Origin of the sequence: Noviherbaspirillum saxi (assembly GCF_003591035.1) — a bacterium.
GTDB classification, from domain to species: domain Bacteria; phylum Pseudomonadota; class Gammaproteobacteria; order Burkholderiales; family Burkholderiaceae_D; genus Noviherbaspirillum; species Noviherbaspirillum saxi.
The window spans coordinates 575647-633317 of the sequence record NZ_QYUO01000002.1 but is presented as its reverse complement, the minus strand read 5'-3'; the positions used below and the strand labels follow the sequence as shown (position 1 = coordinate 633317).

Here is a 57671-nt window from a genome sequence, read left to right as displayed (position 1 = left end):
CAATATCCCGGACCGTCGTTGCCTGATAACCACGCTCCCGGAACAGGCGGGCAGCCGCATGCAAGATACGGTCGCGGGATACCGTCGGCTCGATTGCACGCCTGCTCTTTACGGAGGGGGATGCCAGTTTTCTTTCCGTTGCCGGCGCTGGGTGGTCATTTTGCATGTTCAAGTCAAGGAAACAGGCGCGTTGCTATGATTAATAACAGCCAGACGGCGCGACCCGGCGAGAATATCCTTTGGCGTCAGACCCCAGTACCTGCGGACGGTATGACTAAAATGCGAGGAATCCGGATAGCCGATATCGAGGGCGATGTCAGTCAGGCTCGATGCAGTATTCACATACCAGAGAAAACTGCGGGCGCGCTTCCAAGCGCGGAAACTGCGGAATGTGGTTCCTACGTCTTCCTTGAACAGATGAAGGAATCGGGAAAACGACAGGCCCACCATTTTGGCGCATTCTTCCGCACCTATCAGGCCGCACGGGTCCTGGTTAATGCGTTCCACGATCGTCATCATGCGCGCGTCAAGCTTGCGTGGTGCCAGTTCCTGCCCGAGGAAGAATCTGTCGAAGTCTTCCTTTACGCGGGCGATGTCCACTTCCTTGTTACGCAGTAAGCGGAACGCTTCGCGCACGCGTTCCAGGCCCGGTAAACACTGACTTGCATGCGTGCTGGGTTGCAGCCATTGCGGCAGCTTGCCGAGATCGATCGTTTCGGGTTCGATCAGGAGGACGCCGATCACACGGTCGCTGGTCGTGATGCGATGGGGGGTATCCGGGGCAACGACGAACATCTCGGCTCTTTCCCACTCCCCATTGCCGACTTGTATCTGAAATGGGGATGAGAGCGAAATATAGACTACCAGCGAGCCGAATTCCCGGGTTTGCGGACGCCCCAGCAAACCAATGTAGCCTACGCGTCCGCGCGTAATCAGCATAAGCATATTGCTCACTTGAATGGATTGCGCCGATCCGGTTCCGCCTTTCGACTTCATTGCTTGGGCCATGTCACTCTCCTTGAAATCGCACCACGGGGAAACCCCGGTACGGCGATCTGTCTCCGTTAATGAATAGAAACTGCTGCTTCACCTGTTTTTCTTTTTGTTGGCGAATAGAGTGACATAGGGCGGCTTACAAAGCAAGTGCTTGGTTGATGTTTTATTTAATGTTGCCTTCCAGTACATTTACCACAATATTTCTTCTGTTTACCCTCCTAAGTAATTGAAAAACAAGTGAAATTTATTTCATCACCTGACAGGGCACAAGTAGAGTTTCATCAAGCGTGCGCTTGATAACTTTTTCTAACAAATGCGGGGCTTCCACGGATTGGGGGTGCGATCAGGCAAAAATAAAGCACGCTGCCCATCCGGGGAGCGTGCTTGATGTGAGTCTCAGGCTGAGCAGGTGGAGCGCTATTCGGCCCGCAAAACCGCTTTCTGGATTTTCCCGGCGGGCGTCATGGGCAGCGATTCGCGAAATACAACCTGCCGCGGCACCTTGTAGTCAGCAAGACGCAGTCTGCAGTAATCGACAATGTCTTGCTCCGACAGGCAGGAGCCTGGCCTTCTGATAATGTAATATCGGCCGATTTCATCGAGCACCGGGTCGGGCGTGCCGATACCCGCGACCAGCACCACATCGGGATGCGTGGCAATGACATTCTCGATCTCCGCGGGATACACATTAAAGCCACCCTGAATATACATATCCTTGGAGCGGCCCAGCAGGAAGATATAGCCGCGTTCATCGATATATCCGAGATCTCCGGTATGCAGCCACCCATCGCGGTCGAAAGTGTCGTCGTGGCGACGCGAGCCGACATATCCCTTGACAACGCCAAGGCCACGGAACCAGAGTTCGCCCGCTTCGGAGGGTTTTGCCACATCCCCATTTGACAAAATGATTCTGAATTCCGCACCGTCAAGTGGCTTGCCGATTGACCGGAGCAAATCGTCATGCTGTGCGTCCCAAGGAGTCATGACGATGGCACCCGACGCTTCCGTCAGGCCATAAAGATTCATCAGGCGCGCATTGCGCAGTTTTTCGCCAAGTCGCAGCAGCAGTGTCTCGTCCACGTTCGAACCACCGGTAAATACCAGGCGAACAGTATTGAGATCGACCTCGTGGATTTTAGGATTCATCATCAACAGCGTCAGCATCGTGGGAACACCGCTAATCACTGTCGGAGGATTGCGCTCCATCATCTCGAGTACCGTATCGGCCTTGAACACGGGTACTAGTTCGCAGCACCCTCCTCCTATAAGGAAAGTAAGGATCCCGCAAGTGATTCCGCCGACATGGTTTAACGGGTTGGCGAGCTGTATCAGATCATCCGGGTTCGCACGGATGTGGCTAGCTTGCGCATGGGCCGACAGCAGGGCCGAACGATGGGACAAGCCGGCCCCCTTCGGCATCCCGGTAGTGCCAGAAGTATAGATGATCATCAAAAGATCATCTGGCGCTACCGACGGCGCCGAAGCAGGCAGTGTCTCGGCCTTGCCGGCATTCGCAGGAAATACTATACCTCCAGGCTCCCCGGTCGCCTTCAGGAACAGCTGATGATGCAGATGCGGGAGCTTGCTTTTGCGGTCGGCAAAGTATGAGATGTAGCTGAAATCACCATACTTGGGGAGCGAAATCACCGCCTTCGCCATGCTGTCGTTGAGCATGTAATCCAGTTCGGTTTCCCGGTAACGGACATTCAGGCCCACAATGACGGCACCTATCCTCGCTGCGGCGAAGAACGCAACCACCCACTCAATCTGGTTCAGTGCAATGACCGCAATGCGATCCCCCTTCGCGATGCCCAGGCTGACAAGCCGGCTGGATAGTTCAGCGGCGGCAGCCTCGACTTCCCGGAATGTGTACCGTTTGCCTTCATAGAGGTAGGCGGTCCTGTCACCATGGCGTGCAGTCGTTGCTGACAGCAGGTCCCCGACCGTGCCGGCGGCGAGGGATCCGTTTTCCATGCTAGTAGTCATATTTATTTATATTTAAGACGTGTAGGCGGCAGAAAACGAAAGGGCGGCGGAATGCTCGCTACTCCGCCGCCAATTATCACCGGCCAACTTCAAATAAAAGTGCCACGTTGGATTCTTTTTGTTGTGCAGTTAATGCCTTAGTTGCTGTGCGCCGCCGTTTCGATCAGGTCGCTGACCGGGCGCCACTTGCCGTCCACGATCTGAAACATACGAATCCGCTTCACCGCCAGGCGATCATTTTTTGTTACGACGAAGCCTGGATTGCCAAAATTGTCCGGCTCAAGCCGGGTCGATTCCATCGCCGCATTGAACGTCTCTGGGGTAAGATTCTTACCAGCTTTGGCTGCAATTTTTGCAAAGGAGTCCACCGTGTAGGTGCCATACATGGAGTAAAGGCCGGGGGATTCGTTAAATCGCTTCGTGTAAGCTGCAGCATACTCACGCACCGCCGGGTTCGGATCGTCGTTATAGGGCAACGGGATAAACGAAGAGGCGTAGATGCCGTCCATTGACCTGCCACCCAACGCAGGCACTTGTTGCGAATACGCCGCCGCCGTCGTAAGAATGGCTGGACTGAAGCCGATCTTCTTCGCCTCCAGCACCGAGCCGACAAGTTCGCGCAGAGTCGCACCGACTATTACAAGATCGCAGTCTGCCGCACGCAGCTTCGCCATCTGAGAAGAAAAATCAGTTGCACCGCGTTTATATGACACCTTCTCTACAAGCGATTTTTTGTCGGCTTTCAACTGAAGTTCTACACCGGCAAGGACATCCTGCCCAAAATCATCATCCTGATACAGGACACCGATCTTCTTATAGTCCTTCTTTTCAAGCAGATATCTAAGTGAGGTGGTGGCCATGAAACGGTAGGATGGAGCCAGAGCCACCTTGTATGGGTTTGGCGGATCGTAGAATTCCTTCGACGCCCCCTGTGGAAGGAAATTGAATACTTTGTTCTCTATCAGGAAGGGCAAGACAGCCATGTTCGTAGCGGTCCCGAGATGTCCGAGCACCGCAAAAACTTTCTCGCCTGTGACCAGCTTTTGCGTGGCAAGAACTGCCTTTTTTGGATCGTAGCCGTTATCCTCAACGACCAGCCGCAGTTTTCGGCCATTGACTCCGCCTTGGGCATTGATTTCGTCGACTTTCATCTGCATCCCGTTGCGCGACTCCTTGCCGTATTGCGCGACCGCACCGGACAAATCCGTAATCACACCGAGAACAATTTCCTTGTCTGTTACGCCTTGTACTTGCGCGTACACTGATGCCGTTGCGCCAAATGCGCAGGCCAGTGCAACCATGCTGATCTTCCAACCCATACCTGTCTCCTTGAAAAATTTCTGTCAGACGCCCCGTCTATCGCGATACGTTACATAAACGACGCGACGACGGCGGGGGTGAATGAAAACGTATTGCCTGCCTCTGCCTTTTTATGCAGAACGGTCAGAATGGCATTTAGGTCTGCCAAGTTCAGTCTACTGATCGTTGTTGCGTGACTCTTGCGCAAAGTAGCTATTTGAAGTGCGCGGTCCGTGGCGAGCTTGACTATTCGACGCCGACCTTTGCTGCTATGGAACGGCATTAACGCAAAGGGGGGCGCTATGACACCCCCTTCCATTTAATTACTTAGAATATGTGATTAACGCCGACAGAGATCCCTGTCTGGCTCGTCTGTGCCGGAGGGGCCACGAGGCTATCACGATACTTAGTACGATCGACTTCCGCGTAAAGGCTGGTGCGCTTGGAGAGTGAGTAATAGCCCGCCAGGATATACAGATCTCGCTTGCCCGACACACCCGCGGTTTCTGCCTTGTTCTGGTAATACGCACCGCTGACGCTGATCGCTGGCGAAATGGCATAGGTAAGACCGCCCCACGCATACTTGCTGGTGGTGTCAACGGTGGCCGTTTCCTGCTCTTCATCAGCGTAGCCCACGGCAGCACGCAGCTTACCTGCAGTATAGGCCCCGCCGACGGTGAAGTGGCTATTGTCGCGGAACGTGCCACCAACTAGTGGCTTACGCTGCGTATACGCGCCGCCGAAGGCAATCGGGCCGTTCGTATAGCTGGCGCCGACTGCCTTGGCCGACGCACCGGAAACGGTTCCCGCCTGTTCACCCAAGGCATACTCCGCGCGCACCGTCACCGGGCCGAAGGTGCCGATGTACTGAATGTCGTTGTTGTAACGCACGCCAGCCGAAGCGGGAACGGCGTACGTAATCGTCGGAAAACGATACGAAAACGGTTCGTACACCGCAATCGTCCTAAATGCGACCGTGTATTGCCGGCCGAAATCGAGGCTGCCAAACGATCCGCCGAGTCCGACAGCCGCGGTACGATTGAACAGGGTATTGGCTGCGTCGAGCGCGCCGGTGCCGGAGTTGAAACCGCTCTCCAGCACGAAGTGCGCATTGTAGCCGCCTCCCAGATCTTCCACACCTTTGAAGCCGATGCGGTTGGACATGGAGGTGCCGGTCGAGCCCATGGTCAAGCGGTCACCACCGGCCGCATCCACATTGGTGAGATTGCGGACACCGGCATCGACAGAACCGTAAATGGTGATTGCGGACTGCGCCGAGGCGCTCCCAAATATGCCCAGAAGCGCGAGGGCCGGAACTGTATTTTTCATTATTCAACTCTCCTGATGGAATGGTGGTATTACTGTTGGCGTCACCTTGTCGGTGGTGCTCGCCTGTCCTGCATGCGTCGCAAGGAACACATGACAAGAACTTGGTACGTGAAGCCCGAATGCGCCGCGATATTGGTTTGTCCCGTCCGACAAGGTCTCCTCAGGGACGGCTTGATTAATAGGCTTCAAGAAATTAAAGGGACGGCGTCGGGCAAGGCGAAGTCACCTACCTCCCGGGCATTTTCTTTATGCGCAACTTACGTCGCAATGCCGGTGTTGTCTTGCGCAAACTTGCTAGTGCAAAGGCGTCTTAGACTTCTGCTGATATCGCCGCATGCCGTCGAGCCAGCGGTCGTAGTCGCTCACCTTACGATTCATGTAGCCCAACACCTCCGGGTGGGTGAGAATGAGAAAGCGCTCGTCGTCCAGGCCCTTTACCACCGCATCGGCCGCCGCCTCCGGCGTAACAGAGTTCTCCAGCAACGCTGCCTGGTCAGCCTCACTCACCGAGTCGAGCAGCATGTTGGTGCGCACACCCATCGGACAGAAGCAGCTCACCTTGATGCCATTTCCGCCATAGGCAATCGCGAGCCATTCAGCAAAGGCGACCGAACCGTGTTTGGTCACGGCGTAGGAAGGATCCGAGATGGAAAGTAGGCCAGCCGCCGATGCGGTTTGCAGAAGATAACCATCACCGCGTTCGAGCATGTGCGGAACAACAGCCCGTGCGGCGTAAACCTGCGACATCACATTCACCGACCATGCCTTGTCCCATCCAGCGTCTGGGGTGTCGATGCCGAGTCCAAGGGATACACCAGCATTCGAACAGAATAGGTCAATGTTGCCGAACTGCGCGATCGTTTCACGGACTAATCTTTTGACGTTGTCCTCTACGGCGACATTTGTCAGTACACCATGCCCGCCAATTTCTTCCGCCACTCTTGTTGCCGCATGACCATCCAGGTCAGCGACGACGATCGCGCGTGCGCCTTCCGCCGAAAAACGACGAGCCATCGCCGCACCGATGCCGTTCCCGCCGCCTGTCACCACGACTACTTTTCCTGAAACCTTCATTGCCGCTCCTGCGCTTTGTTTGATCAGGAAAAATGTAGTTCGAAGCCGGCGTGCGGGCTTGCGTCAATTGGCTGCGTGCGAAAGGTTTTCCCGTTTGGCGGCAATCGCATTGCCGGCGCGGCTGACCGCCTTGCGGCCGAGATGCTGAGAAATGAATTGTCCGGCATCGACCACCTTGTCGAGATCGATGCCGGTATCGATGCCGAGCCCGTGCATCAGATAGAGCACGTCTTCGGTTGATACATTGCCGGTCGCGCCCTTTGCATAGGGACAACCGCCGAGACCGGCGACCGAGGAATGGAAAATCGCAATGCCGACTTCCATGCTGGCGTAGATGTTGGCGCTCGCCTGGCCATAGGTGTCGTGGAAATGGCCGGACAGGCGCTCGATCGGGAATTCGCGCGCGACGCGTTCCATCACGGCCTGCACTTTCTTTGGCGTGCCCACGCCGATGGTGTCGGCGATATCGATTTCATCGCAGCCGAGTTCACGCAGCCGGCGCACCACGTCGGCCACGCTGTCGGCCGGCACCTCGCCCTGGTAAGGGCAGCCGAACGAGCAGCTGATGCTGCCGCGCAAGCGGATATGGTGTTGCTTGGCCGCTTGCGCCACATCGCGGAAACGCTCTATCGATTCGGCGATCGAGCAATTGATGTTCTTTTGCGAAAACGCTTCCGACGCCGCGCCGAAGATCACCACTTCATCGGCCTTGGCCGCGATGGCGGCTTCCAGGCCTTTCATGTTCGGTGTCAGCGCGGAATAGATCACGCCGGGCCTGCGGCGGATCTTGTCCATTACCTCGGCCGATGTCGCCATTTGCGGCACCCATTTCGGCGAGACGAAGGAAGCCGCTTCGATGTTGACGAAACCGGCGTCGGTCAGGCGGTCGACCAGTTCGATCTTGACCTCGGCGGGGATGGTTTCCTTTTCGTTCTGCAAGCCGTCGCGCGGGCCGACTTCGACGATTTTGACTTTGCTGGGCAGGGTCATGTTGGTCCCTCAGATATCGTTCATTGACGGCTCCTTCCCCTTCAAGGGGAAGGTTGGGATGGGGGCGCCCGGCGTAGGGATGGGTTTCGGTCCTTGCTGAACCCATCCCTACGCCGGGCGCCCCCACCCTGGCCCTCCCCTTGAAAGGGAGGGAACTTCATTTCCTTATTGGCGGTAGCGATGAATCATGCCGCCTTGAACGCCAGCAACTGCGCGCCTTCGGCCACCTGGTCGCCGACCGCATACAGCAATTCCTCGACCGTGCCATTGGCCGGCGCAGCAATCGTATGTTCCATCTTCATCGCTTCCATGATCAGCAATGGTGCGCCTTTTTCCACGGTCTTGCCTTGCTCGACCAGCAGCGCGACGATCTTGCCCGGCATCGGCGCTGTCAGGCGGCCGCCTTCGGCTTCGGCTTCGCCCGCATGCGCGAGCGGATCGTTGTAGTCGAGCACATAATGCGCGCCGCCCGAAAACACATGAAATACATCGCCCGCGCGCACCACCGTGCCGCGTATCGCCGTGCCATCGACCTTGATCACCAGATGCTGGCCAGTGCGTTCGACCAGGGTCATGGCCGACACGGCATTGTTCAGTCCCAGGCTCCAGCCGGTGTCGCGGTAACCGACAGTCAGCACAGAGGTATTGGCTTCTTCGGCAAATTCCAGGGTGCGTGCAAGCACGCCATTCATGCGCCAGCCGCTGGTATTGGCCCAGGGATCATTCGCAGCCGCGCCTGCATTTTGCTCGGACGACAACAACGAAGCCGCCGCCAGGCCGAGGATGTGCACCGATGCCGGTTGCGCTTGCGGAAACAAGGCATCGTGGTGCCGTTCGATCAATCCGGTATCCAGATCGGCTTGCGAAAACGGCTGGCTTTCCACCAGGCGCTTCAGAAACGCGACATTGGTGGCCAGTCCGACCACCTGGAATTCCGACAAGGCTTGCGACATGTGCGCCAGCGCTTCTTCCCGGTCATTGCCCCAGACAATCAGCTTCGCGATCATCGGATCGTAGAACGGCGAAATCGCATCATGCTGGCGCACGCCGGAATCGATCCGCACCGCAGCCGGATTGCCGGGCACGTCGCCATTGCCCAACTGGAAGGTGACTGCTGGCGGCGTGTGCATGTGCCGCAGCGTGCCGATCGAGGGCAGGAAACCCTTTTCCGGATTTTCCGCATAGATGCGCGCTTCCAGCGCATGACCGTGGATCCGCAGTTGTTCCTGCGTCTTCGGCAAGGTTTCGTCGAACGCGATGCGCAATTGCCACTCGACCAGATCGAGGCCGGTGATCATTTCAGTGACCGGATGCTCAACCTGCAGGCGGGTATTCATTTCCATGAAATAAAAATTGCCGTCCTCGCCGTTACGACTTTCTTCTGCGATGAATTCCACCGTACCGGCGCCGACATAGCCGACCGCCTTGGCCGCCGCGACCGCCGCCTCGCCCATCGCGCGGCGGCGCTCTTCGGTCATGCCGGGTGCCGGCGCTTCTTCCAGTACCTTCTGGTGACGCCGCTGCACCGAGCAGTCGCGCTCGAACAGGTAGACACAATTGCCATGGGTATCGGCGAATACCTGGATTTCGATATGGCGCGGACGGGTCAGGTATTTTTCGACCAGCACCTTGTCGTCGCCGAAACTGTTGATCGCTTCGCGTTTGCAGGATTCCAGCGCGGCCTTGAAGTCGGCGCTTTTTTCGACAATGCGCATGCCCTTGCCGCCGCCGCCGGCGCTGGCCTTGAGCAACACCGGATAGCCGATCTTGTCGGCCTGTTCCTGCAGGAAGGCGGCATCCTGATTGTCGCCGTGATAACCGGGCACCAGCGGCACATTCGCCTTTTCCATCAGCGCCTTGGCCGCCGATTTCGAGCCCATCGCATGAATCGCCGAGGCGGGCGGGCCGATGAAGGCCAGTCCCGCCTTGGCGCAGGCGTTGGCGAAGTCTTCGTTCTCGGACAAGAAGCCATAGCCGGGATGGATCGCTTGCGCACCGGTCGCGAGCGCGACTTCGATGAGCTTGTCGGCGCGCAGGTAGCTTTCCTTGGCGGGCGGCGGGCCGATCAGGACCGATTCTTCGCACACGGCAACGTGCTTGGCATTGGCATCGGCTTCCGAATACACCGCGACGCTTTTGACGCCGAGACGATGTGCGGTAGCGGCGACGCGGCAGGCGATTTCGCCGCGATTGGCGATCAGGATTTTGGTGAACAAATTACTTTCCTCTTATATTGAAAGATTCAGGACAATTTCGCATCAACTTGAGTATGCTTGACTCGCATGCCGAGCTTTTGCAGCAGCGCCATGTCGGCATTCGCATCCGGATTGCCGGTGGTCAGCAGCTTGTCGCCATAGAAGATGGAATTGGCACCGGCCTGGAAACACATGGCCTGCACCGCCTCGCCCATTTCGCGCCGGCCGGCCGACAGGCGCACCCGCGCCTTCGGCATCGTGATGCGGGCCACCGCGATGGTGCGCACGAATTCCAGTGGATCGAGCGGATCGAGGCCATGCAGCGGCGTGCCCGGCACTTGCACCAGGTGGTTGATCGGCACTGACTCGGGATAGGGATCAAGGTTCGCCAACTGCGCGATCAGGCCGGCGCGCTGCTTGCGCGACTCGCCCATGCCGACGATGCCGCCGCAGCACACCTTGATGCCCGCATTGCGCACCTTGTCCAGCGTGTCGAGGCGGTCGTCGTACCGGCGCGTCGAAATGATGTCGTTGTAGAACTCGGGTGCGGTATCGAGATTGTGGTTGTAGTAGTCGAGGCCGGCGGCGGCGAGGCGCTCTGCCTGCCCGTCCTCCAGCATGCCCAGCGTCGCGCAGGCTTCCAGGCCGAGCGCCTTGACACCGCGCACCATGGCTTCCACGTGATCGAGATCGCGGTCTTTCGGGCCGCGCCAGGCGGCGCCCATGCAAAAGCGGGTCGCGCCATGGGCCTTGGCGGCGCGGGCAGCTTCAAGCACGGTTTCCAGTTCCAGCAGCTTCTGCGCGGTCACGCCGGTGTCGTAACGTGCCGCCTGCGGGCAGTAACCGCAGTCTTCCGGGCAACCGCCGGTCTTGATCGACAGCAGGGTTGCGAGTTCGACTTCCTGCGGATCGAAGTTTTCACGATGCACTTGCTGCGCGCGGAACATCAGCTTGTTAAACGGCAGGTTGAACAACTCCTGCACCTTTTCCACCGGCCAGGCTTGCGCGGCAGCCGCGCGGGCGGCGGCGGGAGTGCGGAGTTCGTGAAAGGTAATGGCTTGCGATGACATCAGACTTCCTTTGCTTCAGAAACTTCGGAGGATAAGGTTACGGCCGTGCCGGCACCGGGCCAGTTCGGCAGGTTAGAAAAATCGAGGTAGGCTGCGGCAGCCGATGGCAGCGCAGGCGGCGAAACGGCGGGCAATCTCGGAATGACGCCAAGCAGCGGCGCGGGCAGGCGCGTACGCAGCGTGTCGATGTTGTCTGCCTGATAGCACATTTCCACATCGACCACGTTGGCGACCCAGCCCGCAAGCTGCAGGCCGCGCGCGGCAATCGCTTCGGCGGTCAGCAGCGCATGGCTGAGGCAGCCGAGCCGCAGGCCGACCACCATCACCACCGGCAGCGCGAGACGCTGCGCGAGATCGGCCGTATCAAATTGCTCGGTCAGCGGCACGCAAAAGCCGCCGACGCCCTCGACCACCACCGCATCCGCAGCGGCAGCGACCTGGCGGTAGCTGTCCAGGATATGACCAGGTTCCAACCTTACACCTTCCAGCGCCGCGGCGATATGCGGCGCGGCCGGTTCACGCAGCAGGTAGGGCGTGGTCAGCGACAGCGGAAGCACCACGTTGGCGGCTCCCTCCAGCGCATCGATATCTTCGTTATGCAGCACACCGTCGCGCAGTTCCGCACCGGCGGCGACCGGCTTCATGCCGGCGACGCGCACGCCGGTCTGCACCAGCGCATGCAGCAGTGCGCTCGCGGTGAGCGTCTTGCCGATCCCGGTGTCGGTGCCGGTGATGAAATAGGCAATATTCGCGCTCATGGCCTTACCTCGCGTTCGATCGCATTGAAGGCCTGCGCCAGTTGCGCGACGTCGGCGGCGGTATGCGCCGCGGACAAGGTGATGCGCAGACGCGCGGTATCGGCCGGCACGGTCGGCGGGCGGATCGCCGGCACCCAGTAACCCTGCGCATGCAGCAGCGCCGCAGCGCGCAGTGCTTCCTCATTGGCGCCGATGATCACCGGCTGAATCGCGGTCTGCGACGGAAACAATTGCCAGTGCCGCAGGCGCAAGCCATCCTGCAGTTGCGCAATCAGTTGCTGCAGATGCGTGCGCCGCGCCGCGCCTTCCTTGCCGGTAATCAGGTCGAGGCTGGCCAGCAGCGCATGCGACAGCGCCGGCGGCGCGGCGGTGGTGTAGATATACGGCCGCGCGCGCTGCACCAGCCATTCGATCACGGTGGCATGCGCGGCGACAAAGGCGCCACCCACGCCGGCAGCCTTGCCGAGCGTGCCCATGTAGATCAGGTTGTGCGAACGCAGCCGGAAGTGTTCCAGCGCGCCATGTCCATTGGCGCCCAGCACCCCGAAGCCATGCGCATCGTCGATCACCAGCCAGGCATCGTGTCGTTCACACAGAGCCAGCAGCGCCGGCAGAGGCGCAAGGTCGCCATCCATGCTGAACACGCTGTCGGTCACCACGATTTTCGTCTTCGCCGCGCTGGCCTTGAGCAAGCCTTCCAATGCCTCGACATCGCCATGCGCATAAACCTGTACGTTGGCGCGCGACAGACGCGCGCCGTCGATCAGCGACGCATGGTTCAGCGATTCGGAAAACAGGTCGGTGTCGCGTCCCGACACGGCAGCCAGTGCGGTCAGCACAGCGAGGTTGGCCATGTAGCCGGTGCAGAAAGTCAGAGCGCGTGCCTGTTCGATATAGGGCGACATTAGTCCGGCGAAACGCTCTTCCAGCAGGTCGTGCGCACGGGAATGGCCGCTGATCAGGTGCGAGGCGCCGCTGCCGACGCCGTACTTCTCCGCGCCCTCCTTTAGCGCCTCGACTAGGCGCGGATGCGCGGCCAGGCCGAGATAATCGTTGCTGCAGAAAGCCAACATCGGCCGGCCGTCGACTGTCACATGCGGCGCGCACGGCATGTCGGCGACGCGGCGGCGGCGCAGCAGCTTTTGCCGATCCAGCTGGTGCAGTTGCTGTTCAAGTTGGCCAAGTAATCGCATCTTAATCTCCTATCACTTCATCGAACACCTTACGTGTACGGACGGCCAGGCCGTCGATCTCTTCGTCATTCAGGACATAAGGCGGCATCAGGTAGACAGTGCGGCCGATCGGACGCAGCAGCAATTCGTGCTGCAGGCCAGCGGTAAAGAACTTGCGCGAGAACGCCGGATCATCGGTGATCGCATCGAAGGCCCAGATCATGCCGCGCTGACGGAAGTGCGCCACGCGTTTGTCTTCGGCCAGCGGCTTCAATGCCGTCGTCAGCCTCGTCGCGCGCTCGCGATTGCAATTGAGCACATCGTCCTGTTCGAAGATGTCGAGCGTGGCCAGCGCCGCGCGGCAAGCCAGCGGATTGCCGGTATAGGAATGCGAATGCAGGAAGCCGCGCTTCACATCGGCATCGTAGAAACCGCGATAGATTTCATCGCGCGTCATCACCAGCGACAGCGGCAGGTAACCGCCGCTGATACCCTTGGACAGGCAGACGAAATCCGGCCAGATATTGGCCTGCTCGCAGGCGAAGTAGGTGCCGGTACGGCCGCAGCCGACCGCGATTTCATCGGCGATCAGATGCACGCCATAGTGGTCGCACAGCGCGCGTGCTTCGACCAGATAGGTCGGGTCGTACATCGCCATGCCGGTCGCGCACTGCACCAGCGGCTCAACGATGACGGCGGCGATCTTGTCGGCGCGGTCGGCCAGCAGTTGTTCCAGTTGCATCGCCGCGCGGCGCGCGACGTCGGCCGCGCTCTGGCCGACTTCCGCAGTGCGCGCATCCGGCGTGGCGACCACATGCGCCTGCTGCAACAGCGGACCGTAGGCATCGCGGAACAGCGCCACGTCGGTGACCGCCAGCGCGCCGATGGTCTCTCCGTGGTAGCTGCCCTGCAGGCAAACGAATTCGCGCTTGTCGGTCTGGCCGCTGTTGCGCCAGAAATGAAAACTCATTTTCAATGCGATTTCGACCGCCGACGCACCGTCGGACGCGTAGAAGCAATGGCCGAGCACATGATTCGTGCGGACGGCAAGCCGCTCCGACAACCTGATCACCGGTTCATGAGTAAAGCCGGCGAGCATCGCATGCTCGAGAAGGTCGAGTTGCTCCTTCAGTGCGGCATTGATGCGAGGATTGGCATGGCCGAACAGGTTGACCCACCAGGAACTGATGGCATCCAGATAGCGCTTGCCGTCGGTGCCGAACAGCCAGGCGCCGCGGCCGTGGCTGACCGGCACCAGTGGCATCGTTTCATGGTGCTGCATCTGTGTGCACGGATGCCAGACGCTAGTCAGACTACGCGCGACCCAGTCGCCAGGTTGACATGGTTTCATTTGTAGCTCCATAACCCATCAAAGGGCGCAAGAGTTCATCTCGCTTACTCCAGCCACCCCGGCTTGCGCTTTTCCAGGAAGGAGCGCACGCCCTCGCGTCCCTCGTCGGAACTGCGGATATCGGCGATGCGCACCGCCGTGTCGGCGATCAGCTCCTCCGTCAGCGGCGCGCTCGCCACATCCTGCACCAGGCGCTTGGCTTGCCGGACTGCATGGGGACTGTTCGATACCAGCGCCTTGACGATCTCGGCGGTGGACGCGTCGAGCGCATCGGCGGTAGTCACCGCATGCACGAAACCGATGCGGTGCGCCTCCTGCGCGGAAAAACGTTCTGCCGTCAGAAAATACCGGCGCGCGGCGTTTTCGCCCATGGCCTTGATGACATAGGGTGAGATTGTCGCGGGAATCAGGCCAAGTTTGACCTCAGACAGGCAAAAATGAACTGTCTCGGCGGCAACACTGATATTACAGACCGCCGCCAGCCCCATGCCGCCGGCATAGCAGTCGCCCTGTATCTTCGCCACCACCGGCTTCGGACAGGCGTAAATCGACCGCAGCATTTCCGCGAGCTGAGCCGCATCGGCGCGGTTTTCCTCGTGGGTATAGCCGGCCATCTTCTTCATCCAGTTGAGGTCGGCGCCAGCGCAGAAGGCCGGACCATTCGCCGCCAGTACGATGGCTCGCAAGTTGTGATCCTTGCCAAGTTCACCGAATGCCTGCGTGATTTCGGCGATCGTCGTTTCATTGAAGGCATTGCGCACATCGGGCCGGTTCAGCGTGACGGTAGCCACTCTGTCCTCTATCTTCACATCCAGTGTCTGCCAGTTCATGATCGTCCTTTGCTTTTGGTTTGCAGCCACATCACATGCGGAACACGCCAAACCTGGTCTCGGGAATCGGCGCATTCAGCGATGCGGAAAGTCCCAGTCCCAGCACCATCCGGGTATCGGCCGGATCGATCACGCCGTCGTCCCACAGACGGGCCGTCGCATAGTAAGGATGGCCCTGGTGCTCGTACTGTTCGCGGATCGGCTGTTTGAAGGCTTCCTCTTCTTCCTTGCTCCAGCTGCCGCCCTTGCCTTCGATGCCGTCGCGCTTGACGGTCGCCAGCACACTAGCCGCCTGGTCGCCGCCCATTACCGAAATGCGCGCATTCGGCCACATCCAGAGGAAGCGCGGCGAATACGCACGGCCGCACATGCCGTAATTTCCGGCGCCGAAACTGCCACCGATGATCACCGTGAACTTGGGCACCGCCGCAGTCGATACCGCGGTCACCATCTTGGCGCCGTTGCGCGCGATGCCTTCATTTTCATACTTGCGCCCGACCATGAAGCCGGTGATGTTTTGCAGGAACACCAGCGGGATCTTGCGCTGGCAGCATAGCTCGATGAAGTGCGCACCCTTCAATGCCGATTCCGAAAACAGGATGCCGTTGTTGGCGATGATGCCGACCGGCATGCCGAAGATATGCGCAAAGCCGCACACCAGCGTGGTGCCGTAACGGGCCTTGAATTCGTCGAATTCGCTGGCGTCGACGATGCGCGCGATCACTTCGCGCACATCAAAGGGCTTGCGGGTGTCGGTCGGGATCACGCCATACAATTCATGCGTATCGAATTTCGGCGCGACCGGCTCGCGCAGCACGAGTTGTTGCGGCTTTTGGCGGTTGAGATTGCCGACGATGGTGCGCGCCAGCGACAGCGCATGCAGGTCGTTCTTCGCCAGATGGTCGACCACGCCCGACAAACGGGTGTGCACGTCGCCGCCACCGAGGTCTTCCGCGCTGACCACTTCGCCGGTCGCTGCCTTCACCAGCGGCGGGCCGCCGAGAAAGATCGTGCCCTGGTCCTTCACGATGATCGATTCGTCGCTCATTGCCGGCACGTAAGCGCCGCCGGCGGTGCAGGAACCCATCACGACCGCGATTTGTGGAATACCCTTGGCCGACAGGTTGGCCTGGTTGAAAAAGATGCGGCCGAAGTGGTCGCGATCGGGAAACACATCGTCCTGGTTCGGCAGATTGGCGCCGCCGGAATCGACCAGGTAAATGCAAGGCAGGTTGTTTTGGTCGGCGATTTCCTGCGCGCGCAAATGCTTCTTGACCGTGATCGGGTAATACGTGCCGCCCTTCACCGTCGCATCGTTGCACACGATCATGCATTCCTGCCCTGCCACGCGGCCGATGCCGGCAATCACGCCGGCGGCCGGCGCGGCATTGTCGTACATGTTGTACGCGGCCATCTGCGACAGTTCGAGGAAGGGCGTGCCGGGATCGAGCAGCATTTGCACGCGGTCGCGCGGCAACAGCTTGCCGCGCGCGGTGTGCTTCTTGCGCGCGTCTTCGCCGCCGCCGAGTGCCAGCTTTTCCACTTTCGCTTTCAGGTCATCGACCAGCGCCTGCATCGCGGCGGCATTGTTCTTGAAGTCGTCCGAACGGACATTGAGTTTGGAATCGAGGATTGTCATGTTCGGCCCCCTATTTAGTCTCGGCGAACAATTCGCGGCCAATCAGCATGCGGCGGATCTCGCTCGTTCCCGCACCAATCTCATACAGCTTCGCATCGCGCCACAGGCGGCCAACCGGATATTCATTGATATACCCATTGCCGCCCAGCGTCTGGATCGCCTCGCCCGCCATCCAGGTCGCCTTTTCCGCCGAATACAAAATCGCGCCGGCCGCATCCTTGCGCAGCGCGCGCACCGCTTCCGGGTTCTTCGCGCGGTCGCAAGCCTGGCCGACTGCGTACACATACGCCTTGCACGCCATCATGGTCGAGTACATGTCAGCGATCTTGCCTTGCATCAACTGGAATTCACCAATCGGCTGGCCGAATTGCTTGCGCTCATGGATATACGGCACCACCGCATCCATGCACGCCTGCATGATCCCCAGCGGTCCGCCGGACAAGACGGTGCGTTCGAAGTCGAGACCGGACATCAACACATTGACGCCCTTGCCGAGACCGCCCAACACGTTTTCAGCAGGCACTTCGCAATCCTGGAACACCAGTTCACCGGTGTGCGAACCGCGCATGCCGAGCTTGTCGAGTTTTTGCGCGACCGAAAAACCCTTGAACCCCTTTTCGATCAGGAAGGCGGTCATGCCGCGCGGGCCGGCTTCGATGTCATTCTTCGCATAGACCACCAGCACGTCGGCATCAGGACCATTGGTGATCCACATCTTGGTGCCGTTGAGTACCCAGCGGTCGCCTTTCCAGTCGGCGCGCAGCTTCATGTTGACCACGTCGGAGCCGGCATTCGGCTCGGACATCGCCAGTGCGCCGACATGCTCGCCGGAAATCAGTTTGGGCAGGTATTTCTGCTTCTGCTCTTCGGAGCCGTTGCGCTTGATCTGATTCACACACAAATTGGAATGCGCGCCATACGACAAGCCGACCGAGGCCGAGGCGCGAGAGATTTCTTCCATCGCGACGATGTGAGCAAGATAGCCCATGTCGGTGCCGCCGTATTCTTCGCTGACCGTGACGCCGAGCAGACCGAGTTCGCCCATCTTTTTCCAGAGATCCATCGGGAACTGGTCGGTGCGGTCGATTTCGGCCGCGCGCGGCGCGATTTCGGCCTGCGCGAACTGCTGCACGGTTTCGCGCAGCGCGGCGATGTCTTCGCCATGGTCAAAGGTCAAGCCGGGCAAGTAAATCATGTTCATTCGCGTTCTAAAAATGTTGTCAGCAAATCAGCTAAGATTGACGTTTACGTAAACGTCAATCTTAGCTCCAAAAAAATCAGCCTTCGTGGCTTCCGCAACACACCGGCTGCGGCCTTGCAGGATGTGAGTGATCAGGAGCGGTTTGAATGGCCCGTTGATATCGTTCATGCAGGTGGCTAGGCAACGAAACTGTTATACCGAGGTCGCGCAGCAACCCGTCGTGGAGGCCATAGATCCAGCCATGCACTGACAGCGACTTCCCCTTCCGCCACGCCGCCTGCACGATTGAGGTACGACAGACGTTTGCGACTTGTTCGATCACGTTCAGTTCGCACAGCCGATTATGTGCGTTACCAGATTTCGCGCATGCGTCTAGCTGTGCGCTGTGGCGGTCCCTGATGTCGTCGATATGCCGCAACCAGTTGTCGGCAAGGCCCGGGCGCCGGCCGCCCAGCGTTAGCCCGACACCGCCGCAACCGTAGTGACCTACCACCATGATGTCATCGACGCCAAGAACGTCGACGGCGAACTCGATCACAGACAGGCAATTCAAATCGGTATGGACTACCAGGTTGGCGACGTTCCTATGGACGAACACTTCGCCGGGATCGAGCCCAATGATTTCATTGGCAGGCACACGGCTGTCTGCGCATCCGATCCACAGGTACTTGGGCGACTGCTGCTGGGAAAGGCGGGTAAAAAACCCGGGATCGTCCGCGACTCGCCGCGCGGACCATAGCTGATTGTTTAAGAAGAGTTTGTCAACGCGTCCCATGAAAGCTCCTGTGGTTCCGTTCCCGGCCGTACATACCGGGAATCGCTTCATCCTGGAGACACGTTACCGTCGGTTGGGTGCGCCGTCTTGCGAAAACATGCTGCAGATCGAAATTCGGCTCGCCTATTGATCCAGGAATCCCTGAATGAGCCGATTGATCCGATCCGGTTGCTCATGAACGAGCCAGTGTGAACCCTCCGGAATTCGTTCCACGATCACATCGTCGATAAGATCTTCAATCCCCTCGATTAAAGGAGTGAGAAGTGCCACGTCGCTCTCGCCCCAGATCACCCGGACAGGAATGCGGATACGGAAATCCTCGGCAGCCAGGTTGAACTTTAGCGGGCCGGGATGATCGCCTGTGGGCGGATGCAGCGGCGAGGCCCGATAATAGTTGACTGCGCCCGTCAAGCCGCGTGCCCAGCACGCATGGTATTGTCGACGCACCTCAGCGGTAAACCAAGGCGTCGGGGTGCGACCCTTGGCATTCATGAACGCTTCGAGCAGCGCGAAATCATTGCGCGCGAGGACCGTCTCCGACCCTTTTGCACGCAACCAGTTCATGTATTCGCTTGCCGCCCGTTGGGCCGAGTCATTCATCAACGCCTTCCAGAACAAATAGGGATGGGGCGAATTGATGTTGATTAGCTTGTGTAGATACTGTGGATGGGAGATTGCAAAGTTCCAAGAAATGGCCCCGCCCCAGTCATGCGCCACCATCACAAATTGGCTGTACCCGAGGTGTTCTGCAAACAGCCGTAAATCTTCGACAATGTGCTTTGCCTTGTAGGATTCCAAGGCGTCCGGCATGGAAGACAGATTGAAACCGCGTAAGTCCGGAGCGACCGCGAAGTAGTCGCGGGCGAAATGGTGAAGTTGCGCCTCCCACTCGTACCAGAATTCCGGGAAGCCGTGCACGAACAGCAGCAGCGGCTTGCCGGGCGTTCCCGCCGACGCATAATGAAGGCGCATGCCGTTGGGAAGTGCGGCAAACTGGCCGCTGAGAATCGTATTGTGCATAGTCAAAGGGCGCCGCTGCTGCGGCGCGTGGTTTTAATAATCGAGAGGCCCCGTGATCGGAACGAATTTCGCTCCCTTCACCTGTGTCAGGATCGCTGACCGACTGCCGAGACGTTCATTCGGGCCAAAGGACACTGGCGTGGCGGCAAACACTGTCTTGAAGTTCCGGATTTGCTCCAAACCTTTAACTAGCGTTTCCTGGTTCAAGGTCTTGCCCGCGTTGCGTGCCCCCTCGGCAAATACAGACATCGCGAGATAACCGTAGACCATGCCGTCATCTGGCTCCTTGTTAAATTTATCCTGGTACCGCTTGACCGCAGCCTGCAGTGGCGGCGTTTGTTCCTGCGTGCGGATCGGGAGATATTGTGCCATTGCATACAATCCTTCCGCTGCCTCGCCCGCAATTTTGATGACAGTTTCATACATGCCGGCCTGACTAACCATCATGTCCACCGGCCATCCTTGCTTGCGTGCTTCCATCTTGGCAGCCGCCGTTTCGCGCACAATCGTACCCAGCATGACCACGTCAACATTGGCAGCCTTTAGCCGGCTAATCTGGGAAGAGAAATCAACCTCGCCACGCTTATAGCTTGCCCGCTCGGCAACGGCCATGCCATGTACTTTCAGCTGCTCCTCGACTGCGCGCAGAACGTTCTGGCCGGTCTCATCGTCCTGGTACAGGATGCCGAACTTTTTCTTACCCATTTTCTCGACTGCGTACTTCGTCATTGCCCTTACCTGTTCGCCATAGGGAACGGCCAGGCCGAACTTAAGCTTGTGAAAGGGCTTGTATGTGAAGTCGGCCGGTGTGCCAGCGAACAGTAGCGGGACGTCCTGTTCCAGCGCAATGTTCATCGATGCCTGCACCGGCGCAGAACCTAACGGCGCGATCAGTGCGAAAATCTTGTCCTGGTTAACCAGCTTCTGCGTTGCGAGGACCGCCTTTTTCGGGTCGAAAGCGGAATCCTCGACGATCAGTCGGACCTTGCGGCCATGGACACCGCCTGCCGCATTGATATCGTCGACGGCCAGTTGCAGGCCATCCCTCAAATGACTGCCGATGGAGCTGACCGGGCCGCTCAGATCCTGATGCGTGCCGAGAACGATCTCGGTATTCGTGACGCCCTGGACGGACTGCGCCTGCGCGCTCGTGAGCAGCCCCCAGGCTGTAGTTGCCGCCACCATGGCCTGTCCGAGACGGGCCTTCCAAGCAATGTTCATTTGTATCATCTCCTGTATGTTGTCTATTCGTTCGACGTTGCCATAGCGTCTTTGCTCATACAAAGGAATTCTCCCATCTCGGGAACACGGTCCTTTCGCATGATGGAATTCAATGTAGAGCCGGCGGCGAACGAAGTCTTGCGAAATCTGGCTATTTCGCCGGCCATGCCTCTAGCGATATTTCTTGAGTTCAAGTTTCCCGATCTGGTTGCGGTGGACTTCGTCCGGGCCGTCGGCAATGCGCAGCAGCCGGGCGGTCGCATAGGCCGCTGCCAGTCCGAAATCATTTGTCACTCCGGCCCCGCCAAAAGCCTGGATTGCCCAGTCGATGACCTTGCAAGCCATGTTTGGCGCCGCGACCTTAATCATGGCAATCTGTGCCTTCGCAACTTTGTTACCTACGGTGTCCATCATATAAGCGGCATGCAGCGTCAGCAGTCGTGCCTGGTCGATCAGGATGCGGGATTCGGCGATCCGCTCCAGAGTTACGGTCTGTTCCGAAACGAGTTTGCCGAAGGCAGTGCGTTCCATCGTCCGACGGCACATCTTTTCCAGCGTGCGTTCGGCCAGCCCGATGAGGCGCATGCAATGGTGGATTCGTCCGGGCCCCAGACGGCCCTGTGCAATTTCGAATCCCCGACCTTCCCCCAGCAGGATGTTTGACTCCGGGACCCGCACATTGTCGAACACGACTTCGGCGGCGCGGTCGGGGACGCCGTAAAAGCCGAAAACGGGCAGCGGACGTACGACGGTAACGCCCGGCGTGTCTTTTGGTACCAGGATCATCGATTGCTGAAGGTAGCGGTCAGCATTGTCGGGATCCGTCTTACCCATGAAGATCATGATGTTGCAGCGCGGGTCAGTCGCACCGGTTGTGAACCATTTGCGGCCATTGATTACGTATTGATTCCCTGCGCGTACGATCGACGATTCAATATTCGTGGCATCGCTTGAGGCCACGGCCGGTTCGGTCATGGCAAAGGCCGAGCGCGCCTTACCCTCAAGTAGCGGCTGCAACCATTTCTCCTGCTGCTCGGGCGTGCCGTAGCGTGCGAGGACTTCCATGTTTCCGGTATCGGGCGCGGAACAGTTAAAGACTTCAGGCGCCAGGAGGGAGCGCCCCATGATTTCACATAGCGGCGCATATTCAAGGTTGCTCAAGCCTGCACCATGTTCCGACGCGGGCAGGAACAGATTCCACAGGTCGGCCGCCTTCGCCTTTGGCTTCAGTTCTTCCACAACGGGCTGGACCGCCCACGGGCCGCCCTCGGTCGATTCCTTGTAATAGCGCTCTTCATTTGGATAGATGTGTTCCTGCATGAAGCTGTTCAGACGCTTTTGCAAGCCCTGTACCCTGACCGATGGTGTCAAGAAGTCCATGATTTTCCTTGTCGAATTGAGTTATGGTCGATTGCGTCGTTGAACGGCTCAGTCAGATCGCATTCAGTAATGTGTTCCCTGTGTCTGTTTCCACCCTAGTTCCGCAATGCGTCGACCGCGCGAGCCGATCTCCATTGCTTCGGCACTGGAGGCAGTGCCGTCCATCGCGCGGCGCAGGATGCCTTGAAGAATAGCCGCGAGCCTGAACATGCTGTAGGCCAGGTAGAAATTCCACTCGTGCTCAGGCACCGGCGCACGCCCAGTCCGCTCGCAGTACCGTCGCACATATTCCGCTTCTGACGGAACACCTAGCGAAGCGATGTCGTGCTCCGCCATGCCACGAAATTCGTCAGACCGCAGTCGCCAGGGCAGCACGTGATAGGCAACGTCCGCGAGCGGATGGCCGAGGGTAGAGAGTTCCCAATCCAGGATTGCAAGGACGCGCGGCTCAGATGGATGAAAGATCATGTTGTCCAACCGGAGGTCACCGTGCACGATCGTTGTTTCATTTGAGGCTGGAATGTGGGCCGGCAACCATTCAATGAGGCGCTCCATGGATTCGAGCGGCTCCGTCTCTGACGCCCGATACTGTTTTGTCCATCGCGCAATCTGACGCTCGAAGTAATTGCCTGGTTTGCCAAAATCACCCAGACCCACTGCCTGGTGGTCGACCGTGTGCAGAGCGGCGACTACCCGATTGACGTCATCGTGGATGCCGGCGCGTTCGGCCGGCGTCATTCCGGGCAGTGCCGGATCCCACAGAATCCGGCCTTCGACATATTCCATAAGGTAGAACGGCGTTCCGATGACGTCCATGTCTTCGCACAGGCAGTACGTCCGCGCGACGGGGACATCGGTTGCAGACAGTGCAGTGATGACGCGGTATTCACGCTCGACAGCGTGTGCGGACGGCAGCAGATTACCCGCCGGCTTCTTGCGCAATACATACCGCTGGTCGCCTGCGGAAAGAAGATAGGTGGGATTCGATTGCCCTCCCTTGAAGCGCTGCGTCTCCAGTGTTCCCTTGAACCCGGCGACGTGCTCACGCATGTATGACGCGAGTCGGCCGGTGTCGAGTTCTTGCCCGCCAAACGCGGACATCAGATTGTGATCGTTGTTCATGCGCGCCACCCCTCGCTATCCCTTCAGGAAACCAGATAACCACCGTCGACATTCAGGCAAGCACCGGTGGTGTAGCTTGACGCGTCGGACGCCAGGAATGCAACAGCACCTGCCATTTCCTCGGGGCGGGCGACGCGCTGGAGCGGCACCCGGGGCAAGTACTGGCCGAGCATCGCTTCGTCCTGCACCAGCGCGGCAGCGAACTTCGTATCAGTAATTCCAGGCAGGACGGCGTTGACGCGGATACCGAATTCCGCGCATTCTGCGGCGAATACCTTAGTCATTGAAATCACGGCGGCCTTCGTAATCGAGTAAATGCCCTGGTTGGGGCCCGGCACCACACCGCTGATAGAAGCCACGTTCACGACTGCGCCCCTTTTCTGTTTCATCATCAATCGCGCCGCATTGCTGGTGGTAAAGAAGTAACCGCGGATGTTGACGTCGACGGTTTTCTGAAACGCTGCCAGGTCGGTATCGATCACATGGCCAAAGTAAGGATTGGCCGCCGCATTATTGACCAGGATGTCCAGCCGGCCGTGCGCCTCTTCGATTCGGCGCAATGCCGCCTCAATCTGCTCCAGGTCGCCGATATGGCAGGCCACCGCCTCGGCGCTGCCGCCAGCACCACGGATCTTGTCCACTACCTCCTTGCATACCCCGGCTTTGCGGCTGCTCACCACAACATGCGCGCCACGGTCAGCAAGCGCCGTTGCAATTGCTTCGCCGATGCCACGGCTAGCGCCAGTAACCAAGGCAATGCGGCCATCGAGCCGCTGGGAAAGATAGTTATTCATAACAAGCAGTCTCCTGTTTAACGGTAAGTGAGCACGTCTCGACGTGCAGTTATGTCGAGGTGGGCAACATTGTTGAAATAGCTCAGGCTGAGCCGGTCGGGCTGGAAGAGCAGCTTCGTTACGGAGGCATTCCGCAGCGGAAAATGCAGGCTGGCGATCCTGTCATCTGGCACTCCGAGCAGGTGCTGGCAGATGGCGGCGATCGGGCCGCCCGAGGTAAAGACGATAGCGCTCGATCCCGGCCCACAACGCACAGCCAGCGTAAGCAGCCCATGCCGCACCAAAAATATCGTTCCGATTAGGTCCAGGCCATTAAAACAAATCGTCGGACAATATTCAATAGATTGTCCGACGATTTTGTGATATTTTTGGAAAAGGACCGAAATAGCCGATTGACACAAGACGCTCAGCCGAGATATCGCATATGCAAACAGACAAGTCAGAAAAACGCTCCTCCTCCCTCACCAGCACAAGCGCCCGGATTGCTGATGCCGTCAGCAGACGCATTGTCCGGCGCCATTACCAGGTCGGGCAGCGGCTGGTCGAAGCAGAACTGGTGCGCGAGTTCGGCGTCAGCCGCAGCACAGTGCGCGAGGCATTGAAAATGCTTGCGTCCAGCGGTGTAGTGGAACTCAGCCACAACCGTGGTGCCCTGGTCCAGTCACTGTCGGCGCAGGATGCGCAGGATCTGTTGCAAGTCCTGGAGATGCTTTCCGGTCTCGCCGCCCGCCTCGCCGCCGGGAACATCGGACGCGGGAACAATCGCACGCGGTTCGAAGCCGTTGCCCGGCCGTTAACGGACGTAGGCGAAGCGGACGAGCTTGACCGGGTGCTGGGCCAGCGGGCGAACTACTACCAGGTCATGTTCGATATCGCGAACAACAAGGAACTGGACCGGGCCATGCCGCTGCCCCGAGTGCATCTGTTCCGTACGCAGTTCTATTCGCTGCTGACCAAGAGCGACGTCAGGGCCATGATCGCTGAGTACCGTGCGATCAACGAAGCCATCCTTTCCGGAGATGAAGCGAAGGCGGAAACCCAGATGCGCCGACATATCCGGAATACGGCGGATCGCACCCTCCCCCATTTCCAGAGCCGATGAAAACAGTGCACTGTTCCGGAACCTTGCTTTAGCTAGTGGGCGCAAGTCAGGAAAGCAGAGGCGCGCTACCATCGGCTCTCACCTCAGTACGCCTGGAGACACCATGAGCATGTTCGACTCGCCACCGCTTTCACACTATTTCACTCCTGACCACGAGCAATTTCGCAGCACACTGCGCGACTTTATCGCCAACGAGATTACACCCTTCGTGAACGACTGGGAGGAGGCGGGCACGTTTCCGCGCTCGCTGTATCCGAAGGCTGCCGAGATCGGTCTGCTCGGTCTGGGTTATCCGGAGGAATATGGTGGCACGCCGGTCGACGTATTTTACAAACTAATTGTGGCCGAGGAATTTGCCCGCTGCGGCTCGGGCGGCGTACAGGCATCGCTGAATTCGCACACGATCGGCATGCCGCCTGTCGTTGCTGCCGGAAGCCCCGAGCTCAAACAGCGCATCATCCCCGACGTCATTGCCGGGAACAAGATCATGGCGCTGGCGGTCACGGAGCCGTCCGGCGGTTCCGACGTCGCAAGCCTGAGAACTACCGCGGTGCGCGACGGCGACTACTACATTGTTAATGGCGAGAAAACCTTCATTACATCCGGCATGCGCGCCGACTACCTTACGGTAGCAGTACGGACAGACCCAACTAACCGCGGGGCGGGCGGCGTTTCATCGCTGGTCATTGACGGCGACACGCCCGGCCTCACCCGCACCGAGTTGAAGAAAATGGGCTGGTGGGCCTCTGACACCGCGCACTTGCATTTTGACAATTGCCGCGTCCCGGTTGCGAACCTGCTGGGGCAAGAGAACAAAGGGTTTTCCATCTTTATGGGAAACTTCAATTCAGAGCGTCTGTTCATGTCTGCCAATGCAGTCGGATTCGCTCAGGTCTGCCTGGACGAGGCTCTGGCCTGGGCACGTGAGCGCAAAACCTTCGGCGAGCCGCTTGCCCGGCGTCAGGTAATCCGGCACAAGCTAATGGACATGATGATGCGCATTGATGCTGCGCGCGCGCTTGTGTACGACCTCGCGTACCGCATCGAGCACCAGAGCGATGATTCATCCCGCCTGGTGGCACGAATCGCCATGGCCAAGGTTGTGTCCACACAAGCAATGCAGTTTTGCGCCGACCAAGCTGTACAGATCCTTGGCGGCATGGGCTATATGCGCGGTACGTTAAGCGAGCGGATCTACCGAGAGGTGAAGGTCATGATGATCGGCGGCGGCTCGGAAGAAATCCTCAAGGATCTCGCTGCGCGGCAAATGGAAATCTGACGATGCATGTCGGAGCGGCACTGCGGTCCCGCTCCGAGGCCTTACGGTGCGTTTAACGTGCCCGTGTACGAAACGCCCTGCACGGTCAGTACGACACCACTCTAGTCACGGAATACCGCCACCCTGCGTTCCTTCACCGCGGCCAGCGCTTCATCCAGGTCATTGGACAGCAGCATTGCCGCATTCCAGGTCGCGATATAGTTCAGTCCATCCGCGACCGGATGATCGCGGACATAGGTAATCATTTCCTTCGTGCCGCGGATGGCGAGCGGCGACTTGGCAGCAATGTCGCGGGCGATGTCATCGACGGCACGGTCGAGGGCGTCTTTGTCAGCGTAGCAGCGGTTCACCAGCCGTATCTGTTCGGCTTCACAGCCATCAACGCGACGTGCCGTGTAGGACAACTCGCGCGCCATGCCTTCGCCCACCAGTTTGGGCAGACGCTGTAAGGTACCCACATCCGCAACCAGGCCGACATCGACTTCCTTAACAGAAAACCATGCCTGCTCGCTGCAATAGCGCAGATCACATGCACTGATCAGGTCGATCCCGCCGCCAATGCAGGCGGCGTGCACGGAGGCGATCACCGGCTTCCGGCAGCGCTCAACCGCGGTGATGGTGTCCTGCAGCTCGAGGATGGACAGCCGCAGCTTTTCCCCCGCTCGTCCCCGGCACTCCTCACGCGTGAAGCGGCGCAAGTCATCCAGCATTTCCAGGTCGATGCCAGCGGTGAAGAAACGACCAGCCCCACTGATGATACCCACGCGCGCCTCGTCAGTGCGATCGAGCCAGTGCATCGCTTCGCGCAACTCCCGCCACATCTTTGCATTGATGGCGTTTGCCTTGTCCGGTCGATGCAGCTCAATCCGTGCAAGTGCGCCGTCCAACCGAACGTGCAGTGTCTCAAAGTTCAGGTCCTGCAAAGCCATCGTTCCCTCCTCCGTGTCTCAATACCAGGTATCCATCATGTCGTAGGGAATGCTGTTGCCCTCGGTCAGGAGGCGCCACTGGGGCTCGACCTGAGGTAATTCCCAGTCGAAGTAGTACGCTGCTGCCTGTAATTTCCCCTTGTAGAACAGTCTGTCGGCGTCATTCGGACTACCTTCCAGTGCCCGCGCCGCGACCAGTCCCTGGCTCAGCCATAGCCACGCCACGGTTACGCGACCAAAGGCATCAAGATAGACAGTCGCGTTTGCCAGTCCTTTGTCCGGATCGTTGCGCGCCAGTGCCGTGATCCCATCCGTCACAGCCAGCAAAGCATCGAGTTGTCGCCGCAACGCGTGGGCATGACGGGAAACCGAGAGCACCTGTTCGGCCTCTGCTCCAGTCCTGCGGACCTGTTCGGTAAACAGACGGAGGGCCTCGCCGTCACGCAGGGTCACCTTGCGCGCGAGCAGGTCAATGCCGTGGATGCCCTCGGCGCCTTCATGGATCGGGTTCAGGCGCTGGTCTCGGTACAGCTGTTCGACAGGATGCTCGCGGATATATCCGGATCCACCAAGCACCTGGATCGCCAGTTCATTGGCCTCGCAGCCGTAGCGCGCCGACCAGCTCTTGACCACCGGCGTCAGCAAACCGAGCAAGACTCCGGCGGACACGCGCCGGCTTTCATCCGGATGCGTATGCTCGTCTTCAAATAGGGAACTGGCGTACAGGCAGAGCGCGAGCGCCCCTTCAGCGTAGGCTTTTTGTGCCAACAGCATACGCCGCACATCCGGATGGGCGACCAACGGGACTTGCGGCGACACCGGATCCTTGTTCGATGGCAGCCTTCCCTGCGAACGGTCGCGCGCATAGTCCAGGGAATACAGGTAGCCGCGGCTCGCCAGTGCAGCGGCATTCATGCCGACACCGATGCGTGCCTCGTTCATCATCTGGAACATGCAGGCCAAGCCGCTGCCGATGCCACCGATCAGGTAGCCGACAGCACCGCCCTTTTCGCCAAAGCTTAGCACTGTTGAGCTGGTATTACGGGAGCCCATCTTGTGGAGCAGGCCGGCCAGTGCGACGTCATTGCGGGCGCCTGGCACGCCATCGTCGCCAACTACGAATTTCGGCACGATGAACAGAGAGATGCCCTTGACGCCGGGCGGTGCACCCTTCGTCTTCGCCAATACCATATGGATGATGTTACCGGTCAGGTCATGCTCTCCGGCAGAGATAAACATTTTCTGCCCGAAAATCCGCCAGGTGCCATCATCCTGCAACTCGGCACGTGTCTTTATGTCGGCCAGCGCTGATCCTTGTCCAGGCTCGGTTAAGGCCATCGTGCCGGCAAAGCGTCCTTCCATGAGTGCGCCGAGATAGCGTTCTTTCTGCTCTTGCGACCCGAATGCACGGATAAGGTTAATGACGCCAATGGTCAGAAACGGATACCAGGTGGTCGGACCGTTAGCGGCATGGAAATAAGCCGTCGCAGACCGGAAGATCACCTCCGGCAACTGCAAGCCGCCTTCTGCTTCATCGCAATGCGCTGCCAGGAATCCGGCATCGCGGATTACGTCCCAGGCCACCTTGGTCTCCGGGATCAGGCGGGTTGTGCCATCGACATACTCCGGCTCGTTGGCATCGCCCTTCTGGTAGTGCGGGGCCAAATATTTCCGTGCGATGTTACGCGCCGTCTCGAGAATTGAATCGTACACGTCGCGCGACTGCTCGTGGTAGCGCGGACGCTGCAGCAGGGCTTCGGTGTCGAGGAGTTCGTACAGCAGAAACTCCAAGTTGCGATGATGGATGAACTTGTCCATAGAATGAATAATGAGTGGAAACGACGGTCAGTCAGAGGCTGAGCGCAAAGCGCGTGCCTTCCTCGATCGCGCGCAGGGCATCGAGTTCCGCAGCCACGCGGGCGCCGCCGATGAGATCGCCCGGCAGCCCTGCCCGCTTCAGTTCCGCGTGCAGCCCCGAAGCCGGCTCCTGACCGGCACAAATGACCACAGTATCGACCTCCAGCACCCGGGGCTTGCCGTCAACCCGGATGTGCAGGCCGGCATCGTCGATGCGTTCGTATTCGACTCCGGCTAGCATCTTTACCAGACGCTCCTGGAGGATGGTGCGGCGGATCCAGCCTGTGGTTTTTGCCAACTGTGCACCGACGCGCTCATCCTTGCGCTGGAGGAGCCAGACTTCCCGTGAAGCCGCATGCGTTACCGGTGCCTTGAGGCCGCCTGGCACGCTTACACTTGGGTCAATCCCCCATTCGGCGAAGAAGCGTTCTACCGGGTCATCCTCTTCCTGCTCGCAGTGGGTGAGGAATTCGGCGACGTCAAAGCCGATGCCGCCAGCGCCGATAATGGCCACCCGCGCTCCGCAATGTCGTCTGCCTTCAATGACGTCGATGTAACTGGCCACCTTCGGATGATCGATTCCCGGCAGGTCCGGCACGCGTGGCGTCACGCCGGTCGCCACGGCAATGACGTCGTAGCTGCCTTCGCTCAGGTCATCACACGTTGCACGGGTATTTAACCTGACCTGCACGCCGGCGGCGTGCAGCCGTGTTCGGAAGTAGCGCAGGGTTTCATTGAATTCTTCCTTGCCGGGAATACGGCGAGCGTAGTTGAACTGGCCGCCGATGTCTGTCCCTGCCTCGTACAGCGTCACACGGTGGCCGCGTTCGGCCGCGGTTAACGCACAGGCCAGTCCGGCCGGTCCGCCGCCGACCACCGCCAGGTGTTTCCGCGACGGGGTAGCCGTCACCGTCCACTCCGTTTCCCGGCATGCGCGGGGATTGACCAGGCAGGTCGTCAAGCGGCCGCCAAACGCATGGTCCAGACAAGCCTGGTTACAGGCGATACAAGTATTGATTTCATCTGCCCTGTTCTGTGCGGCCTTCACGACGAAATGCGAATCCGCCAGCAGCGGCCTAGCCAGCGACACCATGTCCGCCTCGCCGTCGCCCAGGAGGCGCTCGGCAACATCGGGGTGATTGATGCGGTTACTGGCAACAACCGGGATGCCGACCTCACGCCTGATGCGCGCCGTAAGGCCGGCAAAGGCGGCGCGAGGCACCATGGTAGCAATAGTTGGAACGCGAGCTTCGTGCCAGCCGACGCCACAGTTGAGGATCGAGGCTCCTGCGTCCGCCACTCCCTTTGCAAGACACACGACTTCATCCCAGGTGTTGCCGCCTTCTACAAGATCGAGCAGGGAAATGCGATAGATGAGGATGAAATCCGGGCCGGTAGCTGCCCGTACCCGCCGAACGGCCTCGATGGCGAATCGCATGCGGTTCTTGAGCGAACCGCCCCATGCGTCGTCCCGCCTGTTCGCGCGTGTCGCAAAAAACTGGTTGATGAGATAACCCTCCGATCCCATCACTTCGACTCCATCATAGCCGGCCGCGCGTGCTAACTGCGCCGCCCGTGCGTAATCGTCCAGGGTCCGCTCGATGTCGTCCTGCGTCATCTCGCGGGGGACCGCGGACGATATCGGCGACTTGACTGCGGAAGGCGCGACGCCAAAGCGATGGTGCGCGTAACGGCCGGCATGCAGCAGCTGCAACGCGACGTATCCGTCCGCCGCATGGACCGCTTCGGGAATGACCCGGTGGCGCCAGGCTTCTTCCTCGCTTGAAAACTCCCGCATACCTGCCCACATGTTGCCCTCTGCATTCGGCGATACGCCGCCCGTCACGATCAAGCCAACGCCGCCAGCAGCGCGTTCAGCATAGAACGCTGCCATGCGATGCGGGCCATCGGGCAAGTCTTCGAGGCCCGTATGCATGGAGCCCATGAGCACCCGATTCGGCAGAGTACAGAATCCCAGGTCGAGCGGCGAAAGGAGATGCGGATAAGGATGGGTCATGCAGCCCTCCTGTACATGGATTCAATAAGTTCAGCATATTTCTGGTTGACGAGCTTGCGCTTAAGCTTCATCGTCGGCGTCATTTCCTCGTCTTCCGCCGTCAGTTGCGTTTCAATCAGGCGGAATTCCTTGATCTGCTCGACGCGGGCGAACTGAGTATTGACCTTCTGGATTTCCTGGCCGATGAGATCGATCACTTCCTTGCTCCGCGCTAAGGAACGGTAGTCCGAGAACGGAATATTGCGTTCCTGAGCCCACTGTTCGACGTTCTCCTGGTCGATCATGACGAGGCAGCTGAGGTAGGGCCGCTTGTCGCCGATGACCACGGCATCAGTGACGTAGGGGCTGAACTTGAGCTGGTTTTCCAGCTCGGATGGAGTAATGTTCTTACCGCCGGCGGTAATGATGATGTCCTTCATGCGATCGGTAATGTAGAAATAACCATCCTCATCCACACGCCCTACGTCGCCGGTATGCATCCAGCCATCGACCAGCACCTCCGCGGTCTTTTCCGGCATGTTCAGGTAGCCCATGAAAACCTGTGGACTGCGAACCAGCAACTCTCCTTCTTTTGACACGCGCACTTCGGTGCCCGGCAGGGGGATACCAATGCTGCCCGGCTTCGCACGTCCAGCGGGATTGCAGGTAGCGCCGCCGGTCACTTCCGTCATGCCCCACAGCTCGCACATTTCAATGCCCAGCGCCATATACCACCGGATCAGGTCAGGCGAAATCGGCGCTGCCCCAGTCACGCCCAGCGAGGCCCGGTCCAGCCCGATCATACGGCGCACATTGTTGAGCACCAGCTTGCGAGCGAGCCACTCCTTTAGCTTTATATGGGGCGGCACCGGTTTCCATTCTTCTCGGTAGCTGCTGGCTTCCTTTCCGATTGCTACTGCCTTGTTGTACGCCCACTGTTCCAGGGGCGTCGCTTCTTTCAATGCGATCGTCACGCTTGAATAGAGCTTTTCCCAGATGCGGGGCACGGCAAAGAAGATATCAGGTTGAATTTCACGAATATTGTCGAAGACAGTTTCCGGATTTTCGACGAAATTCATTCGTGCATCCGACAGAATCGCGTAATAAGCGCCGAAAATGCGCTCCGCTACGTGACAGAGCGGGAGAAAGGCAACCCGTTCCCTTCGCTGATTGCGTGGAAGAAATTCTAGCAAGGTAGTGGTCGATGCGAGAACGTTAGCATGCGAAAGCATTGCGCCCTTCGGCTTGCCGGTCGTCCCGGACGTATACACCAGGACCGCCAGGTCGGATGCGGTGCGCGAGCCGATGCGCTTCTTGATGATGTCTCGATTGGATTGCAGGTATACCCGTCCCCGTTGCCTTAACCTGTCCAGGCTGAGGATATCTGGATCATCAAGTTTGGAAAGTCCTTCCATATCGAAGACAATTACCTTCCGTACCTGCGGCAGCTGCTCACGGATTTCAAGGTATTTGTCAAGCTGCTCGTCGTCCTCGACAAAAAGGTACACCGCGTTCGAGTCATTGCACAGGTACTCGACCTGCGCCGCCGAATCGGTCGGATAAATCCCGTTGACCGCGCCGCCTGCGCTCAGTGCAGCCAGGTCCGACCACACCCATTCCTTGCAGGTGTTGGAGAGAACGGCAATGACCTCGCCAGGCTCGAAGCCGAGCGAAATCAGCCCGGCGCCGATCTCGGTGGTGATCTCGCCGACTTGCCGATAGGAATAGGATTGCCAGATCCCGAACTCCTTCTGGCGCATCATAAAGGCTTCTCCGCGTTCTGCGACGAAATGCCAGAACATTCTCGGTATCGTATCGAAAGGTGACTGCTGGACGTGATTGGACGCGTGCATCATGTGTAGTTCCGTCATGTTCGAAGTGTTGGTTAACGTTGGTATCGATTAGCGCCAGGTCTTCTTTTTCTTCCAGCGCCGTTCACCCCGCACACCGCTATCCTTCATCCCGAGATAGAACTCCTTGATGTCTTCTTTTTCGCGCAGGCGTTCGCAGGTATCCTCCATCACGATCCTGCCGTTCTCCAGAACGTAACCGTAATCCGCCGCATTCAGTGCCATGTTCGCGTTCTGCTCGACTAGAAGGATTGTGGTCCCGCGCTCGCGATTGATCCGGACCACGATCTCGAAAATTTCCTTTGTCAGTTTTGGACTCAGACCCAGGCTAGGCTCGTCGAGAAGGATCACTTCCGGATTAGCCATCAGCGCGCGGGAGATGGCCAGCATTTGCTGCTGACCGCCGGAGAGCAGCCCTGCGTTCTGCTCCGCTCGCTCCTTAAGGATAGGAAAATAGGAAAACACCTTTTCCATATCGCGCGCCACGCCATCCCGGTCTTTCCGGGTAAACGCGCCCATGGTCAGGTTGTCGCGTACCGACAATAGCGCGAAGACTTCCCGGCCCTCCGGTACGTGGCTGATCCCCTTGCGAACAATATTTGCGGGGTCCCAAGACGTGATATCGGTGTCCTGGTATTCCACATTGCCTTTGGTCGGATCGAGCACGCCGGAGATCGTCTTAAGGATCGTACTTTTACCGGCGCCGTTGGAGCCAAGTACCGTCGCGATTTCCCCTTTGCGTACCTTCAGGCTGACGCCGCGAATGGCTTTCACCGGCCCGTAGGCGCTTTCCACGTTGGACAGTTTGAGTACCGTGTTGTCAATGGCGGCGTTCATGCAACCCTCCTGAGGTTGGATACATCGTCGATCGTCCCAAGATACGCCTCGACGACGCCGGGATGCGACTGGACTTCGCGTGGCGATCCCAGTGCGAGGACTTCGCCCTGGTTCATCGCAAGCACGCGGTCGGACACGCGTGACACCAGCGTCATGTCGTGCTCGACCATGAGGACGGTGATGCCGAGCTCATCCTTGATGTCCCGGATCCACCACGCCATGTCCTCGGTTTCCTCGACATTCAAGCCTGAGGATGGCTCATCAAGGAGGATCAGCTTCGGACCGGAACAGAGCGCGCGTCCGAGCTCGACCACTTTGCGTGTGCCGTAAGGCAGGCCTGCTACGAGCGAATCTCGGTAATGCTGCAAGTTCAGCAGTTCAATTACTTCTTCGGCCTTGGTCCGTGCCGCCAGTTCGGAGCGCTGCGTACGGGGCGCAAACAGCAGGTCGCTCCAGAAGCTTGAGGTCCGGTGCGCGTGGTAGCCGATCAGCAGATTCTGCAGCACGGTTGCATGTTCAAACAGCTCGATGTTCTGGAAGGTACGCGCAATGCCCAGCGTGGCGACGGCATAGGGCGGAGTAGAGGTCAGGTCTTGGCCGTTGAACGTGATTCTCCCGGAGGTCGCCGTATAAATGCGACTGATAAGATTAAACACAGTCGTCTTGCCAGCGCCGTTCGGACCAATTAGCGTGAATACCTCCCCACGCCGCACATCGAAGCTGACGTTATGGACAGCACGTACCCCGCCGAAATGGACTGACAGGTCCTTGACAGATAAGAGAACATTGGTCATCGGTAGCGGCTCCATCATTTGAGGCGTTCGGATTTTTGAAAGGATTTTTGCCTCTTGAACATGCCGCGGCGGTAGAACGGGAAAAGTTCGAGATAGGTGCGCATCTTCATCCAGCGACCGTACAGCCCTTGCGGCTCGAACAGCACGAAAGCCATCAGAACGAGGCCGTATACCACCGCCTGCATGCCAGCCGCCTGGGAGATGGCCGGAGGAAGCCAGTCTTTGCTGAGCGCGATTAGCTGCGGCATCGTGATCAGGAAGATGGCCCCAAGGAAGGCGCCGTGCACCGAACCGAGCCCGCCAACAACGACCAGCAGCAGCAAGTCAATGGATTGCAAGATCCCGAACTGTTCAGGCGATATGAAGCGCAGCTTGTGCGCATATAACGCCCCCGCGATACCGACTAGTGCTGCAGAGAACGCGAACGACACCGTCTTGTAACGGGACAAATTGATTCCCATGCTTTGCGCGGAAATCTCCGAGTCACGAATCGCCACAAAAGCACGACCGGTGGATGAACGCAGCAGGTTCAGTACGCCAAGCGTCACCAGTACACAGATGATTAAGCATGTGTAATAGAACGACTGCTCGGTATTGAGCGGAAAGCCAAGCATGCTGGCGGCCTTGACCGCCTTGCCGTTGTTGCCGCCGGTGACACTTTCCCAACGGGCCATACCCTCCTCGACGATGAAGCCGAAAGCCAGGGTGGCGATGGCGAGGTAAATGCCTTTCACACGAAGCGCAGGAAGGCCGATGACGACGCCCGCCGCGGCCGATAGCACGGCTGCCGCGAGCAACGATACCGGAAGCGGCATACCGGCACCGGCGAGGAAGGCAGCCGTATATGCACCCACCCCGAGGAAGGCCGCGTGGCCGATTGACAGTAGTCCGGTGAACCCGGCCAGCACCATCAGTCCCAGGCCGGCGATGGCATAGATCAGCACGAACGAGAGCTGGGACACCCAATAGCTCGGCAAGATTACCGGGGCTGCAGCCATTACAAGCAGCAGTGTGCCGTACCAGAAACCTTGGCCGCCGTGCTTGACCAGTCGAGTGTCTTGTTGATAATCAGTCTTAAACAGGAATCTCATGGCTCGCCCTATACTTTCTTGCGCATGTTTTCACCGAACAGGCCGTTCGGCTTTACCATCAACATAATCAGAACAACGATGTACGCAGCGATGTCCTTGATTCCCTCGGGAAGATAGAAGCCCGCGAGCGACTCGACGACACCGATGATCAGTCCGCCGACAATCGCCCCGGGCAGGCTGCCGAATCCGCCTACCACGGCGGCAGGAAAGGCCTTGAGGCCAATGAAGCCCATGTTCACGTGGACAAAGGTAATCGGGGCAAGCAACAGGCCTGCAATCGTTGCCACGGCGGCGGACAGCCCCCACACCACGCCGTTCAGTCGCCTCACGGGAATACCCATGTAATAGGCGGCGAGCTGATTTTGTGACGACGCCTGCATCGCGATGCCTAATTTGCTGTACTTAAACATCAGATAGAGACCGGCGCAGAGAAGCCCGGTGACGATGATGACGACGACCTGCTCTGCACTGAGCACCGCGCTGCCTATGTTCCAGACCACGCCCTTGTACGGAACCGGGAATGCGTGTGTCTCTGTCCCCAAAGTCGGCACCATGGTCATCAGGCCACGGCTGACATAACCTGCGCCGATGGTAAGCATGACCACGGTGAATTGCGGTTGGCCAAGTATGGGACGGATGACTGCACGTTCGACCAATGCGCCGAAGCCGGCCATGCCAGCGACGGCAATGGCGATTGCAAGGGGAAACGGCAGGCCCGCTACCTGAATAAGTATAAGTCCGCAGAACGCGCCGAGCATCATCAGCTCGCCTTGCGCAAAGTTGACCGTTTCTGTCGCTTTATAAATGAGAACGAAGCCGAGGGCAATTAGCGCGTAAATGCACCCCAATGCCACGCCCGATATGATGAGCTGAAGTAGTAACAAAGTCGTCTCCTGGATTGCTTAAGCGGCATATGCGCCGCCCGCATTTATTGTTCTGCAAAGCCGGATCCGTGTCCCTCCCGCAGGAGGAGCCCGTCTAGCCTGTGGCCTTGCGGAGCCTTACCGGTCCGGAAACCGGAAGATGAGTGAACGATATGTCACGAACAGCGGACCGTCTTGCGTAAATCTGCTATTGCTGGATTTGCCATCGGTCCTGAGAAGGGGTGACTACATCATTCTTTACGGAATCGGAAACAGCGCGTGCCCGATACCAGAGGGGATAAAACTTCGCCACGATTTCACCCGAGGTATCGAGCGCGTGACAGCCATCTAAATTGAATGGTTTTCTGTCTGGCTGCAGTGGGATCTCACCGGCCAGGGTTTGAAGCACGGCAGTTCCCATGCCGAGCAGCAGTTCGGTCATATGGGTGCAACCATTCAGGTCCCCGACTAGCTGCAGGACGTTCCGACGGAATCCGGTACCCACGCGTGTACCGACAAGGGTGGTGTAAACCGATACGATCTTGCCGCACATGCCTTCGAAGGGAGAGGCGTCTGTCGACGCCGCCACGTCCTTGATCACACCCGTCTCATCGACTGTCAGGCGCAAGAACATGCTATGGATTGGTTCGTTCGCTGCCCGCCCGCCGCCGGGCCACGCTGCTTCTTGCGGGCGAACATCTAGCAGATGCCCCTCGACATCCCAAAGACCGTCGACGCGTTTGTAACCCTTGAACGAAATAGTCCGGGAATGGGCAAGCTCCCTGTCAGATGCTGTAGCAGGCAAAGGCAAGACAAGAACTCCAGAAGGTGGATAACGGAGTGCGGCCGGGCGGTGCTTTCACGGTCCCCGGGTGGCAAGGAAATCAAAGGCTAGCAGGTTAAGGGCAACAAAACTTGTGAAAAGCGGCTACGGTCAACCGGAACGTATTCATTCTAAGCAGGTGAGCAAAAGTTCTTTTCCGCTACGCGCCTGAGCCAGAATCGTCGTGATCGCATGCCTGATGTTTGCAGTGCTTCATGGTCCAATAGCCCGTTCAGGTGATCGATGAACGCTGCAACCTGATCGTCGATCGAGGTGAATTGTTTATTCGCGCAGATAGCATCCTTGCCCTGTCCCCATAGCGTACCCATCGGGTTGAGCTCCGGTGCACGTTTGGGTAACAACAGTAGCCGGATACCCAGGCGTGCTGCCATTAGCTACGAAGCATGCGCGTTATGACTCTTGTGGCTATCGAGTACCGTCGCAACTTGGGAGCCACGATAATGGAGCCGCATCAGGCGCAAGAATGCTTGAAAGTCTTGAGCCTGTTGCCGACGCCGGACCAGAAACAAGCGATGCCTTGTCAGTACTGCTGGGCGAAGACGCCAAGGGTTTATCGGCCAATGTGGTCAGCCGTCTGAAGGCACAATGGTCTGACGAATGGCGGCAATGGGACCGGCGTGATCTGAGTACGGCCCGCTATGTCTACTGGTGGGCCGATGGGATTCACACTGGCGTCAAGAGTGAAGGAGCCGATGGTCAATGCCTGCTAGTGATCATCGGTGTGACGCCGGATGGCAGGAAGGAGCGTGTTGCCATTGCCGACGGCTTCCGCGAATCAAAGGCGTCATGGCAAGAGGTACTGCTGGACTTGAAGGCGCGTGGTTTGCAGGCGGGTCCCTTGCTGGTCACCGGCGATGGTGCCATGGGCTTCTGGGCGGCACTGGAGGAGGTGTTTCCGGCGACAAGAGCGCAGCGCTGCTGGTTCCACAAGATGGGGAATGTGTTAAATGCCTTGCCTGCATCACAGCAGGCCAAAGCAAAGGCGGCCATGCAAGACATCTTTATGGCTGCCACCAGGGACGACGCCATGGCGGCATTCAACCGATTCATCGCCACTTATGGCGCGAAGTACCCGAAAGCGACCGACAAGCTCGTTCAGGACAAAACCAGCTTGCTGGCGTTCTATGACTTCCCGGCCGAACATTGGCAGCACGTACGGACCACCAATCCGATTGAATCAACGTTTGCGACGGTAAGGCATCGGACCACACGCTCACGCAACTGCCTCTCGCGGGCGGCGTTCCTGGGATTGGCGTTCAAGCTGATGGAGGAAGCGGAGAAGTCATGGCGCAGGATTCGCGGTGCTGACAGGATCGGTCCGCTGCTTGACGGCGTGCCGTTCAAAGATGGAATACCAGTGCAAGACGATCTACTGGAACAACAGAAACTCGCCGCCTGAAAACACTATGCCTCAGAGGCTGTGAATACCAGATTTAATGGAATGGTCGCCCCTCCGGAAACGGCATCGATGTGCCAAAGTAGAGTTGGGCAAAACTACTTATACGAAAGGAGCGACCACCATGCAGCTTACGACAATTGGTATCGATTTGGCAAAAAGCGTGTTCCAGGTTCATGGAGTGGATGTGCATGGCAAAGTTGCCCTCAGGAAGCAGCTCAAGCGCAGTCAGATGGCAACTTTCGTTACCAACCTGCTGCGTTGCCTCATCGGCATGGAAGCGTGCGGCAGCGCACATTACTGGGCGCATAAGCTGCAAGCGCTGGGCCATATCGTCAAGCTGATGGCGTCGCAATTCCTCAAACCCTATGTCAAGACCAACAAGCATGATGCGGCCGATGCTGAAGCGATCTGCAACCTTGTACGCCGCATCCCGGGCCTTGAGGTTTTTCAGCTTCGTATCACTCAGAGGCATAGCCTGGGCCTCCGTCTCCCACCGTTTACCGTCAGAGTATCAAGACGGTAAACGGTTCCACCCGCGACCGGTCTCAAATTCTACCGCCACATTTACCGTCAAAAACCGCGGGATGTAACAACACGCGTTGGGACGGCAAAAACGAAAAAGCCCTTGATAGACAAGGGCTTGATGCGAATCTTGGTATGGTAAAAAACGCGATGAGCCGCTACCGAATCATTCCCACTCGATCGTGGCCGGCGGCTTGCCGGAGATATCGTAGACAACACGATTAAGTCCGCGCACTTCATTGATGATGCGGTTCGACACCTTGCCCAGCAATTCATGCGGCAGATGCGCCCAATGCGCAGTCATGAAATCCTGCGTCTGCACGGCACGCAAGGCAACGACGTATTCATAGGTACGCCCATCGCCCATCACGCCCACCGATTTCACCGGCAGAAAAACGGCGAATGCCTGGCTGGTCTTGTCGTACCACGATTTGCCTTCGTCATCGCTTGTATTGCGCAGCTCTTCGATGAAGATCGCATCCGCGCGGCGCAGCAGGTCGGCATATTCCATCTTCACTTCACCAAGGATACGCACGCCCAGGCCCGGTCCCGGGAAGGGATGGCGGTAGACCATGTCGTGCGGCAGTCCGAGCGCCACGCCCAGTTCGCGCACTTCGTCCTTGAACAGTTCACGCAAGGGTTCGAGCAGTTTCAGGTTGAGCGTCTCGGGCAGGCCGCCGACGTTGTGGTGGCTCTTGATGGTATGTGCAGTCTTCTTGCCCTTGCCCGCGCTTTCGATCACGTCGGGATAGATGGTGCCCTGCGCCAGCCATTTGGCGTTCTTGAGCTTGCCGGCTTCGGCCTGGAATACTTCGACAAATTCGCGGCCGATGATCTTGCGCTTGGCTTCGGGATCGGTGACGCCGGCGAGCTGGCCCATGAACTGCTCGGTCGCATCGACGTGAATGACTTTCACGCCAAGGTTCTTGCCGAACATGTTCATCACCATCGTGCCTTCATCCAGGCGCAGCAGTCCATGGTCGACAAAGACGCAAGTCAATTGATCGCCGATGGCGCGATGGATCAGCGCGGCGGCGACGCTACTGTCGACGCCGCCTGACAAGCCGAGGATGACTTCGTCGCTGCCCACCTGCTTGCGAATCGCTTCCACTGCTTCGGATATATAGTCGGGCATGTTCCAGTCGGATTTGCAGCCGCAGATTTCATGCACGAAGCGGCCCAGCATGGCCTTGCCCTGTACCGTATGCGTGACCTCGGGATGGAACTGCAGCGCGTACAGCTTGCGCTCTTCGTCGGCCATGCCGGCGATCGGGCAGTTGTCGGTGGATGCCATCAGCTTGAAGCCGGGCGGCATGTCGATAATCTTGTCGCCGTGGCTCATCCAGACCTTGAGCATGCCGTGACCTTCTTCGGTCACGAAATCGGCAATGCCGTTCAACAATGCCGTATGGCCGCGGGCGCGTACTTCGGCATAGCCGAATTCGCGCACCTTGCCGTTTTCTACCTTGCCGCCGAGCTGTTCGGCCATGGTTTGCATGCCGTAGCAAATGCCAAGGACCGGCACGCCCAGCTCGAATACCGCCTGCGGCGCGCGCGGCGTATCGCCTTCCGTCACCGAGTTCGGACCGCCCGACAGGATGACACCGGCTGCGCCGTAGCTGCGCACAAAATCGTCGCTGACATCATAGGGAAAAACTTCCGAGAACACGCCAGCTTCGCGTACGCGACGCGCAATCAGTTGCGTGACCTGGGAACCGAAATCGAGAATGAGAATTTTAGAGTGCATGGAAGGAGCAGAGGTAAGTAATCAGGGTGAATCGGGAGGCGTCGCATTCATGACCTTGTTGCGCCCGGAATCCTTGGCGGCGTACAGGGCCACGTCGGCGCGGCTGATCAGTTCTTCCGTCGTTGCCGTGGGAAACATGTCGGTCGAGGCGACTCCGGCACTGATCGTCAGGTTCAGGTTTGTTCCGCCTATCGCTTCCGGTTGCGCCGCAATCGCGGCGCGCATGCGTTCGGCCACCGTCATCGCGGTCGCATGCGAGGCCCCCGGCAGCACAATCAGAAATTCTTCGCCGCCGTAGCGGCCGAGTGCTTCCTGCGGCCGGATGCACGAGCGCAGGCGGCTGGCCACCTTGACGAGGACGGCATCGCCGGCAGGATGACCGTAAGTGTCGTTAATCTTTTTGAAGTAGTCGAGGTCTGCCACGATCAGCGACAAAGGCAGGCCTGCCTTGTCGCAGCGGATAGCCTCGATCGTCAGTATGCGCATGATGGCGCCGCGATTCCAGGTACCGATTAAGGGATCGATCAAGGATTTGCGACGCAGATTCTTGTTCTTTTTTTGCAGGTCGAGTTGCGATGCATTGACCGAACGCAGTTCAAGTTCGCGTTCAACCAGTCCGGCTAAGTCTGCCAGCATCTGCCGCTCGCTTTCGCGAAACAACGCACGCGGCGTGTAATCCACCAGGCTGAGATTGCCTACCAGTACCTTGTCCTGGTTGTACACCGGATGCGAAGCATAGAAGCGGATATGCGGCGCCCCGTTGACCGCAGGATGCAAAGCCAGCGACGCATGCCGCCGCGTATCGTGAACGACTACCGTTTCATCGGACAGCGAGATGTCATGACAAAAGGCGGTTTCGACACCATTCGCCGCCGGATCGCTGCTGAGCTGCGGCGGTATCGTATTGCCGAACGCAATGACGCAATTCGCGACGTCGAACAATTTCTTGCCGATGCGGCGAATGCGCAATAGCTGAGGGTCGTTGTCCAAAGGGACCTCGACCTGTTCAGGGAGCGGTGCAGCAAGTCCGCCCCTTCCTTGGTCGGCGGGTTTATTCATGGCCATCCTTAACCTGCGACGCGATTAATCGGCGCGGTAGTTAGGCGCTTCCTTCGTAATCTGCACATCATGCACATGGGACTCGCGCATGCCGGCCGAAGTGATTTCGACGAATTCGGCCTTTTCGCGGAATTCGTCAATGCTCGCACAGCCGCAATAACCCATCGACGAACGTACGCCGCCTACCAGCTGATACAGGATTGCAAGCACGCTGCCCTTGTAAGGCACACGCCCTTCGATACCTTCGGGCACGAGCTTGTCGGCATTGTTGGACGAGTCCTGGAAATAACGGTCCGCCGATCCATCCGACATCGCGCCAAGGCTGCCCATGCCGCGATACGACTTGTAGCTGCGGCCCTGGTACAGGATGACTTCGCCGGGCGCCTCTTCAGTACCGGCGAACATGCTGCCCATCATCACGCTCGACGCGCCAGCGGCGAGTGCCTTCGAGATATCGCCGGAGAAACGGATGCCGCCGTCGGCGATACAGGGAATGCCGCTGTTCTTGAGTGCATCGGCAACGTTGGAGATCGCAGTGATCTGCGGAACACCGACGCCGGCAACGATACGCGTGGTACAGATCGAGCCGGGACCGATACCGACCTTGACGCCGTCGGCGCCGTGCTCAGCCAGCGCAAGCGCCGCGGCAGCTGTTGCGATATTGCCGCCGATGACATCGACTTGCGGATAATTGTTCTTGACCCATTTCACGCGGTCCAGCACGCCTTTGGAATGCCCGTGTGCGGTATCGACCACGATCACGTCGACGCCGGCCTTGACCAGCAGGTCGATACGTTCTTCATTGTCGGCGCCGACACCGACCGCTGCGCCGACGCGCAGCTTGCCGTGTTCATCCTTGCATGCGTTCGGATGCTCGGTCGCTTTCTGGATGTCCTTGACGGTGATGAGGCCGCGCAGCTCAAAGGAATCGTTGACGACGATCACGCGTTCCAGGCGGTGCTTGTTCATCAGGCGCTTGGCTTCGGACAGCTCCGCGCCTTCCTTGACCACCACGAGTTTTTCGCGCGGTGTCATTTTTGCGCGCACTTCCGCATCCAGCTCGCCTTCAAAACGCAGATCGCGGTTGGTGATGATACCGACGACGGTTTTTCCTTCGACCACCGGGAAGCCGCTGATGCCATGCTGTTCGGACAAGGCAATCACATCGCGAATGCGTGTGGTCGGCGGAATCGTGATCGGATCGCGCACCACGCCGGATTCGAAGCGCTTGACCTTGGCGACTTCACGCGCCTGATCCTTTGGCTTCAGGTTCTTGTGCACGATACCGATGCCGCCTTCTTGCGCCATGGCGATCGCCAGACGCGCTTCGGTGACCGTATCCATCGCAGCCGACAGCAGCGGAATATTCAGCGTGATGTTGCGCGTCAGGCGCGTCGTCAGGTTGGTATCTTTGGGAAGGATGTCCGAGTAGGCCGGCACGAGCAGCACGTCATCGAATGTGAGTGCTTTTTGGAGGAGACGCATAGTGATTCCTATAGGCGCAAAGCCGCATTATACAGAAATCCTTCTATTGCGTCGTTTTTAAGTCCTATTGCGATATAAGGAACAGGCAAGTTGATTGACAGTGCAGTCAAAGCATGGCGAAATCCATTTATGACTTTGATGCAAGGATGCATATGAGTACCCTGTTCCGTAAAGTTGTCATCGTGACTCTGCTCTCCATGGGAATCGCCGGTGCCGCGCAAGCCCAGTACGTGTGGCTGGATGAAAAGGGCACCAAGCAGTTTTCCGATTTGCCGCCGCCGGTGTCGGTACCGCCCAGCCGGATTCTCAAGCAGCCTAGGGGCGCTCGTTCGCTTGAGCCGGTTGCGACTGCGCCATCCGCGTCGGCAAGCCCAGGCAATGAGACCGCCGCCCCGATGACCACTGCGGAAAAGAATGCTGAATTCCGCAAACGCCAGAATGAGCGCGCCGAAAAGGAAAAGAAGGCATCCGAAGAAGCCAAGCTCGCATCAGAGAAGATGAAGCAATGCGAACGCGCCCGGGAATACCATCGCTCGCTCGAATCTGGGGAGCGCATCTCGCGTAAAGACAAGGATGGCGAACGTTCTTACTTGACGGACGAACAACGCGCGAACGAAATACGTGATGCGCAACGCGTACTGAGCGAATGCAAGTCGTAGGAAAGACCAGACTCGCTAGTCAGCAAGCCTAACGTCCTTTCTGCTGATCTTTCTTTACCACCCGGCGGCGACGCGCATCCTTCGGGTCGGCAATCAGCGGACGGTAAATTTCGACACGGTCGTGATCACGCAACACGGTATCGAGTTCCTTGAGTTTGCCGTAAATGCCGGTGCGCAGAGTAGTCAAATCGACATCGGGCAGTTCCCGCAGTAAGCCGCTGGCTTCGATCGCATTGCGTATAGTCGCACCCTGTGCAATACAGATCTCTTTCAAGAATTGTAAATCGGGACGCGCGTAACAGACCTGCACCTGAATTTCAGCCATACACCGACTCCGCCCGTTTGCAAAACGAATCCACGAAACTGCCGGCAATCATGTTGAAGACCGGCCCGATGATTTGCTCAAGCATCCTGCTGGAAAATTCGTAATGCAGTTCAAAGTCGATCTTGCAGGCATCAGCACGCAACGGCTTGAAATTCCAGGTGCCATGCAAATGCTTGAAAGGACCCTCAATCAACACCATGTTGATGGATGTCGGAGGCACATTTGTGTTCTCGGTAGAGAATGATTGCTTGACGCCATGGTAATTGATGTGAAGCATGGCAACTACCTTGTTTCCTTCACGCTGACGGACATCGGTGCCGCCGCACCAAGGTAAAAACTTGGGATAGTCCTCGATGTTGTCCACCAGCGCAAACATCTGTTCCGCGCTGTACCCAAGCAATACGGACTTATGCACGACAGCCATTGAAATTAACCGTTTGATAAAATACGAAGTTCAATTTTAACTGACCCGCCCTCTTTCCAGAATTCATGAGCATTATTGATAATAAAAAAGCCTTCCACGATTACTTCATTGAAGAGCGATTCGAGGCAGGCATGGTGCTTGAGGGCTGGGAAGTGAAAGCTATCCGCGCCGGCCGCGCACAACTCAAGGAATCCTATGTCATCGTGCGCAAGGGCGAAGTGTTTCTGTTCGGTGCGCATATCAGTCCGCTTGCCGCCGCGTCGACCCACATCTCGCCCGACCCCGTACGCACCCGCAAGCTATTGCTGAACGGCGACGAAATCAAGAAGCTGATTGGCAAGGTGGAACGTTCCGGCTATACGCTGGTGCCGATCAACCTGCACTACACCAAAGGCCGGATCAAATGCGAAATCGGCCTGGCAAAAGGCAAGAAGCAGCATGACAAGCGCGATAGCGAAAAGCAGCGCGACTGGCAACGCGAACAGCAGTCGATACTGAAACAGCACCGGCGCTGACGCCGGCTGGTCGATCTGATCGGCAATGCCCCGCGACGACGCGTCGCCAGAGTCCTGGCTCAATCTTCTTTATGCCCGCGGCTGCGACCTGACCACCTGCATCGCACTCGCAATCAAACCGCTGATGTCGCTCAAGTTGGCGGGCACGATGATGGAATTGTTGGTCTTCGCAAGTTTGGCAAACGCATCCACATATTGCTCGGCGACCTTCAGATTGACGGCGTCGGTCCCGCCCGGCTCGCGGATCGCCGCTGCGGTCTTGCGGATTGCTTCCGCACTCGCTTCGGCGATTGAAAGAATGGCAGCGGCTTCACCTTGCGCACGATTGATCGCCGCCTGCTTTTCACCTTCCGAGCGGGCGATCGACGCTTCGCGTTCTCCACTGGCGATATTGATCTGTTCCTGCCGCCGGCCTTCCGATGCGGCAATTAGTGCGCGCTTTTCGCGCTCTGCGGTAATCTGCGCCTGCATTGCATGCAGGATTTCATTCGGTGGCGTCAGATCCTTGATTTCATAGCGCAGTACCTTGACTCCCCAGTTCGCTGCAGACTCGTCGATAGCACTGACGATAGCCTTGTTGATGTGGTCGCGCTCTTCGAAAGTCTTGTCCAGTTCCATCCGGCCGATGACCGAGCGCAGCGTGGTCTGCGCGAGTTGAGTGATGGCGGCGATATAGTTGGACGAACCATATGATGCGCGCATGGCATCAGTCACTTGAAAATACAGAATGCCGTCGACCTGCAGTTGGGTATTGTCCTTGGTGATGCAAACCTGACTGGGCACGTCGAGCGGGATTTCCTTCAATGAATGCTTGTATGCGATCCTGTCGATAAAAGGCAGCACGATATTGAGTCCCGGTCCCAGCGTCGCATTGTATTTCCCAAGGCGTTCGACCACCCAGGCATGCTGTTGCGGCACGACATTGATGGTCTTGATGACGAAGACGACGGCGATGATGAACAGGACAAGACTGAGACTGCCGAAGCTGATTTCCATGGCGATTCCCTTTTAGTTGTTATCGTGAATGGCTGAGCGCAAGGATCAGCCGGTTTCCACGGATTTCCCTGATGACGAAAGCACCCGGCCGGGCTGCAGAACCATCCTGCAGTTCGGCGTCCCAGTAAGCGCCACGGTACATGATGCGAGCAGTTTTCGGCTCCCCTTCGTTGCCGGACCATGCATCGACATGGACGGTTTGCCCGATATCGAGGTTGACATTCGGATCGCGTGCCGCATCCCGGCGTGCTATATGCCCCCACCGGGTTTTGCGCAGCGCATAGGTGGCGGCGATTCCGATTGCGGCGGCGATCAGCAATTGCACGGGGCGATTCGACGTTCCCAGCGAAGCAAGGCCGGCGGCAGCCATTCCGATACCGATCATGAGCAGATAAAAGGTGCCGGTAAACATTTCCAGGACAACCAGTACCCCCGCCAAGCCGAACCACAGCATCCAGTCTGTCATGCAAGCATCCTTTCAGTCGTAAAGCGATTGTACAAACAAAAAGCCCCTGTGGCCCATAAGGGCAACAGGGGCGCAATACAACAAAGTACTGCTATTTTTGTTGGTTGTTGTACGGGGCGTTGTACGTTCACAAGTTGGCTCAAGTCTAATCGAAAACCCTTCTTGTTTGAACGCTTTCGGCCGCTTTTACCGTCATCTTTCGCCTGCAAACAACACAATGCGACAGATCAAAATGCGGACCACCGGCCCGCATTTTGTCAATCGACCAAACAGGCTGGGCGATCAGCTGGCGGAAGCAAGCTTCTGCCAAGTATCGACCACCGTATCGGGGTTGAGGGATATCGAAGCGATTCCTTCCTTCATCAGCCACTCGGCAAAGTCCGGATGGTCCGATGGTCCCTGACCGCAGATGCCGATGTATTTGCCCTGTGCGATACATGCTGCAATCGCCTTCGACAGCAAGGCACGCACCGCATCGTCGCGTTCATCGAAGTCAGCCGCCAGCAACTCCATGCCGGAATCACGGTCCAGTCCAAGCGTCAACTGGGTCAAATCGTTGGAGCCGATCGAGAAACCGTCGAAGAATTCCAGGAAGCGGTCCGCCAGAATCGCGTTCGATGGCACTTCGCACATCATGATCAGGCGCAAGCCGTTTTCGCCACGCTTGAGGCCGTTCTTGGCCAGCAAATTGACGACCTTTTCCGCCTGTCCCAAGGTGCGCACGAAGGGCACCATGATCTCGACGTTGGTGAGGCCCATGTCGTTGCGCACGCGCTTCATCGCTTCGCATTCCATCTGGAACGATTCGGCAAAATCTTCCGCCAGATAGCGTGCCGCACCGCGGAATCCCAGCATTGGATTTTCTTCATCCGGCTCGTAACGCGAACCGCCGATCAGCTTCTTGTACTCGTTCGACTTGAAGTCGGACAGACGAACGATGACCGGCTTCGGCCAGAACGCTGCAGCGATGGTTGCTATGCCTTCGGCCAGCTTGTCGACATAGAAGGCCTTCGGCGATGCATGGCCGCGCGCAACGGATTCGACTGCTTTCTTCAGGTCTGCATCGATTCCCGGATATTCGAGGATGGCTTTCGGATGCACGCCGATGTTGTTGTTGATAATGAATTCCAGGCGCGCGAGACCGACGCCGCCATTGGGAATCGACTGGAAGTCGAACGCCAGTTGCGGATTACCCACATTCATCATGATCTTCAGCGGCAGCGAGGGCAATTCGCCACGCGAGACTTCGGTGATCTCGGTTTCAAGCAAGCCATCATAAATTCGGCCCTCGTCGCCTTCGGCGCAGGACACGGTGACCAGCGTGCCATCTTTCAGCATGTCGGTCGCATTGCCGCAGCCCACAACCGCAGGCACGCCAAGTTCGCGCGCAATGATCGCCGCGTGGCAGGTACGACCGCCACGGTTGGTGACGATCGCGGATGCGCGTTTCATCACCGGTTCCCAGTTGGGATCGGTCATGTCGGCGACCAGCACGTCGCCCGGCTGCACGCGTTCCATTTCGGATGGATCGTGGATCACGCGCACCGGACCGGCGCCGATCTTCTGGCCGATCGCACGGCCCGATGCCAGCACCGTGCCGCTGCTCTTGAGCTTGAAGCGTTGCTGCGCGTCAGTTGCCTTTTGCTGGGATTTCACGGTTTCCGGACGTGCCTGCAGGATGTATAGCTTGCCGTCGCGGCCGTCCTTGCCCCATTCGATGTCCATCGGATGGCCGTAATGCTTTTCGATGATGACCGCATACTTGGCCAGTTCGACGATCTCCTGATCGGTCAGCGAGTAACGATTGCGCAGTTCGATCGGCACGTCCACCGTCTTCACGGAACGGCCAGCTTTGGCTTCACCGGTAAATTCCATCTTGATCAGCTTGGAACCGATATTGCGACGGATGATAGGCAATTTGCCCTGCTCAAGCATGGGCTTGTGCACGTAAAACTCGTCCGGATTGACCGCACCCTGCACCACGGTTTCGCCCAGACCATAACTGGAGGTAATGAATACGACGTCCTTGAAGCCGGATTCGGTATCCAAAGTAAACATCACGCCAGCCGCACCGACGTCGGAACGGACCATGCGCTGGACGCCTGCCGACAACGCCACTTCCGCGTGCGTAAAGCCCTTGTGAACACGATAGGAAATCGCACGGTCGTTATAGAGCGATGCGAAAACGTGCTTCATTGCCTCAAGCACATTGTCGAGCCCAACAACGTTAAGGAAGGTTTCCTGCTGGCCTGCGAACGAAGCATCCGGCAAGTCTTCGGCCGTTGCGGACGAACGGACGGCGAACGACATTTCCGCTGATGAATCAGCGACCAGCTGGTTGTAGAATTCCTGGATTTCCTGTTCCAGACGCGGCTGGAACGGCGTATCGATAATCCATTGACGAATTTCGGCGCCGGCCTGGGCCAGTGCGCGGACATCGTCCACATTCAGCGACGCCAGCCGATCGGCAATGCGTTGCGCCAGCGTGGCACCGCCATTCACGCTGTGATCGAGGAAATCGCGAAATGCCTGCGCGGTGGTCGCAAAACCACCGGGCACGCGCACACCTGCGCCAGCCAATTGGCTGATCATCTCGCCGAGCGAGGCGTTCTTGCCGCCGACGGACTCGACGTCCGTCATTCTCAGGTTTTCAAATGAAGCTACGTATGTAGCCCCCTGGGTCGCCCCAATAGATACTGCGTTGGACATAACTACACCTGTTTTGATGATAAGAAATCTGCATATGCGCCTTCGCCGCCCGGATCTTTTTGTTATTCTTGGTGGGCACGATGTTGGTCATTAATTGATCGTCATTTTACAGCGTGCAACTGCATCCTGCCGTATACAATTTTTCACTTACCGTTGATCTATATTCAATTCGATTATGCCAGACTTGCCTGCCCACCATTTACCGCCCGCCGACCGCACGGTCTTCTTCGTGTCGGACGGTACCGGCATCACTGCCGAGACTTTCGGGCATTCGGTCCTGACCCAGTTCGAGTTGCGCTTCAAGGAAGTCCGGCTCCCCTTCATCGATACGCTGGACAAGGCTTACGAAGCAGTGCGCGAGATCAACCAAGCCTACGAACGTGACGGCAAGCGGCCCATCGTCTTTTCGACCTTGGTGAAGGCTGAGCTGTCGTCCGTGGTGCGGCACTCGAAAGGCATGCACATGGACCTGATCCAGACCTTCGTCGAACCGCTGGAACAGGAACTGGGGATCAAATCCACGCACACGATAGGCCGCAGCCATAACATTGCCAATTCGGATGAATACAAGAACCGGATCGAAGCGATCAACTTTTCGCTGGCCCACGACGATGGCCAATCCAACCAGAACCTGGCGGCAGCCGATGTGATCCTCGTAGGTGTATCCCGCTCCGGCAAGACACCGACCAGCCTGTATCTGGCGATGCAATATGGGGTCAAGGCTGCCAACTACCCGCTGATTCCCGAGGATTTTGAGCGCAATAAGCTTCCCAGTGGGCTTTCGCCCTACAAGAAAAAACTGTTCGGTCTGTCGATCACGCCCGATCGTTTGACCGAAGTACGGAACGAGCGCCGTCCTGGCAGCAAGTATGCGGCCCTAGAACAATGCCGCTATGAGGTCAACGAGGCGGAAAAGATGATGCGCCGCGAAGGCATACGCTGGATGTCCTCGACCGCCAAATCCATCGAGGAAATTGCAACGATGATTTTGCAGGAGATCAAGTCGGACAAGCGAGCGTATTAGCGTTCAGGGCAGTTCCTGCGAGCGCATGTGATTTGCGACATACGCAATCATAAGCGAGGGTCGTCATGCCTTGCGATGACGACCCTCGCTTTGTATGGAAACAAGCAAAAACGCGCATTAAATTTGACCGGGAACCTTACACGAAGCTTACGAGTCGACTATAAATAAAGTACGGGTCGAAGAGGCGATGTGATGGATCTGGTACTGATAGAAGTCGTCCTGTGGGTGGGTTTGCTATTTTTCTTTTGGGCGCTGAAGGAAGGTTTGGGCCGTGTCGAATCCGACATCGAGGCCATGGGTCTGGTGCGGCATGGTCGTGGCGGAACCGGAATCACGGGAAAACCCAGGTTCTATCTACCTGAGCGCGTAGCGGAACTGATAGGAACCTATGGGGACGCGCAAATTTACAGATATGCGGTAATACAGGGCCGCACCTACCAGTTCGACCGGATCTGTCCGCCAGATTGCGACATGCCCCTGGATCCGGATGAACGCTGTGTGGCGCCCGGATTGGTTTATCAGGAATGCACCGATCACGGGCAAGTACCTGTTACCACGGAATAAGCGACAAGGCTGTGTACCCGATGGCGTGAGCCATGAATCAATGTGCCGTCTTTTGTCTTACCTGCTCAAAAAAACACACCGCAGCACTGGCAGCAACATTCAACGATTCGACCGGTCCGAGATGAGGTATGGATACCCGTCGGCTGGCTGCCGCCAGCAACTCTTCGGCTACTCCCTGCCCTTCATGCCCGAACAGCCACGCCACGGAACCGCTGAGATCGACATCGTAAATCCGATGCTCTGCATGGGAACTGGTTGCCAGCACCGGTATGGCGGCGGTATCGATCAATTTCTGCAAGTCGACATTTTCAAAGATGTGGAGCGAAAAATGCGCTCCCATTCCGGCGCGCAATACCTTTGGCGACCATGCGAATGCCGTACCCTTGCTGCAGAATATATATTCGATGCCGGCAGCGGCGGCGCTTCGCAAAATGGAACCGAGATTACCCGGGTCTTGCAGGTTGTCGAGCAATACTGCCGACCGCGACAACCGGCCCGGCATTTCGGCGCGCGGCGTATCGACCACAAACAGCAATCCGACGCCGTGCTCGACCTGACTCAACATCTGATACATCGGCTGAGGAAATACCAGGCATTGCACTCGGGCTGCTTCACACCGCTCGACAATCGCCAACACCTCCTGCTGCGCAAGTGAGTCCTCGCCCACAACGCACAATGTCGGAAGCCCCACTTGATCGAGATATACCTGGCAAAGATGTACGCCATCCAGCAAGGTACGCGCTGCCTTGCGTCGCGCCTGGGAACTGGTCGCCAGCAGCTTCAATTCCTTGAACACCGGATTCTCGCGGGATGTAATTGATTTCATTTAACCGCCTGCCTTCATGCCGAGGACCGCGCGCACCGGCGCATAACTCCTTCTGTGCACCGGCGAAGGACCATGCAGGCGCAGGCGTTCCAGGTGCAAGGCCGTCGGATAGCCTTTGTGCTGGTCGAACCCATATACCGGATACTGCTGATGCAATTGCAGCAAGGAAGCATCGCGCGCGGTTTTTGCAAGAATGGATGCAGCAGAGATCGCCGGCACCTTGTCGTCGCCCTTGATGATTGCTTCGGAGCGGACCGGCATGACCGGACAACGGTTGCCGTCGATCAGGGCCAGTGTGGGCACTGTTTTCAAACCTTCGACCGCACGCCGCATCGCAAGCATTGACGCTTGGAGGATGTTGAATTGATCGATTTCCGCTTCGGTACAAAATGCGATCGACCATGCCAGCGCGTGCAATTTGATTTCTTCGGCAAGCACCTCGCGCTGCGCTTCCGAGAGTTTCTTGGAATCGCGCAAGCCATCGACCGGCCGAGACGGGTCAAGGATGACCGCTGCCGCGTAAACCGCGCCGGCGAGCGGCCCGCGTCCGGCCTCGTCGACGCCGCATACGATTTCATTTGCATGGTCGAACAGGGCAAGGCTGGGATTGTCTCGTTTCATGCCGCAGCCTTGTGACCGATGAGCCGCAATACGGCGTCTGCACTTTCCTTGGCGGTATCGCGCAACAGTAAGTGATGCATTTCGGTAAAACGCTGATGCAAGCGTTCGCGGTGCGGCTCATCATTCAGCTGTCCGGACAAGGCTTTTGCAAGCGCTTCCGGCGTTGCGGCATCTTGCAGCAGTTCAGGCACGAGGAACTCACGCGCCAGGATATTCGGCAAACCCACCCAGGGCTGATAACCCATGTGGCGAAGGATTTCCCAAGATGCGCGCATCATTTTGTAACCGATGACCATCGGCTTTTTAAACAACGCAACTTCCAGCGTTGCTGTACCCGAAGCCACCAGCACCGCGTCGGCCGCCGCGATCACGGTATGCGATTTACCGGACACGACTTGCAGCGGCACATCGCCGAGGCCGGCATTGGTAAGCAGTTCGGAAAAGTAGGCTTGCTGTTTCGCACCGGCCATCGGTACGACAAAACGTATCGATGCATCCTGCTGCATCAGCACACGGGCCGCTTCGATGAAAGCGACGCTGTTGTACTTGAGCTCGGACATCCGGCTTCCCGGAAGGATGGCGACCACGCGCGCATTGGCCGGCAGCTGCAATTCCGCCCGCGCCGCCAATACATCAGGTTCCATGGGAATCACTTCGGCCAGCGGATAGCCGACATAGCTGACCGGAATGCCAGCCCGGCGATAAATTTCTTCTTCAAACGGAAAGACGACCAGCATATGCGATACCGCACGCGCAATCTTCTTGATGCGCCCGCCGCGCCATGCCCATATCGATGGGCTGATGAAGTGCATGGTGGGAATACCGGCCTGCTTGAGCTGGGCTTCCAGCCCGAAATTGAAATCCGGCGCATCGACGCCGATGAAGGCTGCCGGCTTTTCTTCCAGCAAGCGGTCGCGCAAGGCGTTCTGGATTCCTTTTATTTCCCGGTAATGCGCGAGCACTTCAAACAGGCCGCGTACCGACAGTTTTTCCATCGGCCAATCGCTGCGAAAGCCGTATTCCGCCATGCGCGCGCCGCCGATGCCATGGAAATCCGCTTCCGGCAATTGCGGGCGCAAGCCGGACAACAAGCGGCTGGCCAGCAGATCGCCCGATGTCTCGCCAGCCACCATGGCGATCGAGGGCTTAGCGGACGATGCCACGGGTGCTGCCGTCAAGAAATTCGCGCATCAAGCGCAATTGGTCGACCGAAGCCGTCGATTCAGCTTCGGCGGCGGCCAGCGCCGCTTTCGCTTCTTCCAGCGTCAAGCCGGACTTGTAGATAAGCTTGTAGGCATTGCGCAAATCGCCGATCTGTTCACGCGTAAAGCCGCGGCGCTTCAAGCCTTCGATATTGATTCCATGCGGTTGGGCGGGGTTGCCCGATAGCAGCACATAGGGCGGCACATCTTGCGTAAGGCTGGTATTCATGCCGACGAAAGCATGCTCGCCGATCTTGCAAAACTGGTGTACGGCGGCGAATCCACTCATGATCACCCAGTCGCCGACATGCACATGGCCGGCAAGCGACGCATTATTGGAAAAGACCGTGTTGTTGCCGACCCGGCAATCATGCGCCAGATGCACATAGGCAAGCATCAGGTTGTCGTTGCCGAGCGAGGTCAGGCCTTCATCCTGCGCGGTGCCCAGGTTGAACGTGCAGAACTCCCGAATGGTATTGCGGTCGCCGATCTCCAGGCGAGTCGGCTCGCCCGCGTACTTTTTGTCCTGTGGCGGTGCGCCGATCGACGAAAACTGGAAGAATTGGTTATCCGCGCCAATCGTCGTGTGACCGTCGATGACGACGTGCGGACCCACCTTGGTCCGAGCCCCAATCTTGACGTTCGGTCCGATGATGGAATATGCGCCAATCTCGACCGCATCGTCCAGTTCCGCCTTCGCATCGATGATTGCGGTTGGATGGATTTTTGTCATTACTACCCCGCTGGCTGGCTCGCGTCGGTGGCACTGCGCATGGTGCACATCAGTTCAGCTTCCACGGCCACATTGCCATCGACCGTTGCCTGTGCCTTGTATTTCCAGATTCCGCGCGCCGTGCGCAGAATCTCGACTTGCATTTTGAGCTGGTCGCCCGGCTCGACCGGACGCTTGAAGCGCGCGCCATCGATACCGACAAAATAGACCACGCTGTTCTCGTCGGGTTTCTGTCCCATGGTCAAAAACGACAGCAAGGCCGCCGTCTGGGCAAGCGCCTCGATCATGAGAACGCCCGGCATGACCGGCTTGTGCGGGAAATGTCCGTTGAAAAATTCCTCGTTGACGGTAACGTTCTTGATGGCCGTGATCGACTTGCCGGATTCCCAATCCAGCACACGGTCCACCAGAAGCAAAGGATAACGGTGCGGGAGATATTGTTTGATCTGATTGATGTCGAGCGTTTTCATTACTTTTTTTCAGTGAGCAGTTTGATCGTTTTTTCGAGCTCGCGAATTTTCTCACGCATCGACCCCAGATTGCGGACGATGGCGGCCGATTTTTCCCAATCCGCATTTTTTGCCAGCGGATAGAACCCAGTGTACTGGCCCGGCTCCAGGATCGAGCGCGATACCATGCTGGCGGACGAAATGTGCACGTTATCCACGATGGTAAGGTGACCGAGAATCATCGCCGCGCCGCCGAAGGTGCAATTCTTGCCGATTTTCGCGCTCCCGGCGACGCCGACGCAGCCGGCCATCGCGGTGTGCGCCCCGATGTGGCAATTGTGTCCGATCTGGATCTGGTTATCGAGCTTGACGTCGTCTTCGATCACGGTATCGGCTAATGCGCCCCGGTCGATCGTGGTATTGGCGCCGATTTCGACGTCGTCGCCGATCACCACCCTCCCCGTCTGAGGAATTTTTACCCAGGCACCGTTTTCTTTGGCGAATCCGAAACCATCCGCGCCGATGACAGCACCGGAATGAATGATGCCGCGCCGTCCGATTTCACAACCGGCTTGAAAGCTGACGTTCGCGAAAAAGTGCGTTCCCTCACCCACGCGTGCATTACGACCGACAAAGCAGCCAGCATCGATCACCGCACCCGATGCCACGATGGCATCTGCCTCAATGGTCACCTGTGGGCCGATGCTGGCATCCGGCGCTATTTGCGCGTCGGGATGCACACTGGCGGTCGGATGTATACCGTGTACCGGCGGTATCGCCTGCTGCTCGGCGAACAGCTGTGCTACCCGCGCAAAATAGGCGTAAGGATTGTTCGTCACGATGCGTGCGCCGTCGTAGGTCGCGCTGATCACAGCATCGTCGTCGGAGGAAAGAATCAGGGCGGCGGCCTGCGTTTGCGCAGCGAGGGCACGCAGCTTGGGATTCGACAGAAACGTGATATGCGACGCCGTTGCGGCATCCAGCGGTGCAATCCCTGACACTTCGATCTCGGGATCGCCATGTAACTGGCCTCCGAGGCGTTCGACCAATTGTCCCAGTCGATTGCTCATGCTGGCCCCTCTTCAGATATTGGATCTAGTGTAGTGCGTTCGGAAACGACACTGGCGGCAGGAGCACCCTGCCACCGGTCGGCGCTTGCGCCGGCACAGTGACCAACGCGCCGCGCCCATGCCGGGCAATGCGCCGGCTGCAATGGCGCGACGATCTTATTTACTGTTGAGCGCCTTCAACACTTTGTCGGTGATGTCGATACGCGGGCTGGCATATACCGCTTCCTGGAATACGATGTCGAATTTCTCGGCCTCGGCGATCTGTTTGATCACCTTGTTCGTGCGCTCCAGTACCACCGCCAGTTCTTCATTACGACGCTGGTTCAGGTCTTCGCGAAATTCCCGCTGCTTGCGCTGGAAATCCTTGTCGAGGTCGGCCAGATCGCGCTGACGCTTGATGCGATCCGGTTCCGCCAGAATGGCTGCATCCTTGTCCAGGCGGTCCGACATGGATTTCAGGCGTGCCGCCATCTCCTGCAATTCCTTCTCGCGGCGAGAAAATTCTTGTTCGATCTTGGCTTGTGCGGCTTTTGCCGGCGCTGCTTCGCGGAAGATCCGTTCCGTGCTGACGAAGCCGACGCGTGAATCCTGCGCTTGTGCACCTGCCAGCGGCAGCATCAACGCTGCAAGCAGAGCCATGCACTTGATCTGTGCCGATTTTGTACTAGGAAACTTCAAGGTCATTCTCCGCAATTCAAATTACTATTATGCCATTGGCCCGTTAGAAGCCGGTCCCGAGCTGAAACTGGAAGTTCTGCTTCCGGTCGCCGGCCTTGGATTTGATGGGAACGCCATAGCTCAGCTTCAACGGGCCGATGGGCGATACCCAGCTGATGCCAGCGCCAACCGCATAACGCAAGTCCGACACATCGAACTTGGCGCCTTCGGCATACACGTTGCCGGCATCAAAGAAGGTAAACCAGCGCAATGTCCGGTCATTGCCGGAACCCGGGAACGGGAACTGGAGTTCGGCATTGGCGATAATACGCGAGGTGCCGCCCAGGGGGTCGCCGTTTGCAGCGCGTGGGCCAAGGGACGATCCTTCATATCCCCGGACCGAACCGATACCGCCCGCGTAAAAGTTCTTGAAAATCGGATAGCGCTTTCCGCCCAGTCCGCGCCCATAATCGATTTCGCCGTTAAGTGCCAGGGTGACTGCGCGGAACAGCGGAGTGAAGTACTGGTGCTGATACACCGCACGGTAATACTGCAGGCTGCCGGCTGGTGCGACT

At 58.2% G+C, this 57671-nt stretch carries 54 protein-coding genes and 2 pseudogenes (2 of these 56 only partly in view); 8 read left to right on the top strand and 48 right to left on the bottom strand.

Translation table 11 applies throughout. The features are described from left to right. From D3871_RS18755 to D3871_RS18645, 22 genes are all read right to left on the bottom strand, one after another. On the bottom strand, positions 1-166 hold the 5' portion of the coding sequence (locus D3871_RS18755) for a TetR/AcrR family transcriptional regulator (RefSeq protein ID WP_119770600.1). Its footprint begins 470 nt before the window's first position; the window shows 166 of its 636 coding nt (coding positions 1-166); the start codon lies at positions 164-166; its stop codon lies off the left edge, out of view. A gap of 2 nt (positions 167-168) precedes the next feature. After that, a complete protein-coding gene (locus D3871_RS18750) occupies positions 169-1008 on the bottom strand; it encodes a helix-turn-helix domain-containing protein (protein WP_233575715.1) in 840 nt (279 codons plus the stop codon). Positions 1009-1413: 405 nt separating this feature from the next. Then, positions 1414-2970: a class I adenylate-forming enzyme family protein gene (locus D3871_RS18745; protein ID WP_119770599.1), complete on the bottom strand. Its 1557-nt coding sequence runs from the start codon at positions 2968-2970 to the stop codon at positions 1414-1416. Positions 2971-3119: 149 nt separating this feature from the next. Beyond that, the gene (locus tag D3871_RS18740) at positions 3120-4301 is read right to left on the bottom strand and encodes an ABC transporter substrate-binding protein (protein WP_119770598.1); all 1182 of its coding nucleotides are present in this window, start codon (positions 4299-4301) and stop codon (positions 3120-3122) included. Positions 4302-4608: 307 nt separating this feature from the next. Continuing rightward, a complete protein-coding gene (locus tag D3871_RS18730) occupies positions 4609-5610 on the bottom strand; it encodes a porin (RefSeq protein WP_119770596.1) in 1002 nt (333 codons plus the stop codon). Between the two features lie 294 nt (positions 5611-5904). After that, positions 5905-6684 carry an SDR family oxidoreductase gene (locus D3871_RS18725; protein WP_119770595.1) on the bottom strand — a complete coding sequence of 260 codons (780 nt, stop codon included), beginning with the start codon at positions 6682-6684 and terminating at the stop codon, positions 5905-5907. Positions 6685-6747: 63 nt separating this feature from the next. After that, the gene (locus D3871_RS18720; RefSeq protein WP_119770594.1) at positions 6748-7674 is read right to left on the bottom strand and encodes a hydroxymethylglutaryl-CoA lyase; all 927 of its coding nucleotides are present in this window, start codon (positions 7672-7674) and stop codon (positions 6748-6750) included. Between the two features lie 185 nt (positions 7675-7859). After that, positions 7860-9890, bottom strand: a complete 2031-nt coding sequence (locus D3871_RS18715) for an acetyl/propionyl/methylcrotonyl-CoA carboxylase subunit alpha (RefSeq protein WP_119770593.1) — start codon at positions 9888-9890, stop codon at positions 7860-7862. 26 nt (positions 9891-9916) lie between these two features. Next, positions 9917-10939, bottom strand: a complete 1023-nt coding sequence (bioB, locus tag D3871_RS18710) for a biotin synthase BioB (protein ID WP_119770592.1) — start codon at positions 10937-10939, stop codon at positions 9917-9919. Beyond that, positions 10939-11697, bottom strand: a complete 759-nt coding sequence (gene bioD, locus D3871_RS18705) for a dethiobiotin synthase (RefSeq protein ID WP_119770591.1) — start codon at positions 11695-11697, stop codon at positions 10939-10941. The genes bioB and bioD overlap by 1 nt, the downstream gene beginning before the upstream one ends. Beyond that, on the bottom strand, positions 11694-12890 hold the full coding sequence (gene bioF, locus D3871_RS18700; protein ID WP_119770590.1) for an 8-amino-7-oxononanoate synthase: 1197 nt from the start codon (positions 12888-12890) through the stop codon (positions 11694-11696). The genes bioD and bioF overlap by 4 nt, the downstream gene beginning before the upstream one ends. 1 nt (position 12891) lies before the next feature. Beyond that, positions 12892-14220 (bottom strand): adenosylmethionine--8-amino-7-oxononanoate transaminase, encoded by a 1329-nt coding sequence (bioA, locus tag D3871_RS18695; RefSeq protein WP_119770589.1) that lies wholly within the window; start codon positions 14218-14220, stop codon positions 12892-12894. 44 nt (positions 14221-14264) lie between these two features. After that, the gene (locus D3871_RS18690; RefSeq protein WP_119770588.1) at positions 14265-15050 is read right to left on the bottom strand and encodes an enoyl-CoA hydratase/isomerase family protein; all 786 of its coding nucleotides are present in this window, start codon (positions 15048-15050) and stop codon (positions 14265-14267) included. 31 nt (positions 15051-15081) lie between these two features. Further along, positions 15082-16689: a carboxyl transferase domain-containing protein gene (locus tag D3871_RS18685; protein WP_119770587.1), complete on the bottom strand. Its 1608-nt coding sequence runs from the start codon at positions 16687-16689 to the stop codon at positions 15082-15084. A gap of 10 nt (positions 16690-16699) precedes the next feature. Then, a complete protein-coding gene (locus D3871_RS18680; protein ID WP_119771436.1) occupies positions 16700-17884 on the bottom strand; it encodes an isovaleryl-CoA dehydrogenase in 1185 nt (394 codons plus the stop codon). Between the two features lie 82 nt (positions 17885-17966). Beyond that, entirely contained in the window at positions 17967-18665 is a 699-nt protein-coding gene (gene can / locus D3871_RS18675; RefSeq protein ID WP_119770586.1) for a carbonate dehydratase, read from the bottom strand. A 123-nt stretch (positions 18666-18788) separates the two neighbouring features. Further along, entirely contained in the window at positions 18789-19685 is an 897-nt protein-coding gene (locus tag D3871_RS18670; protein WP_119770585.1) for an alpha/beta fold hydrolase, read from the bottom strand. A gap of 33 nt (positions 19686-19718) precedes the next feature. After that, entirely contained in the window at positions 19719-20906 is a 1188-nt protein-coding gene (locus tag D3871_RS18665; RefSeq protein ID WP_158597979.1) for an ABC transporter substrate-binding protein, read from the bottom strand. A 171-nt stretch (positions 20907-21077) separates the two neighbouring features. Then, positions 21078-22286 carry an acyl-CoA dehydrogenase family protein gene (locus tag D3871_RS18660; RefSeq protein ID WP_119770583.1) on the bottom strand — a complete coding sequence of 403 codons (1209 nt, stop codon included), beginning with the start codon at positions 22284-22286 and terminating at the stop codon, positions 21078-21080. Positions 22287-22349: 63 nt separating this feature from the next. Beyond that, positions 22350-23408: a phosphotransferase gene (locus tag D3871_RS18655; RefSeq protein ID WP_119770582.1), complete on the bottom strand. Its 1059-nt coding sequence runs from the start codon at positions 23406-23408 to the stop codon at positions 22350-22352. A 23-nt stretch (positions 23409-23431) separates the two neighbouring features. After that, the gene (locus D3871_RS18650) at positions 23432-24202 is read right to left on the bottom strand and encodes an SDR family oxidoreductase (RefSeq protein WP_119770581.1); all 771 of its coding nucleotides are present in this window, start codon (positions 24200-24202) and stop codon (positions 23432-23434) included. A 17-nt stretch (positions 24203-24219) separates the two neighbouring features. Continuing rightward, positions 24220-24603 (bottom strand): histidine phosphatase family protein, encoded by a 384-nt coding sequence (locus D3871_RS18645; protein WP_158597978.1) that lies wholly within the window; start codon positions 24601-24603, stop codon positions 24220-24222. Positions 24604-24626: 23 nt separating this feature from the next. Between D3871_RS18645 and D3871_RS18640 the strand changes: the two genes are divergently transcribed. Both D3871_RS18640 and D3871_RS18635 read left to right on the top strand, forming a co-directional pair. Continuing rightward, positions 24627-25304, top strand: coding sequence for a GntR family transcriptional regulator (locus D3871_RS18640; protein ID WP_119770579.1), 678 nt, complete (start codon positions 24627-24629; stop codon positions 25302-25304). Positions 25305-25413: 109 nt separating this feature from the next. Then, positions 25414-26583 carry an acyl-CoA dehydrogenase family protein gene (locus D3871_RS18635; protein WP_119771435.1) on the top strand — a complete coding sequence of 390 codons (1170 nt, stop codon included), beginning with the start codon at positions 25414-25416 and terminating at the stop codon, positions 26581-26583. A 101-nt stretch (positions 26584-26684) separates the two neighbouring features. Here the strand turns inward: D3871_RS18635 and D3871_RS18630 are convergent, their stop codons facing one another. The 10 genes from D3871_RS18630 to D3871_RS29955 all read right to left on the bottom strand — a co-directional run bounded on the left by D3871_RS18630 (position 26685) and on the right by D3871_RS29955 (position 38015). Further along, complete coding sequence (locus D3871_RS18630) at positions 26685-27512, bottom strand: crotonase/enoyl-CoA hydratase family protein (RefSeq protein WP_119770578.1); 828 nt, start codon at positions 27510-27512, stop codon at positions 26685-26687. Between the two features lie 18 nt (positions 27513-27530). Next, a complete protein-coding gene (locus D3871_RS18625; protein ID WP_119770577.1) occupies positions 27531-29330 on the bottom strand; it encodes an acyl-CoA dehydrogenase in 1800 nt (599 codons plus the stop codon). Positions 29331-29361: 31 nt separating this feature from the next. Next, positions 29362-31386: an NADPH-dependent 2,4-dienoyl-CoA reductase gene (locus tag D3871_RS18620; protein WP_119770576.1), complete on the bottom strand. Its 2025-nt coding sequence runs from the start codon at positions 31384-31386 to the stop codon at positions 29362-29364. Beyond that, positions 31383-33221, bottom strand: a complete 1839-nt coding sequence (locus tag D3871_RS18615; RefSeq protein ID WP_233575714.1) for an AMP-dependent synthetase/ligase — start codon at positions 33219-33221, stop codon at positions 31383-31385. The genes D3871_RS18620 and D3871_RS18615 overlap by 4 nt, the downstream gene beginning before the upstream one ends. A gap of 45 nt (positions 33222-33266) precedes the next feature. Then, on the bottom strand, positions 33267-34052 hold the full coding sequence (locus D3871_RS18610; protein ID WP_119770574.1) for an ABC transporter ATP-binding protein: 786 nt from the start codon (positions 34050-34052) through the stop codon (positions 33267-33269). Continuing rightward, entirely contained in the window at positions 34049-34846 is a 798-nt protein-coding gene (locus tag D3871_RS18605) for an ABC transporter ATP-binding protein (RefSeq protein WP_119771434.1), read from the bottom strand. The genes D3871_RS18610 and D3871_RS18605 overlap by 4 nt, the downstream gene beginning before the upstream one ends. A 14-nt stretch (positions 34847-34860) precedes the next feature. Beyond that, the gene (locus D3871_RS18600) at positions 34861-35937 is read right to left on the bottom strand and encodes a branched-chain amino acid ABC transporter permease (RefSeq protein ID WP_119770573.1); all 1077 of its coding nucleotides are present in this window, start codon (positions 35935-35937) and stop codon (positions 34861-34863) included. 8 nt (positions 35938-35945) lie between these two features. After that, entirely contained in the window at positions 35946-36821 is an 876-nt protein-coding gene (locus tag D3871_RS18595) for a branched-chain amino acid ABC transporter permease (protein WP_119770572.1), read from the bottom strand. A gap of 187 nt (positions 36822-37008) precedes the next feature. After that, entirely contained in the window at positions 37009-37611 is a 603-nt protein-coding gene (locus tag D3871_RS18590; protein ID WP_119770571.1) for a DUF2889 domain-containing protein, read from the bottom strand. A 143-nt stretch (positions 37612-37754) separates the two neighbouring features. Next, entirely contained in the window at positions 37755-38015 is a 261-nt protein-coding gene (locus D3871_RS29955; RefSeq protein ID WP_147376847.1) for a hypothetical protein, read from the bottom strand. Between the two features lie 140 nt (positions 38016-38155). Here D3871_RS29955 and D3871_RS18585 point away from each other — a divergent pair. Then, positions 38156-39043: pseudogene (locus D3871_RS18585) on the top strand (IS256 family transposase); the annotation flags it as partial. A gap of 121 nt (positions 39044-39164) precedes the next feature. Then, positions 39165-39470 (top strand): annotated as a pseudogene (locus tag D3871_RS18580) (IS110 family transposase); the annotation flags it as partial. Between the two features lie 261 nt (positions 39471-39731). Here the strand turns inward: D3871_RS18580 and guaA are convergent. From guaA to guaB, 3 genes are read right to left on the bottom strand one after another with little or no spacing between them, the layout of a single operon-like run. Next, on the bottom strand, positions 39732-41312 hold the full coding sequence (guaA, locus tag D3871_RS18575) for a glutamine-hydrolyzing GMP synthase (RefSeq protein WP_119770570.1): 1581 nt from the start codon (positions 41310-41312) through the stop codon (positions 39732-39734). Between the two features lie 21 nt (positions 41313-41333). After that, positions 41334-42371 (bottom strand): GGDEF domain-containing protein, encoded by a 1038-nt coding sequence (locus D3871_RS18570; RefSeq protein ID WP_158597977.1) that lies wholly within the window; start codon positions 42369-42371, stop codon positions 41334-41336. Between the two features lie 24 nt (positions 42372-42395). Then, entirely contained in the window at positions 42396-43856 is a 1461-nt protein-coding gene (gene guaB / locus D3871_RS18565; protein ID WP_119770568.1) for an IMP dehydrogenase, read from the bottom strand. A gap of 113 nt (positions 43857-43969) precedes the next feature. On the opposite strand from guaB, the gene D3871_RS18560 reads away from it, so the two are divergent. Further along, positions 43970-44515 carry a DUF4124 domain-containing protein gene (locus D3871_RS18560; protein WP_233575713.1) on the top strand — a complete coding sequence of 182 codons (546 nt, stop codon included), beginning with the start codon at positions 43970-43972 and terminating at the stop codon, positions 44513-44515. Positions 44516-44543: 28 nt separating this feature from the next. On the opposite strand, the gene D3871_RS18555 is transcribed toward D3871_RS18560, so the two are convergent. Both D3871_RS18555 and D3871_RS18550 read right to left on the bottom strand, forming a co-directional pair. After that, on the bottom strand, positions 44544-44840 hold the full coding sequence (locus tag D3871_RS18555) for an RnfH family protein (protein WP_119770567.1): 297 nt from the start codon (positions 44838-44840) through the stop codon (positions 44544-44546). Beyond that, the gene (locus D3871_RS18550; protein ID WP_119770566.1) at positions 44833-45264 is read right to left on the bottom strand and encodes a type II toxin-antitoxin system RatA family toxin; all 432 of its coding nucleotides are present in this window, start codon (positions 45262-45264) and stop codon (positions 44833-44835) included. The genes D3871_RS18555 and D3871_RS18550 overlap by 8 nt, the downstream gene beginning before the upstream one ends. Positions 45265-45329: 65 nt before the next feature. Here D3871_RS18550 and smpB point away from each other — a divergent pair, with 65 nt between their 5' ends. Further along, on the top strand, positions 45330-45779 hold the full coding sequence (smpB, locus tag D3871_RS18545; RefSeq protein WP_119770565.1) for an SsrA-binding protein SmpB: 450 nt from the start codon (positions 45330-45332) through the stop codon (positions 45777-45779). A 69-nt stretch (positions 45780-45848) separates the two neighbouring features. Here the strand turns inward: smpB and D3871_RS18540 are convergent, their stop codons facing one another. The 3 genes from D3871_RS18540 to ppsA form a co-directional block, all read right to left on the bottom strand. Continuing rightward, positions 45849-46775: an SPFH domain-containing protein gene (locus D3871_RS18540; RefSeq protein WP_119770564.1), complete on the bottom strand. Its 927-nt coding sequence runs from the start codon at positions 46773-46775 to the stop codon at positions 45849-45851. A 19-nt stretch (positions 46776-46794) separates the two neighbouring features. After that, positions 46795-47241 (bottom strand): NfeD family protein, encoded by a 447-nt coding sequence (locus tag D3871_RS18535; protein WP_119770563.1) that lies wholly within the window; start codon positions 47239-47241, stop codon positions 46795-46797. A gap of 282 nt (positions 47242-47523) precedes the next feature. Then, positions 47524-49950, bottom strand: coding sequence for a phosphoenolpyruvate synthase (gene ppsA / locus D3871_RS18530; RefSeq protein ID WP_119770562.1), 2427 nt, complete (start codon positions 49948-49950; stop codon positions 47524-47526). 175 nt (positions 49951-50125) lie between these two features. Here ppsA and ppsR point away from each other — a divergent pair, with 175 nt between their 5' ends. Beyond that, positions 50126-50974 (top strand): posphoenolpyruvate synthetase regulatory kinase/phosphorylase PpsR, encoded by an 849-nt coding sequence (gene ppsR / locus D3871_RS18525; RefSeq protein ID WP_119770561.1) that lies wholly within the window; start codon positions 50126-50128, stop codon positions 50972-50974. A 192-nt stretch (positions 50975-51166) separates the two neighbouring features. Beyond that, positions 51167-51538, top strand: a complete 372-nt coding sequence (locus D3871_RS18520) for a hypothetical protein (protein ID WP_119770560.1) — start codon at positions 51167-51169, stop codon at positions 51536-51538. A 37-nt stretch (positions 51539-51575) separates the two neighbouring features. On the opposite strand, the gene D3871_RS18515 is transcribed toward D3871_RS18520, so the two are convergent. The 8 genes from D3871_RS18515 to bamA all read right to left on the bottom strand — a co-directional run. Beyond that, a complete protein-coding gene (locus tag D3871_RS18515; RefSeq protein ID WP_119770559.1) occupies positions 51576-52364 on the bottom strand; it encodes a TrmH family RNA methyltransferase in 789 nt (262 codons plus the stop codon). Continuing rightward, the gene (gene rnhB, locus D3871_RS18510) at positions 52365-52985 is read right to left on the bottom strand and encodes a ribonuclease HII (protein WP_119770558.1); all 621 of its coding nucleotides are present in this window, start codon (positions 52983-52985) and stop codon (positions 52365-52367) included. Beyond that, positions 52982-54118, bottom strand: coding sequence for a lipid-A-disaccharide synthase (gene lpxB, locus D3871_RS18505; RefSeq protein WP_119770557.1), 1137 nt, complete (start codon positions 54116-54118; stop codon positions 52982-52984). Before lpxB ends, rnhB begins: the two co-directional genes overlap by 4 nt. 13 nt (positions 54119-54131) lie before the next feature. Beyond that, positions 54132-54920 carry an acyl-ACP--UDP-N-acetylglucosamine O-acyltransferase gene (gene lpxA / locus D3871_RS18500; protein ID WP_119770556.1) on the bottom strand — a complete coding sequence of 263 codons (789 nt, stop codon included), beginning with the start codon at positions 54918-54920 and terminating at the stop codon, positions 54132-54134. A gap of 2 nt (positions 54921-54922) precedes the next feature. Next, the gene (fabZ, locus tag D3871_RS18495; RefSeq protein WP_119770555.1) at positions 54923-55390 is read right to left on the bottom strand and encodes a 3-hydroxyacyl-ACP dehydratase FabZ; all 468 of its coding nucleotides are present in this window, start codon (positions 55388-55390) and stop codon (positions 54923-54925) included. Then, positions 55390-56439 carry a UDP-3-O-(3-hydroxymyristoyl)glucosamine N-acyltransferase gene (gene lpxD, locus D3871_RS18490; protein WP_119770554.1) on the bottom strand — a complete coding sequence of 350 codons (1050 nt, stop codon included), beginning with the start codon at positions 56437-56439 and terminating at the stop codon, positions 55390-55392. Before lpxD ends, fabZ begins: the two co-directional genes overlap by 1 nt. Before the next feature lie 156 nt (positions 56440-56595). Then, entirely contained in the window at positions 56596-57123 is a 528-nt protein-coding gene (locus tag D3871_RS18485) for an OmpH/Skp family outer membrane protein (protein ID WP_119770553.1), read from the bottom strand. 37 nt (positions 57124-57160) lie between these two features. Then, a protein-coding gene (bamA, locus tag D3871_RS18480) for an outer membrane protein assembly factor BamA (protein ID WP_119770552.1) crosses the window boundary here: on the bottom strand, positions 57161-57671 show its end. 1829 nt of this gene lie beyond the right edge of the window; only the last 511 of its 2340 coding nucleotides appear in the window; its start codon lies off the right edge, out of view — the gene reads right to left on this strand; it ends in the stop codon at positions 57161-57163.

Bases quoted from the DNA above. Each gene is read 5' to 3' on its own strand.
- D3871_RS18750 (WP_233575715.1), bottom strand. From the start codon at position 1,008: ATGGCCCAAGCAATGAAGTCGAAAGGCGGAACCGGATCGGCGCAATCC.
- D3871_RS18745 (WP_119770599.1), bottom strand. From the start codon at position 2,970: ATGGAAAACGGATCCCTCGCCGCCGGCACGGTCGGGGACCTGCTGTCA.
- D3871_RS18740 (WP_119770598.1), bottom strand. From the start codon at position 4,301: ATGGGTTGGAAGATCAGCATGGTTGCACTGGCCTGCGCATTTGGCGCA.
- D3871_RS18730 (WP_119770596.1), bottom strand. From the start codon at position 5,610: ATGAAAAATACAGTTCCGGCCCTCGCGCTTCTGGGCATATTTGGGAGC.
- D3871_RS18725 (WP_119770595.1), bottom strand. From the start codon at position 6,684: ATGAAGGTTTCAGGAAAAGTAGTCGTGGTGACAGGCGGCGGGAACGGC.
- D3871_RS18720 (WP_119770594.1), bottom strand. From the start codon at position 7,674: ATGACCCTGCCCAGCAAAGTCAAAATCGTCGAAGTCGGCCCGCGCGAC.
- bioB (WP_119770592.1), bottom strand. From the start codon at position 10,939: ATGTCATCGCAAGCCATTACCTTTCACGAACTCCGCACTCCCGCCGCC.
- bioD (WP_119770591.1), bottom strand. From the start codon at position 11,697: ATGAGCGCGAATATTGCCTATTTCATCACCGGCACCGACACCGGGATC.
- bioF (WP_119770590.1), bottom strand. From the start codon at position 12,890: ATGCGATTACTTGGCCAACTTGAACAGCAACTGCACCAGCTGGATCGG.
- bioA (WP_119770589.1), bottom strand. From the start codon at position 14,220: ATGAAACCATGTCAACCTGGCGACTGGGTCGCGCGTAGTCTGACTAGC.
- D3871_RS18690 (WP_119770588.1), bottom strand. From the start codon at position 15,050: ATGAACTGGCAGACACTGGATGTGAAGATAGAGGACAGAGTGGCTACC.
- D3871_RS18685 (WP_119770587.1), bottom strand. From the start codon at position 16,689: ATGACAATCCTCGATTCCAAACTCAATGTCCGTTCGGACGACTTCAAG.
- D3871_RS18680 (WP_119771436.1), bottom strand. From the start codon at position 17,884: ATGATTTACTTGCCCGGCTTGACCTTTGACCATGGCGAAGACATCGCC.
- can (WP_119770586.1), bottom strand. From the start codon at position 18,665: ATGGGACGCGTTGACAAACTCTTCTTAAACAATCAGCTATGGTCCGCG.
- D3871_RS18670 (WP_119770585.1), bottom strand. From the start codon at position 19,685: ATGCACAATACGATTCTCAGCGGCCAGTTTGCCGCACTTCCCAACGGC.
- D3871_RS18665 (WP_158597979.1), bottom strand. From the start codon at position 20,906: ATGAACATTGCTTGGAAGGCCCGTCTCGGACAGGCCATGGTGGCGGCA.
- D3871_RS18660 (WP_119770583.1), bottom strand. From the start codon at position 22,286: ATGGACTTCTTGACACCATCGGTCAGGGTACAGGGCTTGCAAAAGCGT.
- D3871_RS18655 (WP_119770582.1), bottom strand. From the start codon at position 23,408: ATGAACAACGATCACAATCTGATGTCCGCGTTTGGCGGGCAAGAACTC.
- D3871_RS18650 (WP_119770581.1), bottom strand. From the start codon at position 24,202: ATGAATAACTATCTTTCCCAGCGGCTCGATGGCCGCATTGCCTTGGTT.
- D3871_RS18640 (WP_119770579.1), top strand. From the start codon at position 24,627: ATGCAAACAGACAAGTCAGAAAAACGCTCCTCCTCCCTCACCAGCACA.
- D3871_RS18635 (WP_119771435.1), top strand. From the start codon at position 25,414: ATGTTCGACTCGCCACCGCTTTCACACTATTTCACTCCTGACCACGAG.
- D3871_RS18630 (WP_119770578.1), bottom strand. From the start codon at position 27,512: ATGGCTTTGCAGGACCTGAACTTTGAGACACTGCACGTTCGGTTGGAC.
- D3871_RS18625 (WP_119770577.1), bottom strand. From the start codon at position 29,330: ATGGACAAGTTCATCCATCATCGCAACTTGGAGTTTCTGCTGTACGAA.
- D3871_RS18620 (WP_119770576.1), bottom strand. From the start codon at position 31,386: ATGACCCATCCTTATCCGCATCTCCTTTCGCCGCTCGACCTGGGATTC.
- D3871_RS18615 (WP_233575714.1), bottom strand. From the start codon at position 33,221: ATGATGCACGCGTCCAATCACGTCCAGCAGTCACCTTTCGATACGATA.
- D3871_RS18610 (WP_119770574.1), bottom strand. From the start codon at position 34,052: ATGAACGCCGCCATTGACAACACGGTACTCAAACTGTCCAACGTGGAA.
- D3871_RS18605 (WP_119771434.1), bottom strand. From the start codon at position 34,846: ATGACCAATGTTCTCTTATCTGTCAAGGACCTGTCAGTCCATTTCGGC.
- D3871_RS18600 (WP_119770573.1), bottom strand. From the start codon at position 35,937: ATGAGATTCCTGTTTAAGACTGATTATCAACAAGACACTCGACTGGTC.
- D3871_RS29955 (WP_147376847.1), bottom strand. From the start codon at position 38,015: ATGGCAGCACGCCTGGGTATCCGGCTACTGTTGTTACCCAAACGTGCA.
- guaA (WP_119770570.1), bottom strand. From the start codon at position 41,312: ATGCACTCTAAAATTCTCATTCTCGATTTCGGTTCCCAGGTCACGCAA.
- D3871_RS18570 (WP_158597977.1), bottom strand. From the start codon at position 42,371: ATGAATAAACCCGCCGACCAAGGAAGGGGCGGACTTGCTGCACCGCTC.
- guaB (WP_119770568.1), bottom strand. From the start codon at position 43,856: ATGCGTCTCCTCCAAAAAGCACTCACATTCGATGACGTGCTGCTCGTG.
- D3871_RS18560 (WP_233575713.1), top strand. From the start codon at position 43,970: ATGGCGAAATCCATTTATGACTTTGATGCAAGGATGCATATGAGTACC.
- D3871_RS18555 (WP_119770567.1), bottom strand. From the start codon at position 44,840: ATGGCTGAAATTCAGGTGCAGGTCTGTTACGCGCGTCCCGATTTACAA.
- D3871_RS18550 (WP_119770566.1), bottom strand. From the start codon at position 45,264: ATGGCTGTCGTGCATAAGTCCGTATTGCTTGGGTACAGCGCGGAACAG.
- smpB (WP_119770565.1), top strand. From the start codon at position 45,330: ATGAGCATTATTGATAATAAAAAAGCCTTCCACGATTACTTCATTGAA.
- D3871_RS18540 (WP_119770564.1), bottom strand. From the start codon at position 46,775: ATGGAAATCAGCTTCGGCAGTCTCAGTCTTGTCCTGTTCATCATCGCC.
- D3871_RS18535 (WP_119770563.1), bottom strand. From the start codon at position 47,241: ATGACAGACTGGATGCTGTGGTTCGGCTTGGCGGGGGTACTGGTTGTC.
- ppsA (WP_119770562.1), bottom strand. From the start codon at position 49,950: ATGTCCAACGCAGTATCTATTGGGGCGACCCAGGGGGCTACATACGTA.
- ppsR (WP_119770561.1), top strand. From the start codon at position 50,126: ATGCCAGACTTGCCTGCCCACCATTTACCGCCCGCCGACCGCACGGTC.
- D3871_RS18520 (WP_119770560.1), top strand. From the start codon at position 51,167: ATGGATCTGGTACTGATAGAAGTCGTCCTGTGGGTGGGTTTGCTATTT.
- D3871_RS18515 (WP_119770559.1), bottom strand. From the start codon at position 52,364: ATGAAATCAATTACATCCCGCGAGAATCCGGTGTTCAAGGAATTGAAG.
- rnhB (WP_119770558.1), bottom strand. From the start codon at position 52,985: ATGAAACGAGACAATCCCAGCCTTGCCCTGTTCGACCATGCAAATGAA.
- lpxB (WP_119770557.1), bottom strand. From the start codon at position 54,118: ATGGTGGCTGGCGAGACATCGGGCGATCTGCTGGCCAGCCGCTTGTTG.
- lpxA (WP_119770556.1), bottom strand. From the start codon at position 54,920: ATGACAAAAATCCATCCAACCGCAATCATCGATGCGAAGGCGGAACTG.
- fabZ (WP_119770555.1), bottom strand. From the start codon at position 55,390: ATGAAAACGCTCGACATCAATCAGATCAAACAATATCTCCCGCACCGT.
- lpxD (WP_119770554.1), bottom strand. From the start codon at position 56,439: ATGAGCAATCGACTGGGACAATTGGTCGAACGCCTCGGAGGCCAGTTA.
- D3871_RS18485 (WP_119770553.1), bottom strand. From the start codon at position 57,123: ATGACCTTGAAGTTTCCTAGTACAAAATCGGCACAGATCAAGTGCATG.